This window comes from Arthrobacter sp. Y3221087, assembly GCF_059089905.1.
Window position 1 is genome coordinate 1 of the sequence record NZ_JBNHFE010000001.1, and the last position, 57,177, is coordinate 57,177.

At 63.6% G+C, this 57,177-nt stretch carries 48 protein-coding genes, 2 pseudogenes and 1 riboswitch (1 of these 51 only partly in view); of the genes and pseudogenes, 24 read left to right on the forward strand and 26 right to left on the reverse strand.

Translation table 11 applies throughout. The features are described from left to right. Positions 1–130: 130 nt before the first annotated feature. From zwf to AC5RUO_RS00020, 4 genes are all read left to right on the forward strand, one after another. Positions 131–1,687, forward strand: a complete 1,557-nt coding sequence (gene zwf / locus AC5RUO_RS00005) for a glucose-6-phosphate dehydrogenase (RefSeq protein ID WP_494102451.1) — start codon at positions 131–133, stop codon at positions 1,685–1,687. Then, positions 1,684–2,661 carry a glucose-6-phosphate dehydrogenase assembly protein OpcA gene (locus AC5RUO_RS00010; RefSeq protein ID WP_494102452.1) on the forward strand — a complete coding sequence of 326 codons (978 nt, stop codon included), beginning with the start codon at positions 1,684–1,686 and terminating at the stop codon, positions 2,659–2,661. Before zwf ends, AC5RUO_RS00010 begins: the two co-directional genes overlap by 4 nt. Before the next feature lie 123 nt (positions 2,662–2,784). Further along, entirely contained in the window at positions 2,785–3,888 is a 1,104-nt protein-coding gene (locus AC5RUO_RS00015) for an S-(hydroxymethyl)mycothiol dehydrogenase (RefSeq protein ID WP_494102453.1), read from the forward strand. Further along, a complete protein-coding gene (locus AC5RUO_RS00020; RefSeq protein ID WP_494053410.1) occupies positions 3,888–4,508 on the forward strand; it encodes an MBL fold metallo-hydrolase in 621 nt (206 codons plus the stop codon). The genes AC5RUO_RS00015 and AC5RUO_RS00020 overlap by 1 nt, the downstream gene beginning before the upstream one ends. 79 nt (positions 4,509–4,587) lie before the next feature. On the opposite strand, the gene AC5RUO_RS00025 is transcribed toward AC5RUO_RS00020, so the two are convergent. Then, a complete protein-coding gene (locus AC5RUO_RS00025; RefSeq protein ID WP_494053411.1) occupies positions 4,588–5,856 on the reverse strand; it encodes a helix-turn-helix transcriptional regulator in 1,269 nt (422 codons plus the stop codon). A 175-nt stretch (positions 5,857–6,031) separates the two neighbouring features. Between AC5RUO_RS00025 and tkt the strand changes: the two genes are divergently transcribed. The 10 genes and pseudogenes from tkt to AC5RUO_RS00075 all read left to right on the forward strand — a co-directional run bounded on the left by tkt (position 6,032) and on the right by AC5RUO_RS00075 (position 15,399). After that, a complete protein-coding gene (gene tkt / locus AC5RUO_RS00030) occupies positions 6,032–8,185 on the forward strand; it encodes a transketolase (RefSeq protein ID WP_494102454.1) in 2,154 nt (717 codons plus the stop codon). A 24-nt stretch (positions 8,186–8,209) separates the two neighbouring features. After that, the gene (tal, locus tag AC5RUO_RS00035) at positions 8,210–9,325 is read left to right on the forward strand and encodes a transaldolase (protein ID WP_494053413.1); all 1,116 of its coding nucleotides are present in this window, start codon (positions 8,210–8,212) and stop codon (positions 9,323–9,325) included. A 72-nt stretch (positions 9,326–9,397) separates the two neighbouring features. Then, on the forward strand, positions 9,398–10,075 hold the full coding sequence (gene rpe, locus AC5RUO_RS00040; protein WP_494053414.1) for a ribulose-phosphate 3-epimerase: 678 nt from the start codon (positions 9,398–9,400) through the stop codon (positions 10,073–10,075). Between the two features lie 44 nt (positions 10,076–10,119). After that, positions 10,120–10,593 (forward strand): ribose-5-phosphate isomerase, encoded by a 474-nt coding sequence (locus AC5RUO_RS00045; RefSeq protein WP_494053415.1) that lies wholly within the window; start codon positions 10,120–10,122, stop codon positions 10,591–10,593. A gap of 144 nt (positions 10,594–10,737) precedes the next feature. Next, entirely contained in the window at positions 10,738–11,100 is a 363-nt protein-coding gene (locus AC5RUO_RS00050; RefSeq protein ID WP_494053416.1) for a cupin domain-containing protein, read from the forward strand. A gap of 56 nt (positions 11,101–11,156) precedes the next feature. Then, positions 11,157–11,295, forward strand: a riboswitch (TPP riboswitch). Positions 11,296–11,355: 60 nt separating this feature from the next. Next, positions 11,356–11,979 carry an ECF transporter S component gene (locus tag AC5RUO_RS00055; protein ID WP_494102455.1) on the forward strand — a complete coding sequence of 208 codons (624 nt, stop codon included), beginning with the start codon at positions 11,356–11,358 and terminating at the stop codon, positions 11,977–11,979. 18 nt (positions 11,980–11,997) lie between these two features. Next, positions 11,998–12,797, forward strand: a pseudogene (locus AC5RUO_RS00060) (thiazole synthase). A gap of 459 nt (positions 12,798–13,256) precedes the next feature. Next, positions 13,257–13,529: a hypothetical protein gene (locus tag AC5RUO_RS00065; RefSeq protein ID WP_494053419.1), complete on the forward strand. Its 273-nt coding sequence runs from the start codon at positions 13,257–13,259 to the stop codon at positions 13,527–13,529. 127 nt (positions 13,530–13,656) lie between these two features. After that, the gene (locus AC5RUO_RS00070) at positions 13,657–14,334 is read left to right on the forward strand and encodes a YcnI family copper-binding membrane protein (protein ID WP_494102456.1); all 678 of its coding nucleotides are present in this window, start codon (positions 13,657–13,659) and stop codon (positions 14,332–14,334) included. 63 nt (positions 14,335–14,397) lie between these two features. Continuing rightward, positions 14,398–15,399 carry a Gfo/Idh/MocA family protein gene (locus AC5RUO_RS00075; RefSeq protein WP_494053421.1) on the forward strand — a complete coding sequence of 334 codons (1,002 nt, stop codon included), beginning with the start codon at positions 14,398–14,400 and terminating at the stop codon, positions 15,397–15,399. A gap of 96 nt (positions 15,400–15,495) precedes the next feature. Here AC5RUO_RS00075 and AC5RUO_RS00080 read toward each other — a convergent pair whose 3' ends face one another. From AC5RUO_RS00080 to AC5RUO_RS00090, 3 genes are all read right to left on the reverse strand, one after another. After that, complete coding sequence (locus tag AC5RUO_RS00080) at positions 15,496–16,083, reverse strand: TetR/AcrR family transcriptional regulator (protein WP_494053422.1); 588 nt, start codon at positions 16,081–16,083, stop codon at positions 15,496–15,498. Between the two features lie 328 nt (positions 16,084–16,411). Further along, entirely contained in the window at positions 16,412–17,812 is a 1,401-nt protein-coding gene (locus AC5RUO_RS00085) for a trimethylamine monooxygenase (RefSeq protein ID WP_494053423.1), read from the reverse strand. Positions 17,813–17,898: 86 nt separating this feature from the next. Continuing rightward, positions 17,899–18,279 carry a cupin domain-containing protein gene (locus AC5RUO_RS00090; protein WP_494053424.1) on the reverse strand — a complete coding sequence of 127 codons (381 nt, stop codon included), beginning with the start codon at positions 18,277–18,279 and terminating at the stop codon, positions 17,899–17,901. Between the two features lie 424 nt (positions 18,280–18,703). Between AC5RUO_RS00090 and AC5RUO_RS00095 the strand changes: the two genes are divergently transcribed. The 6 genes from AC5RUO_RS00095 (at position 18,704) to AC5RUO_RS00120 (ending at position 24,927) form a co-directional block, all read left to right on the forward strand. After that, a complete protein-coding gene (locus tag AC5RUO_RS00095; RefSeq protein ID WP_494053425.1) occupies positions 18,704–19,117 on the forward strand; it encodes a cupin domain-containing protein in 414 nt (137 codons plus the stop codon). Positions 19,118–19,450: 333 nt separating this feature from the next. Beyond that, complete coding sequence (locus tag AC5RUO_RS00100; RefSeq protein WP_494102457.1) at positions 19,451–20,929, forward strand: APC family permease; 1,479 nt, start codon at positions 19,451–19,453, stop codon at positions 20,927–20,929. Between the two features lie 1,214 nt (positions 20,930–22,143). Next, the gene (locus AC5RUO_RS00105; protein WP_494053427.1) at positions 22,144–22,353 is read left to right on the forward strand and encodes a hypothetical protein; all 210 of its coding nucleotides are present in this window, start codon (positions 22,144–22,146) and stop codon (positions 22,351–22,353) included. Positions 22,354–22,437: 84 nt separating this feature from the next. Next, positions 22,438–22,674: a hypothetical protein gene (locus AC5RUO_RS00110; protein WP_494053428.1), complete on the forward strand. Its 237-nt coding sequence runs from the start codon at positions 22,438–22,440 to the stop codon at positions 22,672–22,674. A gap of 52 nt (positions 22,675–22,726) precedes the next feature. Beyond that, a complete protein-coding gene (gene fbaA / locus AC5RUO_RS00115) occupies positions 22,727–23,746 on the forward strand; it encodes a class II fructose-bisphosphate aldolase (protein WP_494102458.1) in 1,020 nt (339 codons plus the stop codon). A gap of 2 nt (positions 23,747–23,748) precedes the next feature. Beyond that, positions 23,749–24,927: an HAD-IIA family hydrolase gene (locus AC5RUO_RS00120; protein WP_494102459.1), complete on the forward strand. Its 1,179-nt coding sequence runs from the start codon at positions 23,749–23,751 to the stop codon at positions 24,925–24,927. On the opposite strand, the gene AC5RUO_RS00125 is transcribed toward AC5RUO_RS00120, so the two are convergent. The 9 genes from AC5RUO_RS00125 to AC5RUO_RS00165 form a co-directional block, all read right to left on the reverse strand. Next, a complete protein-coding gene (locus AC5RUO_RS00125; RefSeq protein WP_494102460.1) occupies positions 24,899–26,719 on the reverse strand; it encodes a glycoside hydrolase family 15 protein in 1,821 nt (606 codons plus the stop codon). The two genes, AC5RUO_RS00120 and AC5RUO_RS00125, sit on opposite strands and share 29 nt — an antisense overlap. A 19-nt stretch (positions 26,720–26,738) precedes the next feature. Next, complete coding sequence (locus AC5RUO_RS00130; RefSeq protein ID WP_494053432.1) at positions 26,739–27,146, reverse strand: hypothetical protein; 408 nt, start codon at positions 27,144–27,146, stop codon at positions 26,739–26,741. A gap of 753 nt (positions 27,147–27,899) precedes the next feature. Beyond that, positions 27,900–29,405 carry an NAD-dependent succinate-semialdehyde dehydrogenase gene (locus tag AC5RUO_RS00135; protein WP_494102461.1) on the reverse strand — a complete coding sequence of 502 codons (1,506 nt, stop codon included), beginning with the start codon at positions 29,403–29,405 and terminating at the stop codon, positions 27,900–27,902. An 18-nt stretch (positions 29,406–29,423) separates the two neighbouring features. After that, positions 29,424–30,227 (reverse strand): HpcH/HpaI aldolase family protein, encoded by an 804-nt coding sequence (locus AC5RUO_RS00140; RefSeq protein WP_494102462.1) that lies wholly within the window; start codon positions 30,225–30,227, stop codon positions 29,424–29,426. Further along, positions 30,212–30,997: a 2-oxo-hept-4-ene-1,7-dioate hydratase gene (hpaH, locus tag AC5RUO_RS00145; protein WP_354175740.1), complete on the reverse strand. Its 786-nt coding sequence runs from the start codon at positions 30,995–30,997 to the stop codon at positions 30,212–30,214. The genes AC5RUO_RS00140 and hpaH overlap by 16 nt, the downstream gene beginning before the upstream one ends. Positions 30,998–31,000: 3 nt before the next feature. After that, positions 31,001–32,086 carry a 3,4-dihydroxyphenylacetate 2,3-dioxygenase gene (gene hpaD / locus AC5RUO_RS00150; RefSeq protein WP_494102463.1) on the reverse strand — a complete coding sequence of 362 codons (1,086 nt, stop codon included), beginning with the start codon at positions 32,084–32,086 and terminating at the stop codon, positions 31,001–31,003. Between the two features lie 40 nt (positions 32,087–32,126). Continuing rightward, a complete protein-coding gene (hpaE, locus tag AC5RUO_RS00155) occupies positions 32,127–33,683 on the reverse strand; it encodes a 5-carboxymethyl-2-hydroxymuconate semialdehyde dehydrogenase (protein WP_494009802.1) in 1,557 nt (518 codons plus the stop codon). Positions 33,684–33,694: 11 nt separating this feature from the next. After that, positions 33,695–34,378: a GntR family transcriptional regulator gene (locus AC5RUO_RS00160; RefSeq protein ID WP_494009801.1), complete on the reverse strand. Its 684-nt coding sequence runs from the start codon at positions 34,376–34,378 to the stop codon at positions 33,695–33,697. Further along, positions 34,371–35,861, reverse strand: coding sequence for a fumarylacetoacetate hydrolase family protein (locus AC5RUO_RS00165; RefSeq protein WP_494102464.1), 1,491 nt, complete (start codon positions 35,859–35,861; stop codon positions 34,371–34,373). Before AC5RUO_RS00165 ends, AC5RUO_RS00160 begins: the two co-directional genes overlap by 8 nt. 221 nt (positions 35,862–36,082) lie before the next feature. Here AC5RUO_RS00165 and AC5RUO_RS00170 point away from each other — a divergent pair, with 221 nt between their 5' ends. Next, positions 36,083–38,002 carry an FAD-binding monooxygenase gene (locus AC5RUO_RS00170; RefSeq protein ID WP_494102465.1) on the forward strand — a complete coding sequence of 640 codons (1,920 nt, stop codon included), beginning with the start codon at positions 36,083–36,085 and terminating at the stop codon, positions 38,000–38,002. On the opposite strand, the gene AC5RUO_RS00175 is transcribed toward AC5RUO_RS00170, so the two are convergent. From AC5RUO_RS00175 to AC5RUO_RS00225, 11 genes and pseudogenes are all read right to left on the reverse strand, one after another. Next, positions 37,975–38,829, reverse strand: a complete 855-nt coding sequence (locus tag AC5RUO_RS00175) for a prephenate dehydratase (protein WP_494009798.1) — start codon at positions 38,827–38,829, stop codon at positions 37,975–37,977. The genes AC5RUO_RS00170 and AC5RUO_RS00175 overlap by 28 nt on opposite strands. A gap of 51 nt (positions 38,830–38,880) precedes the next feature. Then, the gene (locus tag AC5RUO_RS00180; RefSeq protein WP_494102466.1) at positions 38,881–40,800 is read right to left on the reverse strand and encodes an alpha-amylase family protein; all 1,920 of its coding nucleotides are present in this window, start codon (positions 40,798–40,800) and stop codon (positions 38,881–38,883) included. 60 nt (positions 40,801–40,860) lie between these two features. Next, on the reverse strand, positions 40,861–42,078 hold the full coding sequence (locus AC5RUO_RS00185; RefSeq protein ID WP_494009796.1) for a cytochrome P450 family protein: 1,218 nt from the start codon (positions 42,076–42,078) through the stop codon (positions 40,861–40,863). Further along, the gene (gene bioD / locus AC5RUO_RS00190) at positions 42,075–42,752 is read right to left on the reverse strand and encodes a dethiobiotin synthase (RefSeq protein WP_494009795.1); all 678 of its coding nucleotides are present in this window, start codon (positions 42,750–42,752) and stop codon (positions 42,075–42,077) included. Before bioD ends, AC5RUO_RS00185 begins: the two co-directional genes overlap by 4 nt. Continuing rightward, the gene (locus tag AC5RUO_RS00195; protein ID WP_494103354.1) at positions 42,749–43,936 is read right to left on the reverse strand and encodes an 8-amino-7-oxononanoate synthase; all 1,188 of its coding nucleotides are present in this window, start codon (positions 43,934–43,936) and stop codon (positions 42,749–42,751) included. The genes bioD and AC5RUO_RS00195 overlap by 4 nt, the downstream gene beginning before the upstream one ends. Before the next feature lie 8 nt (positions 43,937–43,944). Then, positions 43,945–45,294 carry an adenosylmethionine--8-amino-7-oxononanoate transaminase gene (locus AC5RUO_RS00200; RefSeq protein ID WP_494009794.1) on the reverse strand — a complete coding sequence of 450 codons (1,350 nt, stop codon included), beginning with the start codon at positions 45,292–45,294 and terminating at the stop codon, positions 43,945–43,947. Further along, positions 45,291–45,518, reverse strand: a complete 228-nt coding sequence (bsaP, locus tag AC5RUO_RS00205; RefSeq protein WP_494009793.1) for a biotin synthase auxiliary protein BsaP — start codon at positions 45,516–45,518, stop codon at positions 45,291–45,293. Before bsaP ends, AC5RUO_RS00200 begins: the two co-directional genes overlap by 4 nt. Next, a complete protein-coding gene (gene bioB, locus AC5RUO_RS00210; protein WP_494102467.1) occupies positions 45,515–46,558 on the reverse strand; it encodes a biotin synthase BioB in 1,044 nt (347 codons plus the stop codon). Before bioB ends, bsaP begins: the two co-directional genes overlap by 4 nt. A gap of 514 nt (positions 46,559–47,072) precedes the next feature. Further along, positions 47,073–47,195, reverse strand: a pseudogene (locus tag AC5RUO_RS00215) (transketolase family protein); the annotation flags it as partial. A gap of 168 nt (positions 47,196–47,363) precedes the next feature. Continuing rightward, positions 47,364–48,401, reverse strand: a complete 1,038-nt coding sequence (locus AC5RUO_RS00220) for an SMP-30/gluconolactonase/LRE family protein (RefSeq protein ID WP_494102468.1) — start codon at positions 48,399–48,401, stop codon at positions 47,364–47,366. Next, positions 48,398–50,254 (reverse strand): flavin-containing monooxygenase, encoded by a 1,857-nt coding sequence (locus AC5RUO_RS00225; RefSeq protein WP_494102469.1) that lies wholly within the window; start codon positions 50,252–50,254, stop codon positions 48,398–48,400. The genes AC5RUO_RS00220 and AC5RUO_RS00225 overlap by 4 nt, the downstream gene beginning before the upstream one ends. Before the next feature lie 299 nt (positions 50,255–50,553). On the opposite strand from AC5RUO_RS00225, the gene AC5RUO_RS00230 reads away from it, so the two are divergent. Both AC5RUO_RS00230 and AC5RUO_RS00235 read left to right on the forward strand, forming a co-directional pair. Beyond that, positions 50,554–51,141, forward strand: a complete 588-nt coding sequence (locus AC5RUO_RS00230) for a TetR family transcriptional regulator (protein ID WP_494009915.1) — start codon at positions 50,554–50,556, stop codon at positions 51,139–51,141. Between the two features lie 876 nt (positions 51,142–52,017). Then, positions 52,018–52,341, forward strand: a complete 324-nt coding sequence (locus tag AC5RUO_RS00235; protein ID WP_494102470.1) for a hypothetical protein — start codon at positions 52,018–52,020, stop codon at positions 52,339–52,341. Between the two features lie 232 nt (positions 52,342–52,573). Here AC5RUO_RS00235 and AC5RUO_RS00240 read toward each other — a convergent pair whose 3' ends face one another. Beyond that, the gene (locus AC5RUO_RS00240) at positions 52,574–55,045 is read right to left on the reverse strand and encodes a beta-glucosidase family protein (protein WP_494102471.1); all 2,472 of its coding nucleotides are present in this window, start codon (positions 55,043–55,045) and stop codon (positions 52,574–52,576) included. 119 nt (positions 55,046–55,164) lie between these two features. Here AC5RUO_RS00240 and AC5RUO_RS00245 point away from each other — a divergent pair, with 119 nt between their 5' ends. Beyond that, positions 55,165–56,367, forward strand: coding sequence for a TetR/AcrR family transcriptional regulator (locus AC5RUO_RS00245; RefSeq protein ID WP_494009786.1), 1,203 nt, complete (start codon positions 55,165–55,167; stop codon positions 56,365–56,367). A gap of 75 nt (positions 56,368–56,442) precedes the next feature. Here AC5RUO_RS00245 and AC5RUO_RS00250 read toward each other — a convergent pair whose 3' ends face one another. Further along, a protein-coding gene (locus AC5RUO_RS00250; RefSeq protein ID WP_494102472.1) for a LacI family DNA-binding transcriptional regulator crosses the window boundary here: on the reverse strand, positions 56,443–57,177 show its 3' portion. It continues 321 nt past the right edge of the window; 735 of the gene's 1,056 nt are visible here — the last part of the coding sequence; its start codon lies beyond the right edge, outside the window; its stop codon occupies positions 56,443–56,445.

The following is a 57,177-nucleotide window of genomic DNA, read 5'->3' on the forward strand; positions in this document are numbered from 1 at the left end:
CCGCCCTGGCAGCAAAAGAACTCCGCGAAGCCATCGCATAACCCCACCCCGAACCGTGTACTGCCCGCACAAAACACCACCGCGGGCAGTACACGGCCACCGCACCTGCTTTTGGAAGTTAGAACCCACAATGTCTCTCACGTACGTTGACTCACCTTCTAGGTCCAGGCGCAATTCGTTGCGGGATCCGCGGGACCGCCGTTTGAACCGGATTGCGGGTCCGTCGTCGTTGGTGCTCTTTGGGGTGACGGGCGATTTGGCGCGGAAGAAGTTGATGCCGGCGGTGTACGACCTGGCGAACCGGGGGTTGTTGCCGCCGAGTTTCGCGCTGGTGGGCTTCGGGCGCCGGGCGTGGAGTGATGAGGATTTCGCCGCCCAGGTGAAGTCCTCGGTGCAGTCTTATGCACGTACACCCTTTGATGAGGCGGTGTGGAACCAGCTCGCCGAGGGCATCCGGTTCGTGCAGGGCGAGTTCGACGACGACGGCGCGTTCCAGCGGCTCGGTGACACGGTCAAGGAACTCGACGACGTCCGCGGCACCCGCGGCAACCACGCGTTCTACCTCTCGATCCCGCCCAAGGCGTTCGAGCAGGTCTGCCGGCAGCTGTCCAAGCACGGGCTCGCGCAGGCCGACGGCGACAAGTGGCGCCGCGTGGTGATCGAGAAGCCGTTCGGGCACGACCTCGAGTCCGCCCGGAAGCTCAACGACATCGTGGAGTCCGTGTTCCCGCCGGATGCGGTGTTCCGGATCGACCACTACCTGGGCAAGGAAACGGTCCAGAACATCCTGGCGCTGCGCTTCGCGAACCAGCTGTTCGAGCCGTTGTGGAACGCGAACTACGTGGACCACGTCCAGATCACCATGGCCGAAGACATCGGCACCGGCGGCCGGGCAGGGTATTACGACGGCGTGGGCGCAGCCCGCGACGTCATCCAGAACCACCTGCTCCAGCTGCTGGCCCTGACCGCGATGGAGGAACCCATCTCCTTCAACGCCGATGACCTGCGCGCCGAAAAGGAAAAAGTCCTCGCCGCCGTCAAGCTCCCCGAGGACCTGTCCACCCACTCCGCGCGCGGGCAATTCACCGGCGGCTGGCAGGGCGGGGAACAGGTCCAGGGCTACCTGGAAGAAGAAGGCATCCCCGCGAACTCGACCACGGAAACCTACGCGGCGATCCGGGTGGACATCCACACCCGCCGCTGGGCCGGGGTCCCGTTCTACCTGCGTGCCGGGAAACGCCTGGGGCGGCGGGTGACGGAGATCGCGGTGGTGTTCAAACGCGCCCCCAACCTGTTGTTCCGGGACCACACGGATGATGACTTCGGCCAGAACGCCGTGGTGATCCGGGTCCAGCCCGACGAGGGCGCCACGATCCGGTTCGGGTCAAAGGTCCCGGGCACCCAGATGGAGGTCCGGGACGTGACCATGGACTTCGGCTACGGCCACTCCTTCACCGAATCCTCCCCCGAGGCCTACGAGCGGCTGATCCTGGACGTGCTGCTCGGTGAGCCGCCGCTGTTCCCGCGGCACGAGGAAGTGGAGCTGTCCTGGAAGATCCTTGACCCGTTCGAGGACTACTGGGCGTCCTTGAAAGAGCAGCCCGAGCCCTACGCCCCCGGCAGCTGGGGCCCCGCCTCGGCGGATGAGTTGCTGGCCCGTGACGGACGAACCTGGAGAAGGCCATGATCGTAGACCTGCCCGATACCACCACCTCGAACGTGTCCAAGAAGATCATGGCCCTGCGCGAGCAGGGCGGGGTGATCGCGCTGGGCCGGGTCCTGACCCTGGTGGTCGTGACGAAGTCCGGGCTCGAGGAAGAAGCGATCGAGGCCGCGAACGAGGCCAGCCGGGAACACCCCTGCCGGATCATCGTGCTCGCCGACGCCGGGAAGGACCACGCGGACCGGCTGGACGCGCAGATCCGGGTCGGCGGGGACGCCGGCGCCTCCGAAGTGATCGTGCTGCGCGGCTACGGCCAGCTCGCGCACGAGTCCGAGTCGCTGGTCGCGGCGTTGCTGCTTCCGGACGCCCCGATCGTGGCCTGGTGGCCGCACGGTGCCCCGGAAAACGCCTGCGAAACCTCCATCGGCCGCATCGCGCACCGCCGGATCACCGACTCCGCAAATGAACCCGACCCGCAGGCCGCGCTCGAAAACATCCGCGCCACCTACAAAGCAGGCGACACCGACCTCGCCTGGACCCGCCTCACCAACTGGCGCATCCAACTCGCCGCAGCCCTGGACCAGGCCAGCTCAACCGCGGTACTGGCCGCCGAAGTTGAAGGGGCCCCGGATTCCCCAAGCACGCTGCTGATGGCAGCCTGGCTGAACACCGCGCTGAACGTGCCCGTGACCATCGTGCCGGGCACCCCCGGAACGGGCCTCCGCCGGGTCCGCCTCACACTTCCCGACGGCGACATTCAACTCCTCCGCCCCGGACAAACCGTCGCTGTACTCACCCAGCCGGGCCAACCCGCCCAACGCATCTCCCTCCCGCGCCCAAACCTCCGCGACTGCCTCGCGGAAGAACTCCGCCGCCTGGACCCGGACCACGTCTTCGGTGAAACAGTCGCCCAACTGGGGCGGGCAAACCTCATGGCAACCTCGCAGGATTCCGGTGCTGTGCTGAACCCGCGGCAGGCGTGCCTGGTCCCGGCTTGATTGGTACAGGTCGACGGCACTCGGGACAGAACGGTGGCGGCACAACAACACATCCGGCTTATGGCCACCCATATCACCGCCGAGTCACGGGGTCCGGCCGGATCCATGAAAGGAAACCAAGCAATGGTCCATAAAGTTAAAGCGGTGGTAGCCCGGGAGAAGGATGCCCCGGTTTCGCTGGAGACCATCCTGGTGCCGGACCCGGGGCCGGGGGAGGCGCTGGTGGATATCTTGACCTGCGGTGTCTGCCACACGGACCTGCACTACAAGCAGGGCGGCATCGGCAACGAATTCCCGTACCTGCTGGGCCACGAGGCCACCGGCGTGGTCAGCGCGGTGGGCCCCGATGTGACGTCCGTAGCCCCGGGTGACCGGGTGATCCTGAACTGGCGCGCGGTCTGCGGCCAGTGCCGGGCGTGTGCCAAGGGCCAGCCGCAGTACTGTTTCAACACGCACAACGCCACCCAGAAGATGACGCTGGAGGATGGCACCGAACTTTCCCCCGCGCTGGGCATCGGTGCGTTCGCGGAGAAGACCCTTGTGGCTGCCGGGCAGTGCACCAAGGTGGACCCGGAGGCCGACGCCGCGGCGGTGGGCCTTCTGGGCTGCGGTGTGATGGCCGGCATTGGTGCCGCCATCAACACCGGCGAGGTCAAGCGCGGCGAGTCCGTGGCCGTGATTGGCTGCGGCGGGGTGGGTATCGCCGCGATCGCCGGCGCCAGGCTGGCGGGTGCGACGACGATCATCGCGGTGGACATCGACGATAACAAGATCGAAATGGCCAAGTCCCTGGGCGCGACCCATGGCGTGAACTCCCGGCAGGAGGACGCGGTGGAGGTGATCCGTGCCCTCACCGGTGGCAACGGGGCGGACGTGGTGATTGACGCCGTCGGCCGTCCCGAAACCTACAAGCAGGCGTTCTATGCCCGCGACCTCGCCGGCCGGGTGGTGCTGGTGGGCGTCCCGACGCCGGAGATGCAGCTGGAGCTGCCGCTGCTGGACGTGTTCGGCCGGGGCGGTTCGCTGAAGTCCTCCTGGTACGGCGATTGCCTGCCCTCCCGGGACTTCCCGATGCTCGTCTCGCATTACAAGCAGGGCAACCTGGACCTGGACGCCTTCGTCACCGAACGCATCAGCATTGATCAAGTGGAGGAGGCTTTCGAACGGATGCATAAGGGCAAGGTCCTGCGTTCGGTGGTCGACCTGACGCAGAGGAGTGCAATCTAATGGCCGTCAGGATTGAGAACGTGGTCACCTCGGGGACGTTTTCGCTCGACGGTGGCACCTGGGACGTGGACAACAACGTCTGGATCGTGGGCAACGACGAGGAATGCGTGATCATTGACTCCCCGCACGACGCCGCTACGATCATCAATCAGGTCCGCGGCCGGAAGGTCAAGGCCATCCTGCTGACCCACGCGCACAACGACCACATCGGCGCTGCCCGGGAAGTTGCCGTCGCCGTGGGTGCCCCGATCTACCTGAACCCGGAGGACCTTGTGCTCTGGGAGCAGGTCTACCCGGACTACGAACCTGACCGTTACCACGGAGACGGAGACGTGTTCGAGGTGGGAGAAACGGCCCTGTTGGCAATTCACACGCCCGGCCATTCCCCTGGCTCCACGTGCTTCTATCTCGAAAGCGAAGCAACGGTCTTCACCGGGGACACGCTGTTCAACGGCGGCCCCGGCGCCACCGGCCGGTCCTACAGTGATTACCCGACCATCCTGGCTTCCATCCGGGAGCGGCTCCTGGTGCTGCCGCCCGAGACTGTGGTCCGCACCGGCCACGGCGACGACACCACCATCGGCGCCGAGCAGGAAACTCTTGCCAAGGTTCCGCAGTAGGCAGCAATTTCACCAGGAGTGAGTAAGTGAGGCGCGCCGGGAATGCCCGGCGCGCCTCTGCTGGTGTCAAAAAGCAGCGTTACCGGAGTCCGTGGCTGTGGGCCAAGGCGATAGCTTCGGTTCGTGACCCGACGTCGAGCTTCCTGAACAGGTTTCGCACGTGGAACTTGACCGTGTTCTCGCTGATGCCCATTGTTGAGGCGATAGTACGGTTGCGGTGTCCGGCGGCGAGGTGCTGGAGTACCTCGAGTTCCCTTGCGGCAAGATTCCATCCCGCTACATCTCCGGTGGGGCGGGCGGGCGGGTCCAGGGGGAGTGATACGAAGATGTCGGCCCCCCAACCGGACATGACGTCCATCCGCAGCTGTCCGGAGAGCGCTTGGACCCGGCGTTGCAGGCCCACGATGCTCGGCGTTTCGGCGGTGAGTGCACCGCCTCCGTCATCTCGCACGTTGATCAGCAGGTTTCCGCCATCGCAGTCCCACTGTGTCCGGATTCTGGTGATGTCTGTTTGTTCCATCATGGCCAGGACAAGTCCGCGGACGATGGCACGGGCAGCATGGGCGATCTCGCCGGGGAGGGCCCTGCCATTCAAGGGTGGTTCGATGAATTGGACGTCAATGCCGCTAAAGCCCGTGAGCGGCCGCAAGTCTTCCCGCAGCCGTTCGAAGGCTTTGGCGACGGGCTCTTCTGCTATGTCTGTTGTCCGGTCACTAAGGGTCCTTAACCCGAGGAGGGCCTTGGCAGTGAGTTCTATGACGGTTGTGCGGGCAGCTGCATCGTCCAGGGACGCCGAGCGCAGGGCTGCCATGAGGGTTTCGAGAGTGGTCGAATGCAGATCGGTCAGTTCGGCCGTCACACGGATGCGTTCAGCTGATGCTGCCCGGGACTCCAACAAGTACGACGGCGGTGCATCCGCCACTTTTTCCTGGATTCGCCGCGCCGCGATGCGCCATAGGAACGTCACAAGGTCCAGGTTGGCGTCATCTCCCGAACCGGTGGGGGAGGGATCGGTGAGGACGAGGAGGGCCTGGCTGGCGGCATGCTTGTGAGCTAGCACCTGCCGGGGTTTGCCGGCCAGGTCGGCTTCCCCAAACCAAGGCGTTTCGTCGGACAGGGTGGCGCGAAGCTCGTCCAATTCCGGGATGCTGACACGGGAAATGATGTCCTCCGCACCCGCCTTCTTCTGGGGCCTGCCAGTACAGTCCTCGGTGAAGATGACCAGCGCACTGCTCTTGATGTAAGGCAGGGTGGCGTTACGGAGCCGTTCCGCTATTTTGGCCAGTGGGGCATCAGCCAGGGCAGCAACGGTCTGCAACAGTGGCCATGGCAGGTCTGTAACGGTCATGTCATCTTCCTAGTGGCTGGTCGAGGAGAGGTGGATCACACCACCCAGTCCTAAAGTATAGTAAAAACTGCCAGAAAACAGGATTACTGCTACCCCTTTGTTTCGCGATGATGGATCTAACCGAAAGTTCATGTGGTCGTGCAAGGCCAAATCATTCAAACAAAGGGGATTAATAGTGAACCCGACAGCAAATGCCGTACTCACCCCGCGTCCTGATACTGCTGTACTGGACTGGACGTCCCAGGACCAGCGCGCGGTGGACACACTCCGCGTCCTGGCAGCCGACGCCGTTGAGAAGGTAGGCAACGGACACCCGGGGACCGCGATGAGCCTGGCTCCTGCTGCGTATCTCCTTTTCCAGAAGCTGATGCGCCACGATCCGCGCGATCCGGACTGGATCGGCCGTGACCGGTTCATCCTGTCCCCGGGGCACTCCTCGCTGACCCTCTACAGCCAGCTGTTCCTGTCAGGCTACGGCCTGGAACTGGAGGACCTTCAGGCGCTGCGGACCTGGGGGGCACTGACCCCCGGCCACCCGGAGTACAAGCACACTGCCGGTGTGGAGATCACCACCGGCCCGCTGGGCCAGGGCCTTGCATCCTCGGTGGGCTTTGCCTACTCCCAGCGCCGCCAGCGCGGCCTGTTCGACGCCGATGCCCCCGCCGGCGAGAGCCCGTTCGACCACACCATTTGGGTCATTGCCTCCGACGGCGACATCCAGGAAGGCGTGACCTCGGAGGCTTCCTCCCTGGCCGGCCACCAGGAACTGGGCAACCTCGTCGTCATCTACGACGAGAACCACATCTCCATTGAGGACGATACCGACATCGCCTTCACTGAGGATGTCCTGAAGCGTTACGAAGCCTACGGCTGGCACACCCAGCGCGTTGACTGGACCGAGACGGGCGAATACGTCGAAGACGTCCAAGAGCTCTACTCCGCGCTGCTGGCGGCCAAGGCTGAGACCTCCAGGCCGTCCATCATCTCGTTGCGCACCATCATCGGCTACCCCGCCCCCAAGAAGCAGAACACGGGCAAGATCCACGGGTCAGCCCTGGGCGCCGATGAAGTTGCAGCTCTGAAGGAAGTGCTGGGCTTCGACCCCGCCAAGTCCTTCGAGGTGGATGAGGACGTCCTTGCCCACGCCCGCAAGGTTGTGGACCGCGGCGCAGCCGCCCGCTCCGAATGGGAAGAGTCCTTCTCCGCCTGGCAGTCCGCCAACCCCGAGGGCGCCGCCCTGCTGGAGCGCGTCGAAGCCCGCCGGCTGCCCGCCGGACTCGACGCCGCCCTGCCTGTCTTCGAGGCAGGTAAGGACGTCTCCACCCGCGCCGCGTCCGGCAAGGTCCTGAACGCCATCGGACCGGTCATGCCGGAACTCTGGGGCGGTTCAGCCGACCTCGCCGAGTCCAACAACACCACCATCGAGGGATCGCCGTCGTTCATCCCGGCTTCCCGCTCCACGGAAGCCTGGAAGGGCAACCCCTACGGCCGCGTCCTGCACTTCGGCATCCGCGAGCACGCCGCCGCCTCGATCGTGAACGGCATCAGCCTGCACGGCAAGACCCGCGCGTTCTCAGGGACGTTCCTGATCTTCAGTGACTACCAGAAGCCGGCCATCCGCCTCGGCGCCCTGATGGGCGTCGGGTCCATCTATGTGTGGTCACACGACTCCATTGGACTGGGCGAGGACGGCCCCACCCACCAGCCGGTGGAACAGCTCTCCACCCTGCGTGCGATCCCGGGCCTGGATGTTGTTCGACCGGCCGACGCCAACGAGGTTGGCATCGCATGGAAGACCATGCTGCAAAACCACAGCAACCCGGCCGGCATCGTCCTGACCCGCCAGAACGTTCCGACTTTCGCCCGCGGCGAGGGGACCGCCGAGGGTGACACGTTCGCTTCCCCGGCAGGTGTGGGCAAGGGCGGCTATGTCCTGGCCGAGGCATCCAATGGCGGTGCCACCGTCCCGGCCCAGGTGCTCCTGATCGCCACCGGCTCCGAAGTGCAGCTGGCAGTCCAGGCCCGCGAAGCACTCCAGGCCGAAGGCATCGCCACCCGTGTCATCTCCATGCCGTGCGTTGAGTGGTTCAACAAGCAGGACGCTGCCTACCGTGAGTCGGTCCTCCCGTCCGCGGTCAGGGCGCGTGTCTCCGTTGAAGCAGGACTGGCCCTGGGCTGGAAGGAATTCGTCGGTGATGCCGGCCGTTCCATCAGCCTCGAGCACTACGGCGCCTCCGCTGACTACAAGCGTCTCTTCCAGGAGTTCGGCATCACGGCGGAAGCAGTCACAGCCGCCGCTAAGGTCTCCCTCGCAGGCCTGCAGGCCTAACAACCGATTTCAGGAGAAAAGACAATGACTACTCCCACCCAACAGCTCTCCGACGCCGGAGTATCGATCTGGCTGGACGATCTTTCCCGAGGCCGGCTCTCCAGCGGCGGGCTGCAGAAGCTCATCGAAGAGAAGAACGTGGTTGGCGTGACCACCAACCCGTCCATCTTCCAGGCCGCGATAACTTCGGGCACCGACTACGACGCCGCCATCGCCGGGCTTGCCGCGCGGGGCAGCAGCGTGGAGGAGACGATCTTCGAGATCACCACCACCGATGTCGCGGACGCCTGTGACCTCTTCGCCCCTATCGCCGCCGCGACGAACGGCGTTGACGGCCGCGTGTCCATCGAGGTGGACCCACGCCTCGCCTGGGACACCGCCGGCACCATCGCCGAGGCCAAAGAACTGTTCAAGAAGGTCGACAAAGACAACGTCCTGATCAAGATCCCGGCCACCCTTGAGGGCCTTGAGGCCATCACTTCCGTTCTGGCCGAGGGTATCAGCGTCAATGTGACCCTGATCTTCTCGCTGGAGCGCTACCGTGCCGTCATCAACGCCTTCCAGGCCGGCCTGAAACAGGCCAAGGAGAACGGCCACGACCTCTCGAAGATCCATTCGGTGGCGTCCTTCTTCGTTTCGCGTGTGGATACCGAGATCGACAAGCGCCTCGACGCCATCGGCACCGACGAAGCCAGGGCGCTCAAGGGCAAGGCAGGCGTCGCCAACGCCCGCTTGGCTTACCAGGTCTACGAGGAGCTGTTTGCCACTGAACGCTGGGCAGTCCTGGCTCAAGCCGGCGCCCGCCGGCAGCGGCCGCTATGGGCCTCCACCGGTGTGAAGGACCCCGCTTACTCGGACACCCTCTACGTCACCGAACTCGCCGCCGTCGACGTGGTAAACACCATGCCCGAGAAAACGCTGGACGCCACTTTCGACCACGGCGTGATCACCGGCGACACGATCACCGGCACATACGAGGAAGCACAAGGTGTGCTCACCGCCATCGAGCGCCTCGGCGTCTCCTACAACGACGTCGTCACTCTCCTGGAATCCGAAGGTCTGGACAAGTTCGTGGCCAGCTGGAAGGAACTGCTGGCCGATGTTGAGGGCGCGCTCTCCAGCGCCCGGAAGGCATCCTGAACCATTGAGTGCGCCCTGCGCGGGACCCATAGGGGTCCCGCGCAGTGGCCGCAGATCAGAAAGGCGGACACCATGTCCAAGCCACCCCTAAATTGCTGTATCAATCCCAGCATCCTGTCGGCCGACTTCGTCAACCTCGAAGCAGAGCTTGCCCGCATCAGCAATGCCGATGCTGTCCACGTGGACGTTATGGACAACCACTTCGTCCCGAACCTGACCATCGGCCTGCCTGTCGTGGAAAGGATCCAGAAGGTCAGTCCTGTGCCGCTGGATGCCCATCTGATGATTTCCAATGCTGACACCTGGGCCCCCCAGTTCGCTGACGCCGGGATTGCCTCGGTCACCTTCCATGTTGAAGCATCGGTTGCACCGATCAAGCTTGCCCGTGAGCTTCGCGCCCGGGGCTCGAAGGCCGGCATGGCCCTGCGCCCTGCCACGCCGGTGGAACCGTACCTGGACATGCTTTCCGAACTGGACATGCTGCTGATCATGACCGTTGAACCGGGCTTTGGCGGCCAGGCCTTTTTGGACGTGATGCTGCCCAAGATCCGCCGGGCTCGCGCCGCCGTCGACGGTTCAGGGGTGAACGTAGCCATCCAGGTGGACGGCGGCATCACGGAAGAAACCATCACCCGTGCCGCCGAGGCCGGCGCCAACGTCTTTGTCGCGGGCTCGGCCGTGTACGGCAAACCTTCCCCTGCTGAGGCAATCGAGTCGCTGCGCGCGAACGGCCAGCTTGCCTTCGCATAGCAGCAGGCCGCCCCATCACCGTTACCAATCTTGAAGGACCCATAATGCGCGTTCACATCGCAACCGACCACGCCGGCATGGAGCTCAGCTCCCATCTGATCACCTCGCTCGCAGCCAGCGGCTACGAGATGGTGGACCACGGACCGGCCGCCTACGACGCCGAGGACGACTACCCCGCATTCTGCATCAACGCCGCCGCCGCCGTCGTGGCCGACCGGGCGGCAGGCATGGACGCGCTCGGAATCGTGCTGGGCGGCTCCGGCAACGGCGAGCAAATCGCCGCAAACAAGGTCAAGGGAGTCCGGGCAGCCCTCGCGTGGAACCTCGACACAGCCAGGCTCGCCCGCCAACACAACGATGCCAACGTGGTCGCCGTCGGAGGCAGGCAGCACAGCGTCGAAGAGGCCACGGAACTGGTCAAAGCATTCCTGGCAGAACCATTTACTAATGCCGAACGCCATGAGCGCCGCATCGGCAAAATCGCTACCTTCGAAACCACGGGCGAGATCGTCGAATAACCCCCACCAACAAAACCCCGGGCCAAGGTTGTCGTCAACCCTGCCGCCAGCCATCCCGGAAAGTTCTCCCGCTGCTTAGACCAGTCGGGGATCCCAACACCGACTCTCCCGTCCCGGGGGAGCAACCCAGAAAGGAAGATTCACATGAGCATAACTTTCGAGCCGACCGCCCTCTTCCAGGGGAAGCTGGACGAAGCACCGCTCGGTCCACCCCTGGCCGAAGTGCTGGGCGACGAGATTCCGACGCGGATCACTATCCCCTTTACCAGCGATGATTCCCGGATCCTCTCCGGAGTCTGGGAAGCTGACCCAGGCCTTTCACGATGGGAGTTTCTGGAGCGCGGCGAGTCGATCTACGTCCTTGAAGGCCGCATGGTGGTTACCGAGGATGGCGGAGAGCCGACTACCGTAGAGGCCGGAACCGCAGCTATCTTCCCCATCGGTTGGAAGGGCACCTGGGAAATCCAGGAGCGCATCAGAAAATTCTTCGTCATTTTCACGCCCTGACCCAGGGAAACTGTAAGGCCTGGACACGTGCCAGGCCTTACAGTTTGTAGCCATTCATACAACGACAGGGGAGCGCCGCCATCCGGCACTGGCCATGGCCGGGGACCGCAGGTGGGCGCTGAGAGTGCGGACAGCCGCAGACCCTCGAACCTGATCCGGCTAGTACCGGCGCAAGGGAGTCGAGTTCTCGAAGTCCGGTAACGGCAGTAGCCGCGTGCCGTGCTTTCCCCTCCTGTTTCCCAGGAGGATTTTTTCATGAGCACTGCAGCAATCAAGAAGACCACCAGCAAGTCCTGGCGCGTCGTGGACATCGTGGTGGCGGCCCTGATCGCCATCGCCGGCGGCGTGATTTTCTGGGCCTGGTCCCAGGGCGCGGCCGCGGTCTCCGGGCCCATGAACGCGGTTTACCCGCCCCTGACCGGCCTGATCGCCGGCGGCTGGATGATCCCGGCAGTGCTGGGCATGCTGATCATCCGCAAGCCCGGCGCGGCATTGTTCTGCGAGACCGTGGCAGCCACCGGTGAGCTCCTGATGGGCTCGCAGTACGGCGCCTCGGTGCTGTTCTCAGGCTTGGTCCAGGGCCTGGGCGCTGAAATCATCTTCGCGATCATCGTTTACAAGAAGTTCAACCTGCCGGTGTCGCTGCTGGCCGGTGCTGCCGCGGGCCTGTTCTGCGGCCTGAACGATTCCTTCGCGCCGTGGGGCTGGAACATTGCGTACTCCGGCGGTGACAAGCTTGCCTACATCATCTTCACCGCGATTTCCGGCGCGGTCATCGCCGGTGCCCTGTCATGGATCGCGACCCGTGGCCTGGCGAAGACCGGGGTCCTGAGCTCCTTTGCCTCGCGCAAGGCAGCCACGGAGTCCGTCCTCTCCTGAGGCCTGAAAGGTTAGCTGATGACCATCACCACCGAAATGTGCGTGGACAGCGATCCGTTGATCATTGACGGAGTCGAAATAACTTCGCGGCTCATTATGGGCATTGGCGGAGCCCCCAGCCTGGACGGACTCGGAAGCGCCCTCGTTGCTTCTGGGACCGAGCTGACCACCGTCGCCATGCGGCGCTATTCGCCGTCGGAGGCCGGTTCCTTATTCCAACTCCTGCTCGACCACAAGATCCGGGTGCTGCCCAACACCGCAGGCTGCTTCACGGCAAAAGATGCGGTGCTCACCGCCGAAATGGCGCGCGAAGCATTGGAAACCGACTGGGCAAGCTCGAGGTGATAGCTGACGAGCACACCCTGTTGCCCGATGCCGTGGAACTGGTCGATGCCACGGAGCAATTGGTCAACCGCGGCTTCAAGGTATTCGCGTACACCAACGATGATCCGGTCCTGGCCCTACGGCTCGAGCATCTGGGAGCCTCCACCGTTATGCCCCTTGGCTCACCCATCGGCACGGGCCTGGGCATCCCGAGCCCGCACAACATCGAGCTGATTGTGTCCCGCGCTTCCGTGCCCGTCGTGCTCGACGCTGGCATCGGAACCGCCTCGGACGCGGCCTTTGCAATGGAACTGGGGTGTGACGCTGTCCTGCTGGCTACAGCTGTCACCCGGGCACAGAATCCGGTGCGCATGGCCACCGCATTTAAACACGCAGTCCTCTCTGGAAGGCTGGCGAACCGCGGCGGCCGCATACCCCGCCGCGAGCATGCACTGGCGTCATCACCCTTGGAAGGACGAGCCGAGTTCCTGTAACGGGGTGCAGGCACCACCGACTGCAAGCCGTCCAAAACGGTAGGTAAAACCATCCTGATACAGCGTTTCCCACGACCACACATGACGGGATCATGGATGCCGGGAAGGAGCAGAGATGACGACACAAACGTCCGTCCGGCTGCTCCGCGCCGGTCTGGTGGGATCCCTGATTTTCATTCTCGGTGCGGGCGGACACCTCGCTGGTGGCGGTCACGCGCCCCGGCCCGAGGTCATGGCCGCGCTCTTCGTTGTGACCTTGGTTCCGATAGTGATGCTTTCCTCACACCGGTTCTCGGTACCTGGGCTTCTTTGTTCGCTGGGCGCCGGCCAAGGGTGGCTGCATTGGTCCCTTGACGCTCTCGGCCCCGGACAGCACCCCACCTCGGCTCTGCTGTTGCCCGCTTCCCGCATGCCGGACACCTGCCGGCTCCTGGCACAGACACTTCCGTGGGGATCGTCATGTCTTCCGCTGACGCAGCGAGCGGATGGCTGATGTTCACTGCCCACGCCGTTGCCACTCTGGTCACAGCGCTGCTCCTGGCTCGTGGCGAGGATGCGTTGCGCCTTGTAGCCACCTTGCTTGAGCCGCTCGTGCGACTCCCTGACTTCATCGCCTTGCCGCCGACGGTCCGCACCCGGTGGCGCACCGACGTCGTAACTTCCCCGGCAGCCGCCTCGCTGCGACTTCCTACCCGGCGAGGTCCGCCACCAGCCGTCCCCGCGGCCACCTGAGTACCCGCCTTCCGTCTGGAACACAGGAAACCAGGGACCGGCCGCCGCCGACAACAGGCGTGCGCCCCATGCCCCGCCTGGGTTTCTTGACCTCACCATCCCTTAGTTCCGCGAAAGGCATTCTGCCATGAAGACATCACCTCGCCGTACCCTTAGCACCGTCGCCGCCACAACATTGGCTGCCGGGCTGGTGGCCCTAAGCACAGGCACAGCTTCCGCCCACGTCCGCGTCGACCCTGACGGCACAGCCGAGGGCAGCTACACCCAACTAACCTTCCGGGTGCCAAACGAATCCGAAACGGCCAGAACCAGCAAACTCGAAATCTCCCTGCCCACGGAGACGCCATTCACCTCCGTCTCCGTGAAGCCCGTGGTCGGGTGGAAGGCAGAGGTGGTGAACAGCGAACTGCCGCAGCCCGTCACCGTCAACGGCGCAACCGTCACCAAGGCGCCGACCTCCGTCATCTGGACCGCGGATGAAGCTCACCAGATCGGTCCGCATGAGTACCAAACCTTTTCCATCTCGGTCGGCGTGCTGCCCAAAGCCGGTACTGAACTGATCCTGCCTGCGTCCCAGACCTACACCGACGGGAACACCGTGAAATGGGAACAGGAAACCAGCGAGAGCCAAGCCGAGCCAGAATACCCGGCCCCCGCCTTCACCACCACGGCAAAGACGGATGGCCACTCACAGGGCAGCACTGCAACTCCCAACGCCCACGTTCCGGCCGCGGCTGCGTCCAGCATCTCCGCTGCCACTGATGCGGGATCGGCAGTAGGATGGCTCGGCCTTGCAGCAGGCTGATCGGGCTGATCACCGGTGTAACTGCCCTCGCACGTACGCGCACCATTCGTCGAGGAGATTTAGATGAGCGATAAATTGCGTTGGGGCGTGCTCGGCACCGCCCGTATCGTCCGTAAGACAATCCCGGCGCTGCAGGAGGCGAAGAACGGGGAAGTCGTTGGCATCGCCTCCCGCACCGAGGGAAAGGCCAGGGAATACGCGGACAGGCACGGGATCCCGCAGGCGTTTAGCTCCTATGGCGCGCTTCTTGCTTCCCCGGACATCGACGCTGTGTATATTCCGTTGCCGAACGCACTCCACCTCGAGTGGATACTGAAGTCCTTGGACGCAGGCAAGCACGTACTCTGTGAAAAACCACTGGTGACCAGCGCCGCCGAATGCGATGAGGTTAGACAAAAGGCCGAGGAGACCGGGCTTAAAGTCCTGGAAGGCTTCATGTACCGCTTTCACCCGCGTTTCGAAAAGCTGCAGGAACTGCTCGCGGGCAATGCCGTAGGCAAACTGACCTTTATTCACGTCGGGCATTCGTTCGACGCCGGCAGCGGTGACAACATTCGCTGGTACAGCCAGCTCGGCGGCGGCGCACTTTTCGACACGGGATGCTACTGCGTCAACGTCAGCCGTATGGTTACCGCCCAGGAACCGAGCCGAGTCAACGCATTCGGCAACTACCGCGACGCCAACGACGAGGGTCGAATCGACACCAGTATTGCGGGCATACTGCGCTTCCCCGGCAGCGTAACAGCGCTGTTCGATACCGGAGTAAACCTCGAACGACGCAACTTCCTGGAACTGACCGGAACCGAGGGCCGCCTCTACCTCGATAATCCGTTTGGCCTTCTTGAGGAGGATTCGGTTCTGGAGGAGCACCACTTCGGAAAGGACACGATTTATCACAAGATCAAGGGAGAAAATCACTTCGTACGGATGAGCGAACACTTCTCTGACAGCGTCCTGAACGGTACTCCGCTCCGCTACGATCTCACGGACGCGGCCAACAATGCCCGGGTGCTTGAAGCCCTCGATCGGGCGGCACGCAACGAAGAGGCGTTCCGCTCCGACTGAAACAGCTGTGGCACTGTCATAGCGGTGGGTGACCAGCAAGGAGACCCTTTCGGTCGTTGACTCTCCGCGTTGCCGCGGTTAGCGGCAGAGTTGTCCTCAGACGCCGGCCCTGGTCAGCAGTGCATCAAGCGTCATGAAGAACAAGGCGCGGTGGTCGGCCGCCGTTGGGTCGGTCAGGTATTGAAGGGCCGCCCCGTCGTAGATCATCAGGAAAGACCTTACGAGCTCAGGGATGCCAATACGGCACTCGTCGCCATTGCTTTGGGCTGCCGATGAGAATATGCCTCCCAGCTCCACTTCGTAGGCAGGATAAATCTTCGCGGCCAGCGGGCTGACGGCGGCGCCGCGTGTTGCCCACAAAATGAGCTCGATCTCAGCAAGGAGACTGCCCGGCTCTTCTTCCAGTGCTCGCCAATAGCCTTTAGCCACTTGTTCCACCGCATTACGAAGGCCTAGGTGGGCCGGGACGTCCCCGGAAAAGCTGCTCAGGTTTTTTAGCCAAGCCTCGGCGGCCGCCTCCATGAGCTCTTCCTTACCGCTAAAGCAATAATTGGCAGTGGCCAAGGGAGCATTGGCCTCTTTAGCAATGGCGCGCATGGTTACAGACTGAACACCCTCGCGCCTCATAAGTTCCACGGTTGCTGAAATCAGCTGTTCTTTTCGATCTTTTGAGGACACCCGCATAATTCACTCTCCAGTCTCGCGTTCGGCGGCCCTCCTGGGGCACCTCTTAAGACTATGGCCTGGCGAGTGAAAGGTTCATTTCCTGTCTAGAACGCTTGACCCGAACTTGTGTTCGTTTCCCTTAGTGCCCATAATTTGCCCGGATTTCGAGAGCTTTTAGGAAACACTTCCACCACTCCACGCAGTAACCGAACTGGTTCCTCCCCACGAGAGGTGCCGTTGTCGATGCCACGAAGGTCATGAGGTAGAAGTAGTAGGGCTGACTCGTACACGTGGCAGGCCGCCGCCTGGTAAGCCCAGCCGACGGCCTGACGCCACGTGACCTTGGTTAGGTGGCGGCTACGGTCTCCGTGAGATCGTCAGGTGCCACGTTGTCCAGATCCTGGGAGGCTCCGTGCAGGTAGCGCTCCATCGAGTCATCCATTGCATTGATCCAGCGTGTATGGTGCTTCGTCGCCATGGTGCCGGTGACCACTGAACGGTGGAGCATATCGCGGTACCCCAGGATGTCATCGTGCTTGTGGTGCATCCAGTCCTTGAACAACTGGCAGACGGCGTCCAGATCGAAGGGAGGGTAGTCTGTTGCCTCAATGAGTTCCCGCAGGTAGTCCGTCTGAAAATCGGCTTCTGCGTCGTGATCGGACAGTGCGGCCTGGCGGTCGAGCCAGAGCTGGATATCCGCCTTGCGCTCCGTGAGGGATGGAAGGTCGATCTTTCCGGTCATCACATCGCGGGCAAACCATGCTTGCGCGTCGAACATGTTGAACGTGTAGTACTGGTCCTGGGCGCCCAGGTAGAACAGGTTGTCGTTCTGTAGCCACACCACACCCTTGTAGAGGTTGCCAGGGTATAGCACGTTCGGTGATCTCAGCGACAGCTCCCCGGGTAGGAACGGGTATTTGTGCTGGTATCCGGTGCAAAGGATGACGGCGTCAAAGTCATCGTGTGTACCGTCGCTAAAGTACGCTGTGCGGCCCTGGAAATGGGTGACGAGCGGGCGCTCCACCGTGTTCTCCGGCCAGTGATAACCCATCGGGGCCGTGCGGTAGCTGAGGGTGATGGATGCGGCGCCCATCTTGTGAGACTGCATGCCGATGTCCTCTGCGGAATAGCTGCTTCCGATCATGAGCAGCTTCTTGCCGTAAAAGCGCTCGGCGCCGCGGAAATCGTGGGCGTGCAGAACCTCGCCCGGGAAGGTTTCGATGCCCTTGAACTCGGGGACGGCGGGGACGTGGAAGTGGCCGGTGGCCACTACGAGCTTGTCGAACACATGGGTCTCCGTGAGGTTGGTTTTGAGGTCCTCAACCGTCACCGTGAATTCCTGCGTGGCCCCGTTGTAGCTGGTGTGGCGGGCAACCGTATTGAATTTGACGTACTTGCGAACGTCTGACTTTTCCACGCGGCCCTTGATGTAGTCGAAGAGGACCTCGCGCGGCGGGAAGGAGGAGATCGGACGGCCGAAGTGCTCGTCAAAGGAGTAGTCCGAAAACTCCAGGCACTCCTTGGGCCCATTCGACCATAGGTGCCGGTACATGCTGGAGTGCACCGGCTCGCCCTGACCGTCCAACCCGATCCGCCAGCTGTTATTCCACTGTCCGCCCCACTCGCCCTGCTTCTCAAAGCATGTGATCTCGGGGATCGAGGCGCCTTTCTGACGCGCTGATTCAAACGCCCGCAGTTGTGCCAGGCCGCTGGGGCCGGCGCCAATGATTCCGACTCGTAATACCATGGTCTTCTCCTCTACAAAGATGTTTTAGGTCGCCGGTGTGCGGCGGTGTAAGTTGCGCTACGGGTCTTGACCGCCCGTTGGTTGGTCTAGGCAGCGAAATTGCGGTCACCGACGAAGAACCCCAGGGCATACTCAGGGGTCTCGAACTTCACTGTTGTGCCCTTGGGGAAGAACAGAACGTCGCGCTCCTTTGCGTGCGTAACCTCGCCCGTCAGCTGATCGGTGAGGATGAACTCACCCTTAATGACGACTTTCATTTCGTCGTACGTGTAGGTGTAGACCAGCGGCTCGGAAGCCTTCAGCTCAAAAAATCCGGCGGACATGACCGAGCCCTGCGGGTTGTGGAGGGAGTCGCCGATGGCAGCTACAGTGCCAGGTTCGTTCATTGACGGCAGGCCGACATAGCCGCTTTCTACCTTGTGGATGGATCCGGCCTTGCTGAGCGTTCCGATGAGGGTGGTTTCCATGATTTCTCCTTTGAAATGGGGGAAGAACTGGTGGTCTGTGATGCCGTGCAGAATTGCCCTGAAGGTCAAGTTGGTACCCCTGTAGGGGCTCTAGGGATCGAAAAAAGCCGACATGCCCTAGCCTCGCGGGTGGCCTCCTGGGCGCTGGCCCGAGCTAAATGCTGTGATGCCAGTCACGTTTGCTCGCTACAAAAAAGGTGACATGAACAAGCGTGCAAGTCAACCGTTCATGTTCGCTTTTTTCACGTTTCGTTGATGCGGCGTTCGAGCCCGGGCACCTATCCTTTTGAACGATTGACTTGAACGGATGTCCCTGTCACAGTGGACATCGCCGTGACCCACATCACGATGACGCAACCTGGCCCCGGATCCAGCGAAGCATTCGGACGGCAAATCGCGCGCCTTAAGAAAGGGTTCAAAAACTATGGCTACTACCAGCAACTCTCAGCCCTTGGCACCTATGGCAGGGGAAAAGATCGACTTCTGGCCGATTAAGTCCATGAAGCCTATGAAGGACGAATGGCAACGGTTGCACTGCAGATTCATCAATGCCGATCCAGTAGGCAGCTGGGATGATTTCATACTCTCGGAGTGGGAACTGAGGTCCTGCGGTTGGGAAGACTTCCACCCGCATAGCGAGACAAACTTCGTTCTGGAAGGTGAGCTCCACGTGGAGAGTGAGGGCAAGACTGTCATCCTGAAGCCGGGCGATTCAGCTCGCGTTAATCCCGGCCAGCTCGGCCGATACTGGGCCCCGGTCTACGCACGCATGGTCACGATGTACGGACCCAATCCCGAAGGTCTGAAGTCGCACTCCTTCCGATACTTCGAAATATAAACCCGAGTAGCACACAGATCGTCGAACCACTGACGAAGCGTTCGTCTCAAAGGCGACGCAACCATCAAGCTTGGCAGGAAGAGCAATCACCAAGGCTCACCTGGAGCAGTTCAACCTGTGACCCTTGGGTGTCTGCGAACTAAGAAACAGCGGCAGCCAACCCCTATCTCCGCCTCGTGTCTGCACAATCGGGAACCCCCTTCAGCCTCACGGGTGATTCATACCCCGGCCACCCACTTTTGATCACTTAGAGGTGCCTGGCAAAGGCAAGTGCCCGCGTCACCCCTACGAGCAGAATTCTTTAGTTTTCACCGCTATTCAAAGGAGAATTTTATGAGTGAAAATAGCTTGGATACAGCCAATCACCTGAAAAGATCAATCGACTGGAAGCAGGGGCTGTCCATTTCACTGGGCGTGCCCCTGCTGATATTGCCGTCGCTGGGTTATATCCCACTGTATCTATCTGCCGCGGCAATCCTCGTCTGGGGATTATCAGTCATTCAGGGCTTCATGCAAAACGCCGCGTATGCTGAAATGGCCACAACCTTCCCTAAGGCCTCAGGCCTTCCGGGCTATGCCCAGCACATATTTCGCACTGAGAACTACAAGGGCAAGTATGACAAGGGCAAGCTGATCGGTGGCTTCAGCGCCTGGAGCTACTGGTTTGCCTGGAACCCGGTGCTGGCAATCTTCGCCATCCTGGTCGGCGGCTACCTGCATGGGCTGTTTCCGGTGCTGGCTGGGACATTCACCGAGTATCAGCTCTCGTTGATCTCGGGCTTGGTAATTTTCGCCGGACTGTTCGTGATCAACTGGTTCGGTCTCAAGGACGGCGCCATCCTGGGTTACATCCTTGCGGCAGTTTCCCTGATACCGCTCATAATCCTGACCGTCGCGCCTTTTGCCACCGGCCATGTCGACCTGGACAACATCACCGGCAGTTGGATGCCGGCTGATTGGGCCTGGGATATGCACCACATCCTGATTCTCTTTGGCATCTTCGCGATTGCACAGTGGAGCGCCTGCGGTTGGGAAACGGCCGCCATTTACGGCCCTGAATACAAAAACCCCTCCAAAGATGTTCCCAAAGCGCTCTTCGCCTGCGGCATTATCTGCTTCTTCTCATATGTCCTGGTGCAAGCTGCAGTAATCGGTGTGCTTGGCGTTGACGGCGTCATCGCCGAGCCGATTTCCCCCCTAATTCCAGTCGCCCAAGCGGTATTTGGCGGGGCGGGCACGACCATCACGATCATCGTGTTGATTGCGGCCATGATACTCATCATCCAAACCGCATACCTGGGTTCCTCGCGCGCTCTGCACTCCATGTCAACCGAGAACAACCTTCCCAAGATCTTTGGCAAAACCAACCGCCACGGAACCCCGTTCATCGCCTTGCTCGTCACCGCAGCGTTCAACATGGTCCTCATTTCGATGGGCTCCATGACGGCAATTCTTGCGGCTGCCGCGATCGGTTACACCTGTGCCAACGGCATCAGCCTGTTCGCCTACGTCAAGGCCAAAAAACATCCGGCATTGGCAAACCTGGAAAGACCCTTCAAAGCACCCAAGGGATGGAAACGTGTCGCCATGCTCTTCGGACTGTTTAATCTGCCCTTGTGCCTGATCGGTGTCGTCTATCTCAACAGCTTGGAAATTGGCTGGGCGCCAACCTGGCTCGGCTTTATAGTACTGGCAGTCTATATACCCATCTGGTTCTACTCTCAGCACGAATCAAGGCGGACGAAACAAGAACCATCCCCTGCTCGCTCTTCAGACGATGTCGAAGATCTCGAAAAACTTCCAATTCCATAAGCAATACTCACGACTACAAGAAAGTTTAGGACCGCAGGCGGCTTCAACTGCTCATCGCAATGCCGATGCTCGCACACCGTCGCTCATTCAGGACCTTTGGAAAAATATAAGTTTTTCGTACCTAGTTATCATCGTGAAAATCGCCGAGGTGCCTGGTTGCGTTTTGCCCGGAGCCGGGTAAAGCGCGACCAGGCCTTCGGCTGCCGCAAGGGTGGACAAATGTGACGCCGAGACCGAGGCTGGACGGGACTCGGTTCTGGATTCGCGTCGAGCTGGCTCGCGGCGAGCCTGAGGCTTGGCATCGATTCGAGCTCCCGGGCTTCCTGGCTCCGAGCCAAGTACACCATGTCCTGAATGCAGCCTTTGACTGGCGTTCCAGCTCCACAAACTTGGGGGAAATCAAAGCAGCGGAACCGCCGGCGGAGGCGACGACGTCACTCCCCACGTGATGGTTCACTTTTCGACCGCTACCGACAGCTTCACTCGAAATTTCAGGGCGAGGTTATACCGGTAGAACGCGGGCCGTGCGTTGCTGCCAGCACCGCGAGGTCGTGGATGAGTTGTTGTATCTCGAGGTCGCGGTTTCGCGGTGGCGGGATTTGTGATAGCTGGACAAATTCCCCGGGGCGAAGAAGAACAAGCGGCCGGCCTGGTGACGGCATCGCAGTAACCTCGGGAACGACTGGATCATCGGACTCTACTTTTCCCACACAGACTCTCCCTATCGCGTTTCCTATGCTGTTCCAGGGGTGTCGCGCAGTTTGCGCACTCGCCCTGCAGTTCGGACACAGACCACTTGGACTTCGCTGGGGCCTGCACGGTGTCGCCGCTCGGTTTGTATCTGGGTCAGTTCAGCGATCAGTGCGGTCACTTTGCCTCCTGAATGGGCTAAGCCTCCATCGTCCGGCCCGGAACGAGTAGGAGAAATCCCAATTTAGGATTGTTTAAACCACCCTTTTGAGCGGGGCCCATGGCTGGCCGTCGCCGCTCCCGAGGCTGACTCCGCGCTGGCTTCCGGCAATTGGAGCAATCCCGTTCAGGGATTGGAATGGCTGCTAAAAAAGCTGGACTATATGATTTATGCGCGATACCTTTGCTACAGCCAACACGATATGTGATGCCACTCACACCGCAAAGCCTGGGGATGAGTGCCGCAGCCTCGCCGAAGGCAGGCGCAACGGTAACCCGCCCAGCGAAAACAGAAAGGAAAGACCATGACCGCCTTCCTTGACTCCATCGATATTCACGTCACTAGTCGCCGCGTCCTGGACGAGCGCCTCAATGAAGCCGTCAAGACGCTCCAGGAGCTGGCAATGCTTACGGGCGATCACGGTATCTTGGTCGTTCGCAACCGGCCGGGACACTATACGGCCGCGCTCTCAGACCAGGTTCCATTCGGCATGACGCACGAAGTCGTTCGCTAGTTCTGTCTTGTCCAGAGGCTTTTGGGGCCGGCCGTGCGATGCACAGCGCAGCTGACCGCCGTGGCGCAAAAGAAGGAATAGAACATGTTCAAGGAGGCAACCGGGGGAAGGCGCTTGTTCCCGGGCCAGCAGCCTGTCCATGAGTGGGCTACCCTGCAGCAAGGGGACTGTGTTCAAGTGTGGTCCAACGGTTCATTCCTTTACCCAGCCTTTGTAGATGACTGCGCCGACAACGGCCAGGTGATCTGGGTCATCGAGCACGGCACCGGCTCTCGCCGTCTATTTGTTCGTGATGATCCCGTCACCCTGTACACCAGCTAAGACCCAATTCCGTCCAACTGCGGTCGAATACCCCCCAATCAAGGAAGTCAGCATGCCCGTTGCAACCCCAGAGATCTACTCCGAGATGATCGACCGCGCGAAGGCAGGCGGCTTCGCTTACCCGGCCGTGAACGTGACTTCCTCGCAGACCCTGAACGCCGCACTGCGCGGTTTCGCCGAGGCTGAGTCCGACGGCATCGTCCAGGTTTCCACCGGCGGTGCCGCCTACTGGTCCGGCGCCTCCACCAAGGACATGGTGGCCGGTTCCCTGGGCTTTGCAGCCTTCGCCCGCGAGGTGGCCAAGAACTACGGCGTGAACATCGCGCTGCACACCGACCACTGCCCCAAGGACAAGCTGGACGGCTTCGTCCTGCCGCTGCTGGCCGCCTCCGAGGCTGAGGTCAAGGCCGGCCGCAACCCGCTGTTCAACTCCCACATGTGGGACGGCTCCGCCGAGACCCTGCAGGAGAACCTCCGCATCGCCCGCGAGCTGCTGGAACGCACCGCCGCCGCCAAGATGATCCTCGAGGTTGAAATCGGCACAGTGGGCGGTGAAGAGGACGGCGTTGAGAACGAGATCAACGAAAAGCTCTACACCACCGTTGAGGACGCCCTGGCCACCGTTGAGGCGCTGGGTGCCGGCGAGAACGGCCGCTACATCACCGCGCTGACCTTCGGCAACGTCCACGGCGTGTACAAGCCCGGCGGCGTCAAGCTCCGCCCGGAGCTCCTCAAGGACATCCAGGCCCAGGTGGGTGCGAAGATCGGCAAGGAAAACCCGTTCGACCTGGTGTTCCACGGCGGCTCCGGCTCCTCGGACCAGGAAATCGCGGACGCCGTGTCCTACGGCACCATCAAGATGAACATCGACACCGACACCCAGTACGCGTACACCCGTCCGGTGGCCGACCACATGTTCAAGAACTACGACGGTGTCCTGAAGGTGGACGGCGAAGTGGGCAACAAGAAGACCTACGACCCCCGCGTCTGGGGCGCCTCGGCAGAAGCAGGCCTCACAGCCCGCGTCGTGGAGGCCACCAAGCAGCTCGGCTCGGCCGGAAGGAAGCTGTAGCCATGGACCGCCATCAGCTGAATAACCTCATGGAGGCCGAGGTCACCCTGCTCGCCGAGTTGGAGCCATGTGCTGCGAAGCGTCAAAGACCAGCGCCACGGGTTGGACCGTCTCCTGCTGACCGGGATGAAGGCGCCCCCTCCACGCGACAGCCCAAGCCGGCCAGCGAGCGGGAGGTAGACGGCAAGCGGCTGATTGACGGCTTTGACGGGGTGCTCGCGGACCTGGACGGCGTCGTCTATACCGGACCGCAGGCGATCGACGGCGCCACCGAAGCACTCGACAGGCTCGCCGGCGAGGGCAAAAGCCTGGCGTACGTGACCAATAACGCTTCGCGCTCACCCGAGGAGGTTGCTGCCCATCTGCGCGAACTAGGAGCACCGGCCACCGCTGAGCAGGTCTTCGGATCTGCCTTGGCCGGTGCAGAACTGCTGGCTGGCGAGGTTCAGCGCGGTGCGTCTGTACTCGTCGTCGGCAGTCGGGTCCTCGCGGACTCCGTTCGGTCACAAGGACTCATCGTCGTACCCACTTCGGATGACCGGCCAGACGCAGTCATTCAGGGGTTTTCCCCCGAACTCGGTTGGAAAGACCTGGCAGAAGCTGCCTACGCGATCACGGCGGGCGCTACATGGGTAGCTACGAACCTGGACATGACCCTTCCGCAGGAGCGGGGGTTCGCTCCCGGAAACGGATCACTGGTGGCAGCGGTTACCGCCGCCACCGGAAAAGTGCCCCTGGTGGCAGGAAAACCAGAAGCAGCCCTGTTCGAGACGGCAGCGCGCCACTCAAGCGTCAAGCGCCCTTTGGTTGTTGGCGATCGACTGGACACCGACATTCTGGGCGGAAACCGCGCAGGTATGGCTACAGTCCTCGTCCTCACGGGCGTCGATTCAGTCCAAACGGCACTCGTTGCCCCCGTAGACGAGCGCCCAAGCTACGTGATCCGCTCCCTGCGCGAACTCTACGAGGAGTACCCAGCAGTCACAGCCGAGGACGGCGCCTACTCCTGCGGCGGGGCAGTGGCCAGGGTGTCGGGTTCCGCGCTGAGCATCAACGGCCCTGAAGATGACCTCAACAGCTGGCGGGCAGCCTGCGCCGCATGGTGGGCGGCCCACGCTGATACGGCACCCGCCGCTAAACCGGAGATCGTGTTCAATCCGGTTCTTCGACAGCCAGGCTGAGTCGGTCCACCCCGTGCATGGCGTCGGCCGCCCTGACGAGGGTCAAGTGTGAGAATGCCTGGGGAAAGTTACCGGCCATCCGACCTTCATCGCTTGCGTACTCTTCGCTCAGCAGGCCGAGCTCGTTTGCGAGCCCCACGAGTTTGTCCATCAAGGTCTTTGCCTCGCCGTGCCGACCTGTGCGTGCGTATTGTTCCACCAGCCAGAATGAGCATGCGAGGAAAGGGTGTTCGCCCGGCTCCAAACCATCAACGCCGCTCTCTGTCCGGTAGCGGAGCAAAAGGCCGTCGCCGGTCAGGAGTTCCTGTTCCAACCGTGCGACCGTGCCGAGCATGTGGTCGTCGTTGTACGGAAGGAAACCGACCTGGGGCATCACCAGTAACGCCGCGTCTGTTTGAGTTCCACCGTAGGTTTGGGTGAATGAGCCGATGCTCCTGTTGAATCCCTCGCGCATGATCTCCTCACGCAACCGGTCACGAAGGTGCTCCCACTTCTCCACATCGCCAGTCAGCCCGTGCAGCCGTACCGCCCGGACCGCGCTGTTGAAGGCGGCCCACATCATGACTCGGGAGTGGGTGAAGTATTGTGCTTCGCCGCGCATCTCCCAAAGCCCGAAGTCCCTATCATCGATATGCTTTTCGACGAAGCCCAAGAGTGCCTGCTGAAGTGCCCAGGAGAAATGGTCTTCTTTTCCTCCGGCCATACGCAGTCTCTCCAGGGCCACCATTACTTCACCAACAACATCTGCTTGGAACTGCGATACGGCGGCGTTGCCAATGCGCACTGGCTTAGAGTCGGCATAGCCAGGAAGGTGGGTAAGTTCGCGTTCCGGAAGTTCCCGCTCGCCCCCGACCCCGTACATGATCTGCATTTGCTCAGGGTCACCGGCGAGGGCACGAAGGAGCCAGTTGCGCCACTGAAGCGCCTCGGTTTCATAGCCGTGAGTCAGCATGGACTCCAATGTCAGGGCTGCGTCGCGCAACCAGCAGTACCGGTAGTCCCAGTTCCGCGGTCCCCCGAAATCCTCGGGGAGGGACGTCGTGGGCGCTGCGACGATGCCGCCGGTTTCCATGTGCGTGAGGGCGCGAAGTACCAACAACGAACGCTTAACCGCGCCTCCATAGGCACCGTCTTGTCTGCAGTGGCTTCCCCAACGGCTCCAATACTCGGTAGCCACTTCGAGGGCAGCATCTACGTCCGTCGCTGCAGGCAAGGGGCGGTGCGAAGGGAACCACGTTAGTTCGAAATCCACCGTCTCGCCCTCGGAGATGATGAACGTTCCTTCATGTCCGTGCGCATGGGCTTGTGGCAGATGGGGGCCTCTCAGCGCGAAAGCATCCGGACCTGCCATTGCCAACAGAACCAACGATGCTGTCGACCCACTGTCGATAACACGGCTCATCCACGGTAGGACAGTGGAATATCCTGGCCGGATCCGGAGTTCTTGCCGCATTTCCATGCTCCCGGCCAAACCTGTGACACGGCGGACTAAGGACGAACTGCTGTCTCCCAAGGGCATGAAATCCGTCACCAGGATTCGTCCGTCGGAAGTTTCCCACATCGTTTGCAGCACAAACGTTGATTCGACGTAATGCCGGTCGACAACCACAGCACCTGAATCGCTGGGGGCTAACAGCCAGTGACCGTGTTCATCAGAACCTACAAGCCGGCTGAACACAGACGGTGAATCGAAGCGCGGGAAACAAAGCCAGTCCACGCTGCCTTCCCGGGAGACGAGAGGACCGGTCTGAAGATCCGAAAGCAACGCGTAATCCTCTATGAGTGCAGCCATGTCGACACTTTTTCACATTTCAGCCTTGCCCTGCAGTATGAACGTGAATCCAGCCGGTCCCACCGCTGAAGCGGACGTCACCGCGGCAAGCAGTGCACCGCCATTTTCCCTGAAACCATTGCCGTTCAGCTGTACTGCGGCAGGGGCTGATTTCCGGACAATCAGCTTCAGCGCTGGACTGCACCATTGCAGCCAACATGCCCCGGATATCGGTTTCGTAGTTGTCCAACGCGTGGAAGTCGCGCAGTTCGCATAGGCGCCCGTACAGGCATGCCCTGTCGTGCAACCAACGGGCAATCGCAAGCACCGCCTCGTCGTTGACCGAAACAGTCAAGACCGGGGGAGTGGAATCCGCTGCCGGGCAGGCTAGGGGCGTTGGGAGGTCCTCGAACGAGCCCTCGGCCAAGTCGTTGATAATGGCGGTCATCGGTGCTCCTTTGCGCCGTTTTGTTTCCTTGCCTCTAATTGCGCGGCGGCCGAGGCAGGCACCTGAAAAAGTCGGGCTGCTCGACGGGCACAAGCGGGACTACGAGCCACTGGCCGCCGTAAAATTCGACGTACGAATCCGAGGGGCATCGTGCGTAAGCTTCTTCTCGTGTCATGTCCGTGTCTGCCTTTCTTGCTGGTGCATGGTTGTTGGAGGGTCATGCGGAAGGTAATCCATACGCGAACTGTCCGACAAAACAAGCAGTTCAGATGTGATTCCGATCACCACTTTCTCTGTACCAGCAACTCTACGGCACTATAAAACATCTAGTCCAGTCTTTTTTGTGGCTTAATCTTGCTGAATGAATGGCTACTAGGCCTGGGCGGCTCGCCGTTGGACGCCTCACCGCGCGACGCCGTCCAACCCGATCCTGTTCCGATATCTTGAAGCCGATGCCAAGTCCAAGAAGTACGACGCCGTGAAACTGAAGCTCACGCCGCATTGAAGGATCGGCGGCCTGAGAGCTGCACGCCGGCTCTTAGCTCCCTGAGCATCGACTCCCACATTGATCCGCCTTACAGTCCGAGATGCGGCGCCACCAGGTCGCGGCCTCCAGTACTTATCAGCGGGTCGCCAGCACGTGTTTATACCTAAGAATGCTGGGAGCATGCGCTAGAAGTATTCGGAACACATGAGCCTCCCTGCCGCAACGGCAGGGAGGCTCATGAAACGGGTGGAGCGGTGTACTCGGCGTCAGCCGGCGTAGGGGTCTGCGATGCCGATGTATTGGGTGGTGGTGTATTCGGCGATGCCTTCGGTGCCGCCTTCGCGGCCGAGGCCTGATTGTTTGACGCCGCCGAAGGGTGCGGCGGCGTTGGAGATGACGCCTGCGTTGAGCCCGACCATGCCGAACTCAATTTGCTCGGCTACCCTGAGCAACCGGTTGAAGTCGCGGCTGTAGAGGTAGGACGCGAGGCCGTACTCGGAGGCGTTGGCGAGGTTGATGGCTTCTTGCTCGGTTCGGAAGGTAGTGACAGGGGCGACGGGGCCGAAGATTTCCTGGCCCAGGATCGCGGCATCGTTGGGGACATTGGCCAGGACGGTGGGCTGGTAGAAGTAGCCTGGCCCGTCCACGGGAGCCCCACCGGTGACAGCGACGGCACCGGCGTCAACGGCGGCACTCACCAAAGCGTGGACGTCGTCACGGGCGCCGGCGTCGATGAGCGGGCCCACCTGGGTGGCTGGGTCGGTGCCGCGGCCGGTGGCCAGGGCGCCCATGGCGGCGGCGAACTTCCGGGTGAACTCGGCGGCGACGGATTCGTGGACGAGGAACCTGTTGGCGGCGGTGCAGGCTTCGCCCATGTTCCGCATCTTGGCTGCCATGGCCCCTTCGACGGCTTTGTCGAGGTCGGCGTCTTCGAAGACGATGAACGGTGCGTTGCCCCCGAGCTCCATTGAGGTGCGGAGCACATTCTGGGCGGCGTCGGCCATCAGCCGTTTGCCCACCGGGGTGGACCCGGTGAAGGAGACCTTCCGCAGCCGGGAGTCCTTCAGCAGCGGCCCGGAAATCCCCGACGCGGACGAGGAGGCGACGACGTTCAATACCCCGGATGGCAGGCCGGCGTCGAGCATGGTCTGCGCGAAGTACTGGGCCGTCAACGGAGTGAGCTTGGCGGGTTTGAGGACCATGGTGCAGCCGGCCGCGACAGCGGGTGCGACCTTGCGGGTGGCCATCGCGAGAGGGAAGTTCCAGGGGGTGATAAGCAGACAGGGGCCGACAGGTTTGTGCTGGACCAGGATCTTGTTCTTGCCCTCAGGAGAAGTGAGGTAGCGGCCGTAGTCCCGGACGGTTTCCTCGGAGAACCAGCGCAGGAACTCCGCCCCGTACGTGACCTCGCCGCGGGCCTCGGCCAGCGGCTTGCCCATCTCCAGCGTCATCAGCAGCGCGAAGTCCTCGGCGCGCTCGGTGACCAGGTCAAAGGCCCGGCGCAGGATCTCAGCCCGCACCCGCGGCGCGGTCCGCGCCCAGGACGCCTGCGCCGCGTCGGCCGCGTCCAAAGCCGCAACGGCGTCCTCGCTTGTGGCGGAAGCGAGGGTGGCGAGTACCTGCCCGGTGGCAGGATCGTCCACGTCGAACGTGCCGCCGTCGGACGCGTCCACCCACTCCCCGTTGATCAACAGGCCGGTCGGGACCGACGCCAGCAGCGCGGCCTCACGCTCCGGCGAGACGGCAGGGGGCAGCGCAGAAGTAACTGTCATGGGGGAAGTCCTTAAGAGTCAGTAGCTGGCGCGGGTGTCGTCGCCGGCTTTGGGGATGTACTGCGCGGCGAGGGCTTCGGAGCCGCGCGCGAGGAGTGCGACGTCGGCGCCCACCAGGATGAAATCAGCGCCGTGGTCCAGATAGTGGCGCGCGGTATCCGGGTTGAAGGCGTTCACGCCCGCGGGCTTCCCGGCCGACTTCGCGGCCGCAAGGCAATGCTCGACGGCGGCGCGCACCTCGGGGTGTTCCTGCTGTCCCAGCAGGCCTATGGAGGCGGCGAGGTCGGACGGGCCGATGAAGACCGCATCCACGCCGTCGACCTTCAGGATGTCCTCGACCGCGTCCACGGCGGCGGTGGATTCGATCTGGACCGTGACGCTGATGGTCTCGTTGGCCCGGGCCAGGTAGTCCGGCACCCGGTTCCAGCGGGCGGCCCTGGCCAGGGCCGAACCCACGCCGCGGACGCCGTGCGGCGGGTAGCGGATGGCCGCCACCGCGGCCTCGGCTTCGGCAAGGGAGTTGACCATGGGGATGAGCAGGTTCTGCACACCGAGGTCCAGGTACTGCTTGATCACCACGGTGTCGTTCACCGGCGGCCGGACCAGGGCGTGGACGGGGTAGCCGTGGATGGCCTGGAGCTGGGCGAGGATGGACTCGAGCCCGTTGGGGCTGTGTTCGGCGTCCACCAGGAGCCAGTCCAGGCCGGACCCGGCGCACAGTTCTGCAATGAGTGGGCTGCCGGAGCAGACCCACATCCCGGCCAGCGGGCGGTCCGCGGCGGCAAGGGCGTCGCGGAAGGTGTCTTCTATTCGAAGCGGCATGTGACACTCCCCAGGGGTCCGTAGTCGGCGTGCACGGTGTCGCCCTTGTAGACCCACATGGGGCGGGTGAACGAGCCGGCCAGGATGATGTCCCCGGCCTTGAGCGAATCGCCATGCGCTGCGATCTTGTTGGCCAGCCAGTGGACGCCGTTTGCCGGGTGGTCCAGGACGCCGGCGGCGACGCCGGTTTCCTCCACGGTCTGGTTCTTGTAGAGGATCGCAGAGACCCAGCGCAGGTCCACCGCATCAGGCTTGACCGGGTTCCCGCCGATCACCATGGCACCCATCGCGGCGTTGTCCGAGATGGTGTCCACGATGGTCCGGCCCTCCATTTCGATCCTGGAGTCCAGGATCTCGAGGGCCGGGACCACGTAATCGGTGGCTTTCAGGACATCGAAGATGGTGACGCCGGGGCCCTTGAGCCCGTCCTTGAGGACGAACGCCAGCTCCACCTCCACCCGCGGATGCGTGTAGCGGTCCCACTGGACCGAGCAGCCGGTGTCCAGGACCATGTCATCGAAGATGGCGCCATAGTCCGGTTCAGTGATGCCCGTGGCGGCCTGCATGGCCTTGGACGTGAGGCCGATCTTGCGCCCCACCAGGGTCCTGCCGGCTTCCTCGTTGCGGCGGCGCCACAACTGCTGCACCGCGTAGGAATCCTCCACCGTCATGCCCGGGTACCGGGCCGTCAGGAGGGGAACAGGGGTCCGGGTCCGGCCGGCTTCCACCAGCTCGTCCGCGATGGCCTCAATCGTCGTCGGCTCGAGCATGGGTTAGACCTGCGCTCCCAGCTTGAACCCCGTCCGGTCACCTTCCGGCGAGCCCTCCTTGCGGGTGTAGGAGAAGCCGTCGGCGCCGACGGTCACGGCCATTTCGGACTTTTCTTCGCGTTCGATGACCGGCTGGGGGTTGCCGTCGAGGTCCAGGACCAGGGAGGCTTCGGTGTACCAGGACGGGACCACGGGGTTGCCCCACCAGTCGCGGCGCTGGTTGTCGTGGACGTCCCAGGTGATGGTGGGGTTGTCCGGGTCTCCGGTGTAGTAGTCCTGGGTGTAGATCTCGATGCGGTGGCCGTCCGGGTCCAGGATGTAGAGGTAGAACGCGTTGGAGACGCCGTGCCGGCCGGGGCCGCGTTCGATCCGGTCGCTGATGCGCAGGGCGCCCATTTTGTCGCAGATCTGGATGATGTTGTGCTTCTCGTGCGTGGCGAACGCGACGTGGTGCATGCGCGGGCCGTTGCCGCCGGTCAGGGCGGTATCGTGCACGGTCTGCTTGCGGTGCATCCACGCGGCGTACGTGACGCCGTCGGAATCCTTGATTTCCTCGGAGACGCGGAAGCCAAGGTCCTCGAGGTACTTGCGGCCGCGCGGGACGTCGGGGGTGACCTGATTGAAGTGGTCCAGGCGGACCAGTTCGCCGGCGGAGTAGAGGTCGTAGCGCTGGGTGAGCCGCTCGACGTGCTCGGTCTCGTAGAAGAACTCGTAGGGGAAGCCCAGCGGGTCCTCGACGCGGACGGAGTCGCCGATGCCCTTGGTGAAGCCTTCCTTGCGGCGTTCAGTGCGGCAGCCCAGTTCCTTGTAGTAGGCCTCGGCGGCGTCCACCTCAGCGGGGGACTTCACCCGGTAGGCGAACGCGGCGACGGCGGCGACCGGTCCCTTGCGGAGCACCAGGTTGTGGTGGATGAACTCCTCCAGGGAGCGCAGGTAGATCGCGTTCTCGTCCTCTTCGGTGACGTGCAGGCCCAGGACGTCCACGTAGAACTCGCGGGACTTGGCGAGGTCGGTGACCACGATTTCCATGTAGGCGCAGCGGACGATGTCCGGTGCCGGGACAGTGGGGGTGGGGACGAAGTTGGTCATGATGGTCTCTCTTCTTTGAGCAGGTAAAGGAGTGTTCTTCTTAGCCTTCGTTGGCGGCGGAGGCTTCGACGCTGCCGAAATTGGGGGTGTGGCCAAATTTAGGAGTGTGAACCGGGCCGAGCGTGATGTGCACGGCCTGCTGGTCGGTGTAGAAATCGATGGAGCGGTATCCGCCCTCGTGGCCCAGGCCCGACGCCTTGACCCCGCCGAACGGGGTACGCAGGTCGCGGACGTTGTGGCTGTTCAGCCACACCATGCCGGCCTCGACGTTCTGTGAGAAGTTGTGCGCCCGGGTCAGGTTCTGGGTCCAGATGTAGGCGGCCAGGCCGTACTTGGTGTTGTTGGCCAGGGCGAGGGCTTCGTCGTCGTTCTCGAACGGGGTGATGGCCACCACCGGTCCGAAGATCTCCTCCTGGAAGATCCGGGCGTCGGGGGCGACGTCGGCGAACACGGTGGGTGCGATGTAGTTGCCTTCAGGCAGGTGGTCCGGGCGGCCGCCGCCGGCCAGGAGCCGGCCTTCGGACTTGCCGATCTCCACGTAGGAGGCCACCTTCTCGTAGTGCTCCGGGTGGACCAAGGCGCCCACCTGGGTCTTGGGATCGTGGGGATCGCCGACGACGATGTTTTTTGCGCGGGCGGCGTACTTCTCGCAGAACTCGTCGTAGATGGCACGCTCCACCAGGATGCGGGAGCCGGCGGTGCAGCGTTCCCCGTTGAGGGAGAAGACCCCGAACAGGGCCGAATCGATCGCGGCGTCCAGGTCGGCGTCGGCGAAAACGACGCAGGGGGACTTGCCGCCCAGTTCCATGGACAGGCCCTTCAGGTTCGCGGCCGCGTTCCGGAAGATCGTCTGGCCGGTGGTGGTCTCACCGGTGAAGGAGATCAGGGGCACGTCCGGGTGCTTGACCAGTGCGTCGCCTGCTTCCTCGCCCAGGCCGTTGACCAGGTTGAAGACGCCGTCGGGCAGGCCGGCTTCCTTGAAGATGGTGGCCCACAGCGAGGCGGACAGCGGCGTGAACTCGGCCGGCTTCAGGACCACGGTGTTGCCGGTGGCCAGGGCCGGGGCGAGCTTCCAGGACTCCAGCATGAACGGGGTGTTCCAAGGCGTGATCAGGCCGGCCACGCCGATCGGCTTGCGGTTGACGTAGTTGATCTGCGAGCCGGGGACCTTCATGGCGTCGTCGAACTGGGCCACGATCAGGTCCGCGAAGAAGCGGAAGTTCTCGGCCGCGCGCAGCGCCTGGCCCTTGGCCTGGGTGATCGGCAGGCCGGTATCGAAAGTTTCCAGTTCAGCCAGGCGTGCTTCCTGCGCTTCGACGGCGTCAGCGATCCGGTTCAGAACGCGGGCCCGCTCGCGAGGCTTCATCTTCGGCCACGGGCCGTTCACGAAAGCTTCGCGGGCGGCCGCAACGGCCAGGTCGATGTCCTCTTTCTGGCCGGCCGCGGCGGTGGCGTAGTTGCGGTTGGAAACAGGATCCAGGACGTCGAAGGTCTTCCCGCCCACGGAGTCAACGAACTCGCCGTTGATGTAATGCTGGATATGGGCGGGCAGGTCCTTGGGGACGTAGTGCCGGGAGGTTTCTACGGAGGTCGTCATCGTTGATGTCCTTACTGGTGCTTTGCTTGGGCGAGGTATGCGTCCAGGGTGGCCGCCCGGTGCTGGCGGGCGGCTTTTTCGATGGTGTCCGGATCGGCGCCGGATTCGATGAGCTGCAGCAGCCCTTCGTGCTCCTCCACCGATTCGCGGGCCCGGCCGGGGACGAAACGGAACGTGGAGGACCTCAGTGCAGCCAGCCGGTTCCAGCCGCGGTGGACCAGGTCCAGGATGTGCGGGTTGGGGCAGTGCTCAAAGAGGACGCTGTGGAAGTCCTGGTTCAGTTGGGTGAAACGGACGGGGTTGAAGTGTTCCAGGCATTCGCGCATTTCCTCGTTCACCGCGCGGGCCCGGGTGATGGCCACCGCATCGATCAGCGGGGCGGACAACGCGGTGGCCGCACCCTCCACGATGCTGAGTGTCTGCATGGTGTACAGGTATTCGGTGGGGTCGATGCCGGCTACGGTGGCGCCCACGTTGCGTTCGAACTTCACCAGGCCTTCGGCCTCCAGCCGGCGGATGGCTTCGCGGACCGGGACCACACTGAAGCCGAGGTCCTTGGCGATGGTGCCCAGCACCAGCCGGTAGCCGGGGGTATAGGTGCCCTCGACGATCCGCGCCTTGACGGCCTGGTACGCCTGTTCGGACTTGCTGCCGGGAGCGGCCACTTCGGCCAGGTCGGTCAGTGCCTCAGTCATCAGCTTTTCCTGCCTCCCATTCGTTGTACCTGGCCTGCCATTCGGCGTTCATCGGGTACAGGCCGTCCACACTGTTGCCCTCCTTGACCATTTCGAAGATGAAGGCTTCTTCCTTCTCCTGTTGGATACAGTCGTCCACGAGTTCTTCGGCGATGGCCGGCGGGATGACCAGGATGCCGTCGGCGTCCGCCACGATGATGTCGCCGGGCTGGACGGTGGCGCCGCCGCAGGCGATGGTGATGTCCGTGTCCCAGGGGATGTGGCGGCGGCCGAGTACCGCGGGGTGCGGGGTGGCGAAGTAGGTGGGCATGACCAGCCCCGCCACGGCAGTGAAGTCGCGGACGCCGCCGTCAGTGATGATGGCTGCAGCCCCGCGGACCTGGGCGCGGAGGGCCAGGATGTCGCCGACGGTGCCGGTGCCCTTCTCGCCGCGGGCCTCCATCACCAGGATTTCGCCTTCGTTGACCGAGTCGATGGCCTTCTTCTGCGCGTTGAAACCGCCGCCGTGGGTCTTGAAGAGGTCCTCGCGGTTGGGGACGTAGCGCAGGGTCCGGGCCAGGCCCACCACCTTCCGGTCCGGGCGGGTGGCCTGCAGCCCGTCGATGCTGACGTTGTTCAGGCCGCGCTTTCGCATCTGCGAGGATAGGGTGGCGGTGGCCACGGACTCCAGCTTGGCCTTCAGCTCAGGGGAGAGGGAAGGCACAGGGGAGAGGGAAGGTGCGGCGGCCTCCGCAGCAGGTGCCAGCCCGGCGGCCTCGCGGGAACCGTACGCTTCCTCGCGCTGCAGGTCATCAACCTTGGGCCCGGCACCAAAGTCCGCGAACGGCGTCGTGCCTTCCTCCACGGTGGTGGCCAGCCGGCCTGTGGTGAGGTTCCCGGCGGAAACTTCCACCTCGAGCACATCGCCGGGCTTGGCCACGGAGGCGCCGGCGGGGGTGCCGGTGAGGATGATGTCGCCCTCTTCGAGGGTAAGCAGCTGGGACAGGTCCGCCACCAGGCGGGCGAACGGGAAGAGCAGGTCCTCCGTCGTGTCATCCTGGACCAGGTCGCCGTTGTGCCAGGTGCGGATGCGCAGCCTCGCGGGGTCGACGGCGTCTGCCGGGATCAGAGCCGGGCCCACCGGGGTGAAGCCGTCCCCACCCTTGGACCGGAGGTTGGACCCTTTGTCCGCCCAGCGGAGGTCGTACACACCCAGGTCGTTGCTGGCGGTGACGGCGGCAACGTGGCTCCATGCGTCCTCGATACTGACGCGGCGGGCCCCCTTGCCGATGACCAGGGCAATCTCGCCCTCGTAGCCGAGCAGTTCACAGCCTGCCGGCCGCTCCACCCGGCCGCCCGTCAAGGCCAGGGAGCTGGAGGGCTTGAGGAAGTAGGAGGGCTGGGCGGGGGTGCGGCCGCGCTGGGCCGCACGGCTGGGGTAGTTGATGTGCACCGCAATCACCTTGCGGGCTGATGCCAGGGTGTCCTCGTTGACCTGCTCCAAAGCTTCTCCTCATCAGGTACGAAATCGTATACGATCACTATTCACCCGTGGCCCGCCGTTCGTCAACCCCTCTTTTTCCGTGGCGTTGCGGGCGAGCAGGGGGCACTTGTCGCCCGCATCACATCGGGCGTACAGTGGATGCCAAGTTCCACTGTTTCCATTATCGAATCACTTGTTCTGATATAGAACAGCTCAGCCGCCACAAAGAAGTGAGGAATACCGTGCAGTTCCACCACCACGGCTACGTATCCGGCGACCCGCGCGTCAAGCCGGCCGCCGGCGTCGGCATCAACCGCCCCGAAGAACTTCCGAATGAAGTGGATGTGCTGATCGTCGGCACAGGCCCCGCCGGCATGCTCGCCGCCGCACAGCTTTCGATGTTCCCCAACGTCACCACGCGCATTATCGAGCGCCGTCCCGGACGGCTGGCCATCGGCCAGGCGGACGGCATCCAGGCGCGCAGCGTCGAGACCTTCCAGGCATTCGGCTTTGCCGAGAGGATCACGGCCGAGGCCTACCGGATTACCGAGATGGCCTTCTGGAAGCCGGACCCGGCCAACCGTGCCAACATCATCCGTTCCGCCCGGGCGGTGGATGACGAGACAGGCATCAGCGAGTTCCCGCACCTCATCGTCAACCAGGCCCGAGTCCTGGACTATTTCGCGGAATTTGCCGCCAACTCGCCCTCACGCCTGAAGCCGGACTACGGCTACGAATTCCAGGGCTTGGAGGTCGCGGACAGCGGTGAATACCCTGTCGCCGTGACCCTGCTCCACACTTCCGGGCCCAATGAGGGGCAGGAGCGCATTGTCCGGGCCAAGTACGTGGTAGGTGCCGACGGCGCTCGCAGCAAGGTGCGCCAGGCCATCGGCTGCACCCTCGCCGGCGACCAGGCCAATCACGCCTGGGGTGTCATGGACGCGCTTGCCGTCACTGACTTCCCGGATATCCGCACCAAGTGCGCAATCCAGGGCGAAAAAGGCAGCATCCTGCTCATCCCGCGCGAAGGCGGGCACCTGTTCCGCATGTATGTGGACCTGGGAGAGGTGGACCCCGCCACCCACCACGCGGTGCGGAACACCAGCATCGACGACATCATCCGCAAGGCGAACGAGATCCTCCACCCCTACACCCTGGACGTCCGCAACGTGGCCTGGCACAGCGTGTACGAGGTGGGCCACCGCCTCACGGACCGGTTCGACGACGTCCTGCCGCAGGACCGCGGCACCCGCACCCCCCGCGTCTTCATCACCGGCGATGCCTGCCACACCCACAGCGCCAAGGCCGGCCAGGGGATGAACGTGTCCATGCAGGACGGCTTCAACATCGCGTGGAAGCTGGGCCATGTCCTGGAGGGCCGCAGCCCCGAAAGCCTGCTGGCCACCTACTCCGCCGAACGCCAGGTGGTGGCGAAGAACCTGATCGACTTCGACAAGGAATGGTCATCCATGATGGCCAAGAAGCCCGAAGAGTTCGAGCACCCCTCCGACCTGGAAGACTTCTATGTCCGGACCGCCGAATTCCCGGCCGGGTTCATGACCCAGTACGCCCCGTCCCTGATTGTCGGGACCGACGACCACCAGGACCTGGCCGCGGGCTTCCCCGTGGGTAAACGCTTCAAGTCCGCCCCCGTGGTGCGGGTGGCGGACACCAACCCGATCCACCTGGGCCACCACGCCACCGCGGACGGGCGCTGGCGGATCTACGTGTTTGCCGACGCGGCGCAGCCGGGGACCGGTTCCGCCACCGACCTGCTGGCCGAATGGTTCACCAACTCACCGGAATCACCGCTGGCTGCCACCCCTGCCGGGGCGGACCCGGATGCATGGTTCGACCTGAAGGTCATTTACCAGCAGGGGCACACCGCCGTCGACATCAACCAGGTTCCCGCGGTGTTCAAGCCGCAGGTGGGCCCGTTCAAGCTGACCGACTACGAGAAGGTGTACGGCACGGACCCGAACGCGGACATCTTCGACCTCCGCGGCCTGGACCGCAACGGTGCCGTGGTGGTGGTCCGCCCGGACCAGTATGTGGCCAACGTTCTGCCGCTGACCGCCACCGCGGAACTGGGCGCGTTCTTCGCGCAGTTCCTGAAGCCGGGGCAGCAGCCGCGTCAGGCCGTGGCGGCCGCCGCGCGGTAGTCGGCGGCTGCGTAGACGCCCAGGATCCGCACCTCGGTGGTGAAGAAGTCCAGTTCCTCGAGGGCCAGCTTCAGCGGCAGGTCCTCGGGGTGGCCTTCGACGTCGGCCATGAACATGGTGGCGGCGAATTCGTTGCCCACCATGTAGCTCTCCAGCCGGGTCATGTTCACGCCGTTGGTGGCGAAACCGCCCAGAGCCTTATACAGGGCAGACGGGACGTTGCGCACGCGGAACACAAAGCTGGTGACTGCCGGGCCGGGAAGCTCGTCCCGGGCCGGCAGTTCCTTTTCCCGTGCCAGGACCACGAAGCGTGTGGTGTTGGAGGGATCGTCCTCCACCCGGGACGCAAGGACCTCCAGGCCGTAGATCTGCGCGGCCAGCGGGGGAGCCAGGGACAGCTTGCGGGGATCATTCCACTCGGCCACTTCGCGGGCGGATCCTGCGGTGTCACCGGCGATGACCGGGCGCAGGTTGGCCTCGCGGATCAGGCGCCGGCACTGGCCCAGGGCGTGGATGTGGCTGTGGACCTCGGTGGCCCCCTCGATGGTGCTGCCCGGAATGCCCAGCAGGTCGAAGTGGATGGGCAGGAAGTATTCGCCCACGATCTGCAGGTTGGACTGCGGCAGCAGGATGTGGATGTCCGCCACCCGGCCGGCAATGGAGTTCTCGATGGGGATCATGGCCAGGTCGGCCTCGCCGCTGGCCACCAGCTCGAAGGCGTCCTCAAAGCTGGCGCACGGCACGCTTTCCATGTCCGGGAACATCTGCTGGCAGGCAATATTGGAATTGGCGCCGGGTTCACCCTGGTACGCAATCTTCTGGGGCATGATCCGTATGGTTTCACGGCCCGCCCCCGGTTGGGAAAACGGGCGCCCGTGCTAGACGGGAGTGACGCGCAGCCAGAGATACTGGCGGGGGAGCAGCGTGACGCCTTCGGCCAGGTCCAGCGTCGCTTCCGAGAGAAGGTCGACGGCGGCCGGCAGGAATCCGCCGAAGGTCTCCGCTGGCAGCTGCCGGGAAGAGTCGCCGAAGTTGGCGAGGGCAAGGATCCGCGTCTGGCCGCCGTCGGCCGCGCTTGCCGGCCGCTGGTACCCCAGGACACTTCGGTTGTGGGTTTCGAAGTCGAGCAGCGTGGTTCCGGCCAGCTCAGGGGCAGCTCCGCGGACTTCGATCATCCGCTTCAGCCCGGCGTGCACGGCGCCTTCCGGTGTGGAGGGGTCGTTTCGGCGGGCGTATTGTTCCGCGGGGTAGTGCGGCCGGTGAACCCAGCGGCTGTCCCCTCCGTGGCCCCGCTCCTGCGCATAGTCGTAGTCATTGAGCTGGGCCACCTCGTCGCCCAGGTACAGCAGCGGGATCCCGCCGGTGCTGAAGGCAACCGAGTGGGCCAGGAGGATCCGTTCCACCGCCTCGGCGGGGTTGACCTCCATGCCGCACAGTGACGCCGTCGTGCCCGAGATCCGGCAGTCGCCGGTGCGCGGGTTGTCCTGGAAAGGCACGCCGCGGGCGAAGCTGCCAGGAAACCGGTTGACGTAGAAGGAGTTCAGGAAGCGGCGGTGGTCGAAGCCGTTGATGCCCAGTTCCGCCGCGTCCTCGTCCGCGAAGGTCCAGCCGATATCGTCGTGGCTGCGGACGTAGTTGACCCAAGATGTGCCGGCCGGGATGTTGTGCCGCCGCTTCAGGGCCTGGGCCAGCAGCGAGGTGTCCCGCGTGGCCAGGGATTCCCAGATCAGCGCCATCTGCAGCGGGTTGTAGGAGATCTGGCACTCGGCGGGGTCGATGTAGAGCGCCACCTCGTCCGGATGCACGATGGCCTCGGATTTGAAGAGCAGCGACGGCGCCGCCAGACGGCACACCGCGTTGAAGGCGCGCAGCAGGGTGTGCGCCTCGGGCCGGCTCTCGCAGGAGGTTCCCAGCTGCTTCCAGATGAAGGCCACGGCATCCATCCGAAGGATGTCCACTCCCTGGTTCGCCAGGAACAGCATTTCCCCGGCCATGGCGCGGAAAACGTCCGGGTTGGAGTAGTTCAGGTCCCACTGGTAGGTGTGGAAGGTGGCCCAGACCCACCGGCCGTCCGCCATCTGGATGAAGGACCCAGGGTGGTTTTCCGGGAAGATTTCACGCACGTTCTGTTCGAAGGCGTCCGGCATGGTCCGGTCCGGGAAAATCCAGTAGTAGTCGCTGTATTCGGGGTCGCCGGCGGCTGCCTTGCGGGCCCACTCGTGCTCGTCCGAGGTGTGGTTGAAGATGAAGTCAACCACCAGGCTGATCCCGTTGCTCCGCAGGTCCGCCGCCAGGGACCGCAGCTGCTCCATGGTTCCGAGCTTCGGGTTGACCTCCCGGTAGCTGGACACCGCGTAGCCGCCATCGGAATGCGGCTCGGGAGCCAGGAACAGCGGCATGAGGTGGAGGTAGGTCAGGCCGAGCTCCTTGAAGTACGGGATCCGGGCGCGGACCCCCTCCAGGCTTTCCGCGTACCGGTCCACGTAGCAGACGCCGCCCAGCATGGTGTTGGACTGGAACCAGCCGCTGTCGCCTTCGCGCCCGGCGTCCAGGTCCTTCAGCCCGGCCGGGCGCTCCTGCCAGGACCTTGCCGCCTGGACAATGAGGGCTGCCAGCTGGTCCTGCCAGTCCGGCCGCGAGCCGTACAGGGAGCCGAAGAGATCCGCCAGCAGGGGCAGGGTCCGGTCCAGGCGGCGGTCAAAGGCCGGGTCCGGCAGCAGCCCGTTGCCCCGTTCACGGGACAGAGCTGCCAGCACGTGCTCCAGCGGCGTTTCGTCCACCCTGACCGTTTCCTGCATTACGCGTGGCCCTTCCTGCGTCCGCCGGCGGTTCCGGCTCACCTACGGAAGTATTCCACGTCACACCCGGGCAGGCGTGTCCGGCGGCGGGGTGTTAAGCTGCGCAGCGCGGGCTGTGTTTGTCACGGAGACTGTCCGCGGAGCCTGGAACGACAGGAGGCGGATCCATTCCGGAGCGCGGTCCTGTACGCGGATCAGGGGAAGAGCTGTGGCCGTTTCCTGGACTATGACGCCGGCTTCCAGTTCTGCGAGCTTGGCCCCAAGGCAGCGGTGGATACCGGAGCCGAAAACGAGGTTGAAGTTGGCTGCTTGTCGATGTCCGCCCGTCTCCACTGGTGCCAGCGGGACCTGAGCTGATGCTCGTGAGGTGATGGGATTTCCGCTCAGCTCGAGGAGAATCCCGGTTCCTGCGGCCACAGTTTTGTCCCCAAGGTGTGTATCGTGCGCCGCAACCCGGCGCCAGGTGGGTACGGATGATTCGTTGACCAGCACGTGCCGGACCGCGGACCTGGAACCCGTGTCGGATGCAGCATCGGCCCAGTTCACCGGGATCGTGCCCTCCAGGAGGCGGAACAGGGTAGTGCTGATCAGCTGGGTGGTTGTTTCCTGCCCCGCGATGAGCAGGAAGTAGCCGAGAGAGCAGATTTCGGGCGTGGACAGTCCGTGTTCGGCCAGGGACTTGAACAGGTTCCTTCCTGCCGCTTTCCTGGATTCCGCAACGAGCTGCCGGAGCCAGACATAAAAGTCTGCGGCGCTGTGGGCCAGTTCCAGTTGCCTGTCTTCATCAGGCCAGCCCCAGAACAGCTCCATGGAGTCGCGGCCCCACCGTTTAAGGTCGGGAAGGTCCCGGACAGGCAGTCCGAGGAGTTCGAGCATCACCACTGCCGGAGGAAGGGCCGCCACCGCAGCAACAAGGTCGACGGCGTCGGCAGACTTGAGCTGGCGGGCTGCGGTTCGCGCCGCTTCCTTTGCCAGCTCACGGATCCGCGGCTCGATTGCGGCCACCGTGGCGGGGGTAAAGAAGCCGGCCACCACCTTCCTGATCCCGGCGTGCGTGCCGGTTTCGTTGCTCGCCAGCACGGCAGGCAGCGCAAAACGGACTTCCTGCAGCACACGCAGGGCGGGCGCGCCCAGCGGCGTTACGGCGATCAAGGCATTTGCGGGGCTAAAGTCGGCGGGCCGGTGCAGCACGTCCCGGACGGCGGCAGGATCGCGCACCACGAGGTACGGGCACTGGTTGGGACCCGCCTGTCCTGCCGCCGTGGCCACCGGCATCATGCCGGCAGCCCGTTCAGCCAGGCCACTGCGCCGGCACGGAAATCCGCCGGGGCCAGCTCTGCGGCCCGCTCCGGGAGCGCCCCGAGGAAGGGTACCTGCAGCGATCCGAGCACCTCCCGGTTGCTGTGGTGCACCAGGCCGGGAACGCGGGGCCAACTCCCGAGTACCACTCCCAGGACCTGCAGGTTCCGCACCGCCAGGGCTTCGAGGGTCAGGGCGGTGTGGTTCAGTGTTCCCAGGCACGGCCGGGCAACAAGCAGGAACGCCGCCGCCAGGTGGGATCCGAGGTCCGCCAGGGTGCCGCCGTGGGAATCCAGATCCACGAGCAGCCCGCCTGCACCCTCAACCAGGACATGCTCGTGCGAGGCTGCGAGCTCCCGGACACGTCCGGCATGCACGGCCAATCCCGGCAGCGGCTTTCCCTCGAGGGCGGCAGCGGCGGCCGGTGCGAGCGGCTCCTGCAGGACCACTCCCGTTTCAACGGTCACCGCGCCGGCGAGCCGGACAATTTCGGCGGCATCAGCGTCACCGCCGGCAGCTCCTGACTGGCACGGTTTGTAGACAGCCACGCTACGGCCGGCAGCCTGCAGCACGGCGGCGAGGGCCGCCGTCGTGATGGTCTTTCCCACCCCGGTGTCCGTTCCGGTGATGAGGATGACGGCGGGCAGGTTCATTGACGTTCCTCCAGAATGCCGCGCAGCACTGCGCAGCTGTCTTCGATTTCCTTGGGCGAAAGGGTGGCGCGGGCGGTGAGCCGCAGCCGCGGGATGCCGTCAGGTACCGACGGCGGGCGGAAGCAGCCGATGCGCACACCGGCCGTGCGGGCTTCCGCCGTCGCGGCCAGGGCAGACTCAACGGACGGCATGGGGATGGACTGGACGGCACCTGCCGCCTGGACGGACGCCGCCCGCGCCGCCGCGGTCTCAGGGTGGGCGCCGGCAAGGGCCACAACGGCAGGCGCGAGCCCGGCGGCCAGCGCCGCCGCATTGGTGCGGACCAGTTCGGCCCGCCACGGTTCGTCCCTGATGATCCGCACCGCGGCGAGGGCAGCCGCGGCGGAGGCGGGCGCCAGGCCGGTGTCGAAGATGAAGGTTCGCGCCCGGTTAAGCAGGTGCTCGCGCAACAGCGCTGATCCGAGCACCGCTCCACCCTGGCTGCCCAGCGCCTTGGACAGGGTCGCCGTCGTGATCACGCCCGGGTGCCCGGCCAGAGGAGTCCCCGCGACCGCGCCGCGGCCCTGGAACTGGCCGTTGCCGGTGACGCCCAGGCTGTGAGCCTCGTCGATCAGCAGCACGGCGTCCTGCTCCTCGGCGAGGGCCAGCAGGGCGGCCAGCGGGGCGTCGTCGCCCAAAACGCTGTAGACCGATTCGACGGCGATCAGCGCCCGCGGCTCGGACCGGCCGGCCAGCAGCCGGCCGGCGTCCTGCACACTGTTGTGGGTGAACGATTCGATGCGCGAGCGGCTGAGCCGGAAACCGTCGATCATCGACGCGTGGCAGTGTTCATCCGCCACGATCAAAGTTCCCGGGCCTCCCAGCGCCGTGATCACACCGATGTTGGCCAGGTAGCCGGAGGAGAACACCAACGCCGTTTCCATCCCCGCCAGCGCTGCCAGTTCCTGCTCGAGGTCCAGGTGCAGCCTGGTTGTGCCTGCCACCAGGCGCGAGGACGTGGCACCTGCGCCCCACGTATGTGCGGCATCCGCGGCCGCGCCGGCAACCCGCGGATCTGACGCAAGCCCCAGGTAGTCGTTGCTGGCGAGGTCGATGAACGTTTCGTCTGCCCCGCGGGGAAGCGGGCGGCGGACCAAACCGCGGCGGTCCCGGATGGCCGCCTGCCCCTCAAGCCACTGGATCATGGAGGTACTCATGCCGGACCTCCGGAGTGCGCCGGAATGCACTCGTGGATTTCGGCGACGGCGGCGATCATCCCCGAAGCAATCACGCCAATGTCCTCGCTGGTGCTGATGTACGGGGGCATGGTGTAGACGAGGTTCCGGAACGGCCGTACCCAGACTCCATGCCGGATCGCGGCAGCGGCCACGGCGGCGACGTCCACCGCGTCGTACAGTTCGATCACCCCGACGGCGCCGATGGTGCGGACCTCCCGCACGGAGGCCAGGCCCAGGGCGGGAGCCAGCCCGGCTTCCAGGCCGGTGCCGATGCGGGCGACGTCGGCGCGCCAGCCGCCGTCGTTGATGATGCCCAAGCTCGCGTTGGCAACAGCGCATGACAGCGGGTTGCCCATAAACGTGGGGCCATGCAGCAGCGCGCCGGCCGTTCCGTTGGAAACGGTGGCGGCCACGTCTGCCGTGCAGATCATCGCGGCAAGGGTCATGTATCCGCCGGTCAGGGCTTTGCCCACGCACATAATGTCCGGCACTACGCCGGCGTGATCGGCCGCGAACAGCTCGCCCGTGCGCCCGAAGCCGGTGGCGATCTCATCGAAGATGAGCAGCATCCCGTACTGGTCTGCCACCTGCCGCAACACTGGCAGGCACTCGGCCGGGTAGGCGTGCATGCCGCCGGCCCCCTGCAGGACCGGTTCGACGATGATCGCGGCGAGCTGCGTTGAATGCGCAGCCGCAATGTCCGCCAGCCCGGCCGCCCAGGTCTGCACGGCTTCGGGAGTTGCTGAGGCCGCTGCCGGAGGCCGGGGTGCAAAGATGTTGCCGGCGAGCAGTCCCGGGAAGGCGGAGTGCATGCCGTCCACGGGGTCGCAGACGCCCATCGCCGCAAACGTGTCGCCGTGGTACCCGCCGCGGATGCTCAGGAACCGTTGCCGGTGCGGGTGCCCGGACGCAGTCTGGAACTGTACCGCCAGCTTGAGCGCGACTTCCACGGAAACCGATCCCGAATCAGCCAGGAACACCCGCTCCAGGCGCTGCCGCCCGGGCGCTTCCGGGGCCATGTCCACCAGTCGCTCGGCCAGTTCCACCGCGGGGGCATGCGTCAGGCCGCCGAACATCACATGGCTGAAACTCTCCAGCTGCCGCTTCGCCGCAGCGTCCAGCACCGGGTTCCGGTAACCGTGGATTACCGACCACCACGAGGACATCGCATCCACCACCTCGTGGCGGGTGCCGTCCTCGGCGCGGAGCCGCAGCAGCACGCCGTTGGCCGCCTCCACCTCCCACAACGGAAGGTCCGCCGACGCGGGGGCATAGGGATGCCACAGCGTTTCCCGGTCCCGCTGGATCAGGCTCCTGCTGCTCATGGTTTAAGCACCCCGTGTCGGGAGCACTCCGCAGTCCAGCCCAGCGGTGTCACCTGGACTTTCATGCGGCGCCGGCAGGTGGCGCAGTACCGCGGAGGCTCCATGGCCAAACGTTCCACGCAGCGTTGGTGAGCGTACGACGGCGGGCCGTCGCCGCCGTCGTACGCCTCGCCGCAGTGCCCGCAAAAGTTGCCGGTGGTTGAGCTGGTTGCTGCCGCGTTCATAGCGTCTTCTGGAGTTCCTTGATGGGCATGTTGAGGTCCACCAGCAGGTTCAGGTCGGCGGTGGCGGGCCGGCCCAGGGTGGTGAGGTAATTGCCGACGATGACGGCGTTGATGCCGCCGAGCAGCCCGTCGCGGGTGCCAAGGTCGCCGAGGGTGAGCTCGCGGCCGCCGGCGTAGCGCAGGACTGTGCGGGGCATGGCGAGGCGGAAGGCGGCGATGGCGCGGAGGGCGTCCTTGCCGTCCATGACCTGCTGGTTCGCCAGCGGGGTGCCGGGGCGGGGGTTGAGGAAGTTCAGCGGGACCTCGTGCGGGTCAAGGGCGGCCAGTTGGGCCGCGAGTTCAGCACGCTGTTCCAGGCTCTCGCCCATGCCGATCAGGGCCCCGCAGCACAGTTCCATGCCGGCGTCCTTAACCATGGCGCAGGTTTCCAGCCGCTCCTCGTAAGTGTGGGTGGTGACCACCTGGGGGAAGTAGCTGCGGGCGGTTTCGAGGTTGTGGTTGTAGCGGTGGACGCCCCAGCTGGCCAGTTGGTCCACCTGCCGCCGGGTCAGCATGCCCAGGGAGCAGGCGATGTTGATGTCCACTTCCTCGTTGATCCGGTCGATGGCGAACTTGATCTGGTTCATGAGTTTGATGTCCGGCCCGCGGACGGCGGCGACGATGCAGAATTCGGTGGCTCCGGTGGCAGCGGTTTCCTTGGCGGCCTTGACCAGTTCCGGGATGTCCAGCCACACGCCGCGGACGGGGGAGTCGAAGAGGCCTGACTGGCTGCAGAAGTGGCAGTCCTCGGGGCAGCCGCCGGTCTTGATGGAGATGATGCCCTCCACTTCCACGTCCTCGCCGCAGTGCCGGAGGCGTACCTGGTGGGCCAGGTCCAGGGCGGCGGAAATGGCTTCGTCCGGCAGGCGCAGGACCTCTTCGAGCTGGGCCTGGGTCAGGCCGATGCCCTCCTCGAGAACCTGTCGGCGGGCCGTCTCCAGGATTTCGTAGCCCGTGCCGGTGGGGGTCTCATTGGTGGGGAGGTTTGTCTCGATCGTCATGGATTGGTCCTCTGCGCTTGCCGGGAATATTCCTTACAGCAGACGCTAGTTCTCCATTGACGGCCCCATTTTGGAGGGGTTCAACAAAGAATCTGGTAGATGGGCCAACGAACTTCTCCAGATGAGACCTAAGGCCCTACCCGCCCACGGATACCAGTCCCCCAGGAGTGTGTACCGCTCCGGTGCAATTCAGCACTTCAGCTTGACTGCAGCCTAAGGTTCAAGGAGCCGGGAGCTCATGGTGGTTTGTCGCTGCGGGTGGGTTACCCGGTAGTGCAGCCCCAGGTTGTGGTTGTCCACCCAGGTCGCGCAGGCTCCTGTTTTTCGTACAGTCTTCTGCTGCCGACCGCTGGCTGGACCCAGTCAGTGCGGTCCAGTCGTCGATGCGTATGAATTTGGCGGCCATGCCTTTTGTCCTTCCGGGGGTGTCCATCCGGGGGTGTCCGTCCTTTTAAATGGTGGAGTGCGGGGGACCGGTATTTGGTCTCCCGCACTCCGTCTTCCGTGACTTGGTTCAGCCGAGTTCGGCGAGGACCTTGGCGACGATGCGGTCGGCGGCGGCCAGGCCGTAGCGATCATGGAGGGTGGGCAGCGCGCCGGCGTCGAGGAACTGGTCCGGGAGCGCGACAGGGACAACGGCAGCCTCGGAGGCAAACCACCCATCAGCAGGTGCAACCAACCTACTGGCTGAGTACACCTAGAGCACGTTCAGTGGGTAACCGAAGGCGCCCGGAGGACTCCTCGTTGCTCGTTTTGTTGATAAGCGAATTTACGAGGCCGGCCAGATCCTTTGCTCCGAGCTCAATCAACCCCCGTTCGACTGGCGGTTCCCTGCCGCTAGTGCTTTGAAGGAGTAAAGGAAACCGCCGTCGCTGCCGCTGACCGTGATGTAGGCCTCGGTTGTGCCGGGTTTGATGGCGATGTTCGTCGCTGAGCTGAGGCCGGCTGTGTCTTTCGCAGGGATGGAGACTGTTTTCAGGAGTTGACCATTGACGTCGTAGATGAGTACTGCCGGCCGGTTGTGCAGTCCTACGTAGAGGTTGCCTTCCGCGTCCACGGCGATCGAGTCGACCTGGGCGGCTCCTGCGGAGGCGTAGATGGCAGGGTGGGCTGTTGTGACTGCTGTGCCCGCTTCCGTGAGGGTGAAGTGATCGATGCGGTTGCCGGTGTTCAGGCTCACCCAGAGCGAGTCTTCGTCCGGAGAGAAGCTGATGCCGTTCGGCGACTCGAGGTTATCGGCCAGGACTACGGGCTTGGCCGTGGCGCCGTCGATGCGTACAAGGCGTCCCTTCGCTTCCCAGTACGGCGAACGGGCGCCAGTTGCGTCGGTGATGTAGAGGTTGCCGTCAGCGTCGAAGGAGATGTCGTCGGGCTGCATTGGAATTCCTGCGACGGGCCCGGAGAACACGTCCTGAACATCCTGGCCGTCTGCGGTCATGCTGCGGACCGATCCGCTGAGGAAGTCCGTGACGTACAGGCGCCCGTTCCGGGGATTAAATTGGGCGGATGTGAGCGCGCTCCGGTCGTCCGTGTAGGCGGTGCTTACCGTTTTCGCTGTTGTGTCTACCCTCAGTACCTTGGGCGCGCCGGGCGGCGCTGTCACGTCGACGAGGTAGAGGTTGCCGTCGGGACCGAAGGTTGGTCCCTCGAGCAGCGTCATTCCGGTCGCCTCGTGGACGGATGTCACCTGCATGACGCGTTTTGCTTCGTGAACGGATGCGTCCTCTTTGTTCGAAGCCGCCTCCATTGATGCGGGCGGGGCGCTGCAGGCGGCGAGGGCCATTGTCAGGAGGAGGGCGGCCGCTGGCGCCAGGGTCCTCGCCGTGGGCAGGAAGCGGCTCACCGCGAGGCCCCCGCAGTCTCGGTCACCTGCGCGCACTCGTCCTGCCCCAAGGACAGGATCTCGGCCATGTCACCTTCACGCCATTCGCGCAGAAGCCGGTGAAACGCTACCGGACCTGGACTGTACGAGGCGCCGGCTATGGAGCGGGTGCCTTCTCCGTTGTAATACCCGGGAGTGCATTCGGCTTGGAAGGCCCTGTTGTCGATCGCGGTTTCATGAACCGTCCGCACCCATGCTTCCTCGGCTTCCGCGGTCGGCTCGATGAAGCGTGCTCCGACTGCGCGTCCCCGTCCGATGACCGCTGCGATGTGTTCGGCCTGTTCGAGGAGTATGTGGCCGAAGTTGACCGAGTTGGCGTTTTGGATGCCGCTGAGGTGGAACAGGTTCGGGAAGCCATGCGAGGAAAAGCCATGAAGCGTGCGTGGACCCTTTGACCAGGCTTCGAGCAGGGTTCTTCCGTGGCGGCCGATCACGGGCAGGGTTCCCGACATGACTCCCGAGATGCCGACCTCGAATCCCGTGGCGAAGATGACGCAGTCGACTTCGTATTCCGTGTCGCCGACGACGACTGCGTTCTCGGTCATGCGGGTGATGCCGCCGGTATCGGCGGTGTCGACGAGTCTGACGTTAGGCCGGTTGAAGGTCTGCAGGTAGGTGTCGCTGAAGCCAGGGCGCTTACACATGTACCGATACCAGGGTTTGAGGGCTTCGGCTGTTGCCGGGTTCTCGACGACGTCCTCGACCCGTGCGCGAAGGCGGTTCATCGTCAGGAAATCATCGATCTCGTCGAGTCGTTCCCGCTCCTCGGCCGGGAGGGTGGTGTCCACGGAGCCGGAAAGGATCTTTCGCTGCAGGTTGGTGGTGGCCGTCCAGCCGTCCTGGACCAGGCTTTCCTCCACAGGCTCCCCGGCGAGTACGGCGAGGAAGTTCTCCATCCGCTCCCGCTGCCACCCGGGTTTCAGGGATGCTGCCCATTCCGGGTCGGTGGGGCGGTTGTCCCTCACATCCACGGTGGAGGGGGTGCGCTGGAAAACGATCAGTTCCTGCGCGTCGGCTCCGACATGCGGGACAACCTGAAGGCCTGTTGCCCCGGTGCCGACCACCGCCACGCGCTTGTCCGCCAAGCCAGTCAGGCCGCCGTCGGGGGTGCCTCCCGTGTAGCTGTAGTCCCAGCGGCTCGTGTGGAAAGTGTGCCCGCGGAAGGATTCGATACCGGGGATACCCGGCAGCTTCGGCTGGGTCAGAGTCCCCGAGGAGGTGACCACGAACCGTGCACGGAAGCGATCACCTCGGTCGGTCTCAACGATCCACTCTTCTGCCTCTTGATGCCATTCCAACCGGGTTGCACGAGTCTGGAAAAGGCTGTCCTGGTAGAGGTCGAACTTCTCGGCGATGGCGATGGCATGCTGGCGGATCTCCTCCCCGGGCGCATAGCGCCACTTCGGGATGTATCCGACCTCTTCGAGCAGCGGCAGATAAACGTAGGACTCGATGTCACAGTGGATTCCGGGGTAACGGTTCCAGTACCAGGTGCCTCCCACATCGCCCGCCTCGTCCATCAAACGCACGGAGTCCACGCCCTGCTCGCGGAGGCGTGACGCGGTGAGCAGACCCCCAAAACCGGCGCCGATGACCAGGACTTCGACCCTGTCTGCCTTGGGTGCGCGTTCAGTCCGCGGTGTGTAGGGGTCCTTGGCGTAGTAGCCGAACTCGCCGGCGGCCCGTCGGTACTGCCTTGTTCCGCCGGGGTGGATGCGCCGATCACGCTCGTGGCGGTACTTCGCGCGAAGGGCTTCGACGTTCAGGTCCTCTGCAGAATCCCGGGCTGAACTCGTTTCGCGGTTGGCGGCCATAGTGGTGTTCTCCTGTCGTGGATGTCGTGGATGTCGTGGATGTCGTGGATGTCGTGGATGTCGTGGATGTCAGGGGTGGTGGACTTTGGCAATCCCGGGAGTTTCGGCTGAACGGAATGAGGATGGTCTGCATGAAGGAAGCATTCATGCCCCCGCAAGATTCGGTCGGACAGGCGTTATGAACGGGCGGCGTTTCAAGAGTGGCTGCGACTTCACTCATTAATCCCCCTTGACGGAACTAAGTATGAGATCTCGTATCTATACTGATACTGCGTATCACATTCTATACTAAGGCCGTGATGGTAAGCATTCGGGACAGAACCCGCGAGGCGGTTCGAGCGGAACTGGCGAAGGCAGTTCTTGAGGTGTTCCTCAAGCGCGGGTACGCGGCCGTGACGGTCGACGACGCTGCCCGGGAAGCCGGAATCTCCCGGGCCACATTCTTTCGCTACTTTGGCAGCAAGGAAGATGTGGTGATCGCATCCGTTGAGAGCGCAAAGATCGATTATCTTGCAGCCCTCCGGGACCTGCCCGAAGGCAGGCGTCTCAGTGGTTGGCGCCTGGTCCGGGCTGCAATCGAACCAGTAGTCCTCACAGCCACAAACGAGCCAGAAAGCCTGCGCGCCCGACTTCGGCTGATTGCCAGTGAACCGGCTTTGAAGCGGCGTCTGCTGGAGCGACGGGCCGCCAATACTGAAGCGTTGGCTGCCGCGCTCGATGAGCATCTGCGTGACATCTTTTCAGCCCGTGTCCTGGCCGCCGCTGGCCTTGCTGCAGTCGATGTTGCCTGGGAGGACTGGGCGCCGCGCGAAGAGGCCGATTTCCGTGCCATCGTCGACAACATCTTCCAACGCCTTGAAGCTGCCGCAAAAAGACGGCAAAACTAGCCGCAGGCCCTGTTTACAGGCTTCCTGGTTCGCCAGACTCTATTGCCCCCTCCCTGTGCACCCGTTGGCAGATTCCCCGGCGCCAAGCCTCAGCGAATAAGGTGACGGGACTGGAGCCCGGGGTTCCGGAGCGGGGCAACGGATGACTCGCGGGCACTGGGTCTGGGCGAGAAGACCCCGTACGAGGCACTCCAACGGCACTCTCGAGGCAGGGTCCGAGCGGGAGCTTAGCGGTCAGTACTAAGTGGAGGCAGTCCCGAGCTGAGCTGTTGCTGGCGCGCGTCCGTTCCGGTGAGTGGCCCTTTGGTGGCCAGCCTTCGGCCGAGTCGGCCCTTGCCCCACACCCTGCTTTGCGCGTGAGTCCACACGAGCAGACGGTCCCACGCCCAACTGGCCTTACAGGGGCGTAAACAGGCCCGGCCGCTGCAGGGTGCAGCGAGTTCGGAATCGCGAATGGGGCTAATGCACCGGCGCCGAGACGGCCACGCAACCCAAGCCCACCACCACGGACAGCTCGCCGCCAAGCTGGCGGACCCGAAGGAGCCTCATGACGCCCTCTCAGACCCCTTTCCGGCTTCCTGCGCAGGGGTCAACGCTGCGGGAGGCGATCCGTCAACTCTCTGGACGAGGCGTGGTCTGGGCCCGTCAGGGCGCGGGCGTCTTCGTCGCGGCACTCTATGTGCCTGAGGACAGGGACGTCGTCCTGCAACGCGCAGACACCGCATTGGTGCTCGAAGCGTGGATGGCCGTCGAGACAGAAGCAGCCGGGTTGGCCGCGGTGCGCCGAACGCCTGCTGAGCTCCGACTGATGCGCCGGGCCTAGCGAGTAGGTTCGAGCAGGGGCGCAGTCTGGAGGAGTACGTCGATGCCGACACGATGCTTCACCGCGCCATCGTCGCGGCGTCGCACAACTCGGTGCTCCTGGACCTCTTCGACAGTTTCAACTGCTCGACACGATCAAAGTTCTCGCCCGCTCCGATGCCCAGCAGGCATCCCTGCTCGTCACGCACCATCTCGAAGAAATACCCGAGACCACCACGCACGCACTTCTCCTGGCTCACGGAAGCATCGTGGCTGCTGGCCGGATCGAGGACGTGCTCACCAGCGAAAACGTCACGAGTGCCTTCAACTACCCTGTCGCCATTGAGCGACACGGCAGCAGGTGGAGCGCCCGCACAGCGCCTGGATTTACAACAGTAGGATGCGCAGGAAGACCTTCGACGAACTCTCGTAGAGGAGGCAACGGAAGTCTGGATGGCGGCAGAGCACGAACCTAGGGGAAGAACAGCCAGCGGGATCTCCATTAGACAATCCAACGGCGGGTAGCCGTTGTCCGGAATGGCCAGCATGGCCATTCCGGACTGACGCCTCAATTACCGTCAACCGCTGACCGCGGAGCACGCACGAGGGTGTGCCCCCTCTGGCTCTTGGATCAATTTTTGTTGATCTTGGTGGTGAAGGTCAGGGGAAGGTTAGCCGAGGAGTTGCCGACGAAGATTTGCCGGTCCCCTGTGCCGAGTTCCCAGGTCTGGGTGGCTGTGTTCCACGAGGAGAACTCCTTGAGCGGGATGGTGATTTCTACTCGTTGGTTTTCGCCGGCTTTCAGGTCCACTTTCTGGTAGCCGATGAGTTTGCGTTCGACTTGGGGAACTGCGAGCTCGGCGCTGGGCCCCGCGTAGACCTGAACCACTTCCTGGCCGGCGCGTGTGCCCGTGTTCTTGAGGGTGTGCCGGATGGTGACGGTGTCGTTGTCCTGCTTGGCGGATAGTCCCTTGTAGTCGAAAGTCGTGTATGACAGGCCGTGGCCGAAGGGGAACAGAGGCGTGGTTCCTGTCTTGTGGTACCACTTGTAGCCGGCGTGAATTCCTTCGGAGTAGGTGACCACGTTGCCGACGCCGGGGTAGGTTGCGGCGTTCCCGGCGATGGGCGTGGCGGTATCGGAAGCGGGGAAGGTCTGGGTCAGCTTGCCGGAAGGGTTGACATCACCGTAGAGCAGGCGGGCAGTTGCTTCGGCGCCGTTCTGTCCCGGGTAGTACATGTTCAGGACGGCGCTGACCTTGGAGATCCAGGGCATCGTGACCGCGGATCCTGTGTTGAGGACGACGATGGTGCGGGGGTTGGCCGCGGCTACCTCGGAGATGAGCAGATCCTGGTCGGCGGGCAGGGACAGGGTGTCCCTGTCGGCGGTGGCGGTGGCGTTGTCGTATGCGAAGACGATCGGGGTGTGGACGGCCTTCGCCTGCTCGACGGCTTTCGCCCGCGCGGCGGCGCTGTGGGCCGGGGTGATCCAGGTTAGGTTCATCGTCGTCGGCGTTCCACTGAGTGCCAGCCCCCGGAAGGACACTGCATGTTCCCCCTTGGTGAGGCGGATGCTTCCGGTGGCAGGCTCCTGAATGCTCGCCGCCACCGAGGCGCCGTTAATCGCTAAGGTCGCATACCCCAGGGGTGCGTCGAGGACGAAAGAGTAAGTCCCATCGACCGGGACGGTGAGTTTTCCCGTGTAGGAAACGTTTTTGCCCTGGGCCAACGGGGCCGTTCCGGTCGAATCGAGCGGGCTGGCAGGGCTGAAAGCTTCAGCAGGGATGGGTGTGCCGCTCTCAGGGATGCCTGGGGTCCAGGAGACTTTCGTGCCGGTGCCGGCCCGTGAACTGATGGTATCCAGGGGTGAGGCTGCAAAGGCGGGAACGACGGCGGCGCTGCCGCCACCACCGATCTTTGGGTCCTTCGCGGTCGGCCCAATCAAGGCGATCGAGTTCGCCGCGCTCGTGAGGGGGAGTGCGGCGTCGGTGTTCTTCAACAGGACGGCGCCTTCCTCGGCGACCTTCTGGGCGACAACAGCACCGGCGTCCAGGTCCAGCTTTGGGCGTACCCGTTCCCCGTCGAGGAAGCCGAAGCGTTCCATCTGTCCCAGGATGCGCGCAACTGCATCATCAAGGGCGGCTACGGGGACGGTGCCGTTGGCGAGTGCTGCCTCAAGCGGTTTACCGAAAAATGACTGCTGGCGGCCAATCCAGTGCATTTCCTGGTCCAGGCCTGCGGTCAGATCGGTGGGGGCGTGCGTTGCTCCCCAGTCGGACATGACCCAACCTTGGAAACCGAGCTGCGTCTTCAAGACGTCGTTCAAAAGTGTGTTGTTGCCACACGAGTACTCGGCGTTGACCTTGTTGTACGGGCACATGACAGATCCGGCGCCTGCGTTGATGGCTGCTGCGAAGCCGGGGAGTTCAACCTCGTGCAGGGCTTGGTCATCGACCGTGACGGAAACTTCCGAGCGGTTGTTCTCCTGGTTGTTCAGGGCGAAGTGCTTGACCGTTGGAATCATGCCCTCGCCGGCAATGCCCTCGATCTCGGCAGCAGCTGTCCTTGACGTTACGAGGGGGTCCTCGCTGAACGTCTCGTAGTTGCGGCCACCCTGAGGAACCCGGATGGTGTTAACCATTGGTGACAGGGAAACGTCTTGTCCGAGTGCCTTGCCCTCCCGCGCGATCACCTGGCCGTAGTTGCGAGCCAGATCATCATCGAAAGCCGAGGCGAGAGCTACAGGAACCGGCAGAGCCGTCGTGGACTGGGGCAGACGCACCCCTGCCGGCCCGTCAACTAACCTCAGCTCCGGAACACCAAGACGGGGAACGCCGGGAATATACCCGGCCTCCCCAAGCGCATGCGGATCCGTGCTGGGTCGGACAAATGAGAGTTTCTCGGCCAAGGTCATTTGAGTGATGAGGGACGACACACGGGTGGAAGGCGTGATCGTGGTGCGGGAACTTTCTGCAGCGACTGCTGGCGCGACGCCCAGCAGGGCCGGCACGGATGCGGAGGCAGCCAGCAGTCCAGTTGCAACGAGCAGTGAACGCCCACGATGTCGAATGGGTGGGGTTCCAGGCGCGGGAGAGGAGGGATCCATGAGTCGTCGTTGACCTTTCGAAAAATACTTACCAAGTGGTAAGCGATTACCGCGAGTCTACTAAGATCGGGAGGGCGGGGCAAGGAAGCCCGTGACGGATGTAGGGGAGAGAAGGGGACGTGGAGGACTCACGGCAGTCGACGCGACGCGCCGGGACCGCTGCCCGACGGCAGGAAATACTGAATGCCGCGTTGGACTGTTTCGTCGAGAACGGTTTTGATGGCACGTCGTTACGGCAAATTGCGGTTCGTGCCCGCATGACACACGCCGGCCTGCTTCATCACTTTGAGAGCAAGGAGGCCCTCGTCGCTGCCCTTTTGCGGCGCCGGGATGAGCAGGACAGCGAACTCGCGAAGCAATTCGCCCACGAAACAAGCGAAGTTGATGGGCGTGCCCCAGCCCTTCTTGCGCTTCTGGCTCATAATCGTGCGTCGCCGGGAGAATTGCGTTTTTGGAGCGAGTTGTTCGCTGCGGCGTCCCGGCCGGACCATCCATCGCGGATTTACTACGCCGCGCGCTATGCAAGCCTTCGTACTCTAATGGAGGCGGTATTTCAGAGGCGTGCTGAGGCTGGGGCGTTGCGGGAAGGCGTCCAGCCGGAGCTGATCGCCATGCTCCTGCCGGCAGTACTGGATGGCTTGCAATCCCAATGGCTCCTGGACCAGGACTTGCCTATCGATCGAGCGGTTGATCATTTCCTCACTCTCCTCCTGCGACCGGGCGCCACGCTTGTCGGCGACACTACAACCCCGGGATCTGACCGATTGGTCAGCCGGGACTCCCAAGTCGTTCCGCCAGCGGCCGTGGGCCGCCAGCAACGGATCTTGGCCGCGGCAATCGAGTTGTTCACCAGCAGGGGCTTTGGCGGCACGTCGATTTCGGAAGTTGCGATGGAAGCTGGGTGCTCGAAAGCCTCCGTCCTGTACCACTTCGCGACAAAGGATGAACTGCTTCATGCTGCGCTACAGCCCCTCAACGCTGCATTCGATGGCCTCCTCGCGCAGTTAGGTTCCATGCCCCCTGCAATGCGTACCAAGGCTGGTTTACCAGCACTCATCGAACTCTGCGTCCAGCACAGCTCACTGATGGCGTTGATGGCAGTACTGCCCACGAGCGCTAATGGAGGAGCGCTGGTGCCGGCATGGGCCAACGGGTCCGTGGTGGAGATGCTGGTTGGAAGTTCACGAGCAGGTACGGCTGATACTGCCAACTTCGCTGTCGCCGCGATTCCGGCGTTTTGCCGTCAATCAGCCTCGCTCGCTGATCACGTGCTGCGTGAGCAGCTGACTGCAGCGCTGAGCGTCCTCCTCGGAAACGAGTGAAGTAGGCCAACGTCAGGACCGACAGCTGGTAGATTCCGGTGTTGACGAGCCACGCCAGCAAAGCAGGCCTGCAATTTATCCGAGGAGCTTTCCGCTGGAACCCCTAACCACCAATTCCGTATCAAGGTACCTGGTGGAAGGAGCGTCTTCCGGGCCCTTGAGAGCTCTCAACAACGAGCTCGCTGCCTCGACGCCGCAAGTTTCCATGGGAGTGCGAACAGTGGTCAGCCCGGGTGTTGTGAAGTCTGCCCCGAAGATGTCATCGAATCCTACGATGCTGATCTGGTCCGGCACCGCGTAGGCTGCAGCTTGCAGTTCTTGCATGAGTCCGATGGCCAATAGGTCGTTGAAGGCAATAACGGCTGTAGCGCCGCTGCTGACAACTGCACGTGCGACTGCCCGACCCCCCTTGATGGTTGGGCTTTCGGACTCCATCTTGATGGCCTCAATCCGTGACCATTCGCAAGCTGATTTGACACCTTGCCAGCGTCGATTCGTCATCCACGAAGCGCTTGGGCCTGCAATGAAGGTGATCTTGTCATGTCCCAGACCCACGAGGTGGCGGACGGCCTCGCCCAAGCCCTTGTCCACATCGGGCAGGACGCACACAATGCCCTCCACGTCGCGGTTGACGACCACGACGGGCTTTTCTTCCGCCAGGCGCCGAATGTGATCATCATCCATTCGTGGAGCCGCCAGGATGAGCCCGTCAACGCTGGTCAGCATACGCTGGGCTGCGGAAAGTTCCTGCTCAGGAGACTCTGCAGATTCGGCGAGAATGACGGAATAATCACGGTCGGCAGCGGTGGA

Excerpts from the sequence above, each read along its gene's own strand:
- zwf (WP_494102451.1), top strand. The coding sequence starts at position 131 with ATGTCTCTCACGTACGTTGACTCACCTTCTAGGTCCAGGCGCAATTCG.
- AC5RUO_RS00010 (WP_494102452.1), top strand. The coding sequence starts at position 1,684 with ATGATCGTAGACCTGCCCGATACCACCACCTCGAACGTGTCCAAGAAG.
- AC5RUO_RS00015 (WP_494102453.1), top strand. The coding sequence starts at position 2,785 with ATGGTCCATAAAGTTAAAGCGGTGGTAGCCCGGGAGAAGGATGCCCCG.
- AC5RUO_RS00020 (WP_494053410.1), top strand. The coding sequence starts at position 3,888 with ATGGCCGTCAGGATTGAGAACGTGGTCACCTCGGGGACGTTTTCGCTC.
- AC5RUO_RS00025 (WP_494053411.1), bottom strand. The coding sequence starts at position 5,856 with ATGACCGTTACAGACCTGCCATGGCCACTGTTGCAGACCGTTGCTGCC.
- tal (WP_494053413.1), top strand. The coding sequence starts at position 8,210 with ATGACTACTCCCACCCAACAGCTCTCCGACGCCGGAGTATCGATCTGG.
- rpe (WP_494053414.1), top strand. The coding sequence starts at position 9,398 with ATGTCCAAGCCACCCCTAAATTGCTGTATCAATCCCAGCATCCTGTCG.
- AC5RUO_RS00045 (WP_494053415.1), top strand. The coding sequence starts at position 10,120 with ATGCGCGTTCACATCGCAACCGACCACGCCGGCATGGAGCTCAGCTCC.
- AC5RUO_RS00050 (WP_494053416.1), top strand. The coding sequence starts at position 10,738 with ATGAGCATAACTTTCGAGCCGACCGCCCTCTTCCAGGGGAAGCTGGAC.
- AC5RUO_RS00055 (WP_494102455.1), top strand. The coding sequence starts at position 11,356 with ATGAGCACTGCAGCAATCAAGAAGACCACCAGCAAGTCCTGGCGCGTC.
- AC5RUO_RS00065 (WP_494053419.1), top strand. The coding sequence starts at position 13,257 with ATGTCTTCCGCTGACGCAGCGAGCGGATGGCTGATGTTCACTGCCCAC.
- AC5RUO_RS00070 (WP_494102456.1), top strand. The coding sequence starts at position 13,657 with ATGAAGACATCACCTCGCCGTACCCTTAGCACCGTCGCCGCCACAACA.
- AC5RUO_RS00075 (WP_494053421.1), top strand. The coding sequence starts at position 14,398 with ATGAGCGATAAATTGCGTTGGGGCGTGCTCGGCACCGCCCGTATCGTC.
- AC5RUO_RS00080 (WP_494053422.1), bottom strand. The coding sequence starts at position 16,083 with ATGCGGGTGTCCTCAAAAGATCGAAAAGAACAGCTGATTTCAGCAACC.
- AC5RUO_RS00085 (WP_494053423.1), bottom strand. The coding sequence starts at position 17,812 with ATGGTATTACGAGTCGGAATCATTGGCGCCGGCCCCAGCGGCCTGGCA.
- AC5RUO_RS00090 (WP_494053424.1), bottom strand. The coding sequence starts at position 18,279 with ATGGAAACCACCCTCATCGGAACGCTCAGCAAGGCCGGATCCATCCAC.
- AC5RUO_RS00095 (WP_494053425.1), top strand. The coding sequence starts at position 18,704 with ATGGCTACTACCAGCAACTCTCAGCCCTTGGCACCTATGGCAGGGGAA.
- AC5RUO_RS00100 (WP_494102457.1), top strand. The coding sequence starts at position 19,451 with ATGAGTGAAAATAGCTTGGATACAGCCAATCACCTGAAAAGATCAATC.
- AC5RUO_RS00105 (WP_494053427.1), top strand. The coding sequence starts at position 22,144 with ATGACCGCCTTCCTTGACTCCATCGATATTCACGTCACTAGTCGCCGC.
- AC5RUO_RS00110 (WP_494053428.1), top strand. The coding sequence starts at position 22,438 with ATGTTCAAGGAGGCAACCGGGGGAAGGCGCTTGTTCCCGGGCCAGCAG.
- fbaA (WP_494102458.1), top strand. The coding sequence starts at position 22,727 with ATGCCCGTTGCAACCCCAGAGATCTACTCCGAGATGATCGACCGCGCG.
- AC5RUO_RS00120 (WP_494102459.1), top strand. The coding sequence starts at position 23,749 with ATGGACCGCCATCAGCTGAATAACCTCATGGAGGCCGAGGTCACCCTG.
- AC5RUO_RS00125 (WP_494102460.1), bottom strand. The coding sequence starts at position 26,719 with ATGGCTGCACTCATAGAGGATTACGCGTTGCTTTCGGATCTTCAGACC.
- AC5RUO_RS00130 (WP_494053432.1), bottom strand. The coding sequence starts at position 27,146 with ATGACCGCCATTATCAACGACTTGGCCGAGGGCTCGTTCGAGGACCTC.
- AC5RUO_RS00135 (WP_494102461.1), bottom strand. The coding sequence starts at position 29,405 with ATGACAGTTACTTCTGCGCTGCCCCCTGCCGTCTCGCCGGAGCGTGAG.
- AC5RUO_RS00140 (WP_494102462.1), bottom strand. The coding sequence starts at position 30,227 with ATGCCGCTTCGAATAGAAGACACCTTCCGCGACGCCCTTGCCGCCGCG.
- hpaH (WP_354175740.1), bottom strand. The coding sequence starts at position 30,997 with ATGCTCGAGCCGACGACGATTGAGGCCATCGCGGACGAGCTGGTGGAA.
- hpaD (WP_494102463.1), bottom strand. The coding sequence starts at position 32,086 with ATGACCAACTTCGTCCCCACCCCCACTGTCCCGGCACCGGACATCGTC.
- hpaE (WP_494009802.1), bottom strand. The coding sequence starts at position 33,683 with ATGACGACCTCCGTAGAAACCTCCCGGCACTACGTCCCCAAGGACCTG.
- AC5RUO_RS00160 (WP_494009801.1), bottom strand. The coding sequence starts at position 34,378 with ATGACTGAGGCACTGACCGACCTGGCCGAAGTGGCCGCTCCCGGCAGC.
- AC5RUO_RS00175 (WP_494009798.1), bottom strand. The coding sequence starts at position 38,829 with ATGCCCCAGAAGATTGCGTACCAGGGTGAACCCGGCGCCAATTCCAAT.
- AC5RUO_RS00180 (WP_494102466.1), bottom strand. The coding sequence starts at position 40,800 with ATGCAGGAAACGGTCAGGGTGGACGAAACGCCGCTGGAGCACGTGCTG.
- AC5RUO_RS00185 (WP_494009796.1), bottom strand. The coding sequence starts at position 42,078 with ATGATGCCGGTGGCCACGGCGGCAGGACAGGCGGGTCCCAACCAGTGC.
- bioD (WP_494009795.1), bottom strand. The coding sequence starts at position 42,752 with ATGAACCTGCCCGCCGTCATCCTCATCACCGGAACGGACACCGGGGTG.
- AC5RUO_RS00195 (WP_494103354.1), bottom strand. The coding sequence starts at position 43,936 with ATGATCCAGTGGCTTGAGGGGCAGGCGGCCATCCGGGACCGCCGCGGT.
- AC5RUO_RS00200 (WP_494009794.1), bottom strand. The coding sequence starts at position 45,294 with ATGAGCAGCAGGAGCCTGATCCAGCGGGACCGGGAAACGCTGTGGCAT.
- bsaP (WP_494009793.1), bottom strand. The coding sequence starts at position 45,518 with ATGAACGCGGCAGCAACCAGCTCAACCACCGGCAACTTTTGCGGGCAC.
- bioB (WP_494102467.1), bottom strand. The coding sequence starts at position 46,558 with ATGACGATCGAGACAAACCTCCCCACCAATGAGACCCCCACCGGCACG.
- AC5RUO_RS00225 (WP_494102469.1), bottom strand. The coding sequence starts at position 50,254 with ATGGCCGCCAACCGCGAAACGAGTTCAGCCCGGGATTCTGCAGAGGAC.
- AC5RUO_RS00230 (WP_494009915.1), top strand. The coding sequence starts at position 50,554 with ATGGTAAGCATTCGGGACAGAACCCGCGAGGCGGTTCGAGCGGAACTG.
- AC5RUO_RS00235 (WP_494102470.1), top strand. The coding sequence starts at position 52,018 with ATGCTTCACCGCGCCATCGTCGCGGCGTCGCACAACTCGGTGCTCCTG.
- AC5RUO_RS00240 (WP_494102471.1), bottom strand. The coding sequence starts at position 55,045 with ATGGATCCCTCCTCTCCCGCGCCTGGAACCCCACCCATTCGACATCGT.